Source organism: Halomonas sp. DP1Y21-3, assembly GCF_019801245.1.
Classification (GTDB): Bacteria; Pseudomonadota; Gammaproteobacteria; order Pseudomonadales; family Halomonadaceae; genus Halomonas; species Halomonas litopenaei.
Map to the genome: position 1 here is coordinate 346030 of NZ_JAHVJM010000002.1, position 56891 is coordinate 402920.

General features: G+C 64.0%; 50 protein-coding genes (2 of these 50 only partly in view). 19 read left to right on the forward strand and 31 right to left on the reverse strand.

Features of this window, described 5'->3' with window-relative positions; all coding sequences use genetic code 11:
* From KUV74_RS06745 to KUV74_RS06755, 3 genes are all read right to left on the reverse strand, one after another.
* Positions 1-364 carry the start of a TRAP transporter large permease gene (locus KUV74_RS06745; protein ID WP_108132444.1) on the reverse strand. Its footprint begins 932 nt before the window's first position, so the window shows 364 of its 1296 coding nt (coding positions 1-364); its start codon is at positions 362-364; its stop codon lies off the left edge, out of view.
* Positions 354-830, reverse strand: coding sequence for a TRAP transporter small permease (locus tag KUV74_RS06750; RefSeq protein WP_045994089.1), 477 nt, complete (start codon positions 828-830; stop codon positions 354-356). Before KUV74_RS06750 ends, KUV74_RS06745 begins: the two co-directional genes overlap by 11 nt.
* An 89-nt stretch (positions 831-919) precedes the next feature.
* Positions 920-1951 (reverse strand): DctP family TRAP transporter solute-binding subunit, encoded by a 1032-nt coding sequence (locus tag KUV74_RS06755; protein ID WP_045994090.1) that lies wholly within the window; start codon positions 1949-1951, stop codon positions 920-922.
* A gap of 414 nt (positions 1952-2365) precedes the next feature.
* Between KUV74_RS06755 and KUV74_RS06760 the strand changes: the two genes are divergently transcribed.
* Positions 2366-3262: a DMT family transporter gene (locus KUV74_RS06760; protein WP_045994091.1), complete on the forward strand. Its 897-nt coding sequence runs from the start codon at positions 2366-2368 to the stop codon at positions 3260-3262.
* Here the strand turns inward: KUV74_RS06760 and KUV74_RS06765 are convergent.
* The 9 genes from KUV74_RS06765 to gcl all read right to left on the reverse strand — a co-directional run bounded on the left by KUV74_RS06765 (position 3259) and on the right by gcl (position 12979).
* Positions 3259-3768, reverse strand: a complete 510-nt coding sequence (locus KUV74_RS06765) for a DUF192 domain-containing protein (protein WP_045994092.1) — start codon at positions 3766-3768, stop codon at positions 3259-3261. The two genes, KUV74_RS06760 and KUV74_RS06765, sit on opposite strands and share 4 nt — an antisense overlap.
* 9 nt (positions 3769-3777) lie before the next feature.
* Positions 3778-4926 (reverse strand): ABC transporter ATP-binding protein, encoded by a 1149-nt coding sequence (locus KUV74_RS06770; protein ID WP_222515968.1) that lies wholly within the window; start codon positions 4924-4926, stop codon positions 3778-3780.
* Between the two features lie 2 nt (positions 4927-4928).
* On the reverse strand, positions 4929-5597 hold the full coding sequence (modB, locus tag KUV74_RS06775) for a molybdate ABC transporter permease subunit (RefSeq protein WP_222515969.1): 669 nt from the start codon (positions 5595-5597) through the stop codon (positions 4929-4931).
* Positions 5598-5604: 7 nt separating this feature from the next.
* A complete protein-coding gene (gene modA, locus KUV74_RS06780) occupies positions 5605-6420 on the reverse strand; it encodes a molybdate ABC transporter substrate-binding protein (RefSeq protein WP_222515970.1) in 816 nt (271 codons plus the stop codon).
* Between the two features lie 46 nt (positions 6421-6466).
* Positions 6467-7189 carry a GntR family transcriptional regulator gene (locus KUV74_RS06785; RefSeq protein ID WP_222515971.1) on the reverse strand — a complete coding sequence of 241 codons (723 nt, stop codon included), beginning with the start codon at positions 7187-7189 and terminating at the stop codon, positions 6467-6469.
* Positions 7190-7351: 162 nt separating this feature from the next.
* The gene (pyk, locus tag KUV74_RS06790) at positions 7352-8827 is read right to left on the reverse strand and encodes a pyruvate kinase (RefSeq protein ID WP_045994096.1); all 1476 of its coding nucleotides are present in this window, start codon (positions 8825-8827) and stop codon (positions 7352-7354) included.
* A gap of 582 nt (positions 8828-9409) precedes the next feature.
* Positions 9410-10294, reverse strand: a complete 885-nt coding sequence (locus tag KUV74_RS06795; RefSeq protein WP_222515972.1) for a 2-hydroxy-3-oxopropionate reductase — start codon at positions 10292-10294, stop codon at positions 9410-9412.
* Positions 10295-10340: 46 nt separating this feature from the next.
* Positions 10341-11120, reverse strand: a complete 780-nt coding sequence (gene hyi, locus KUV74_RS06800) for a hydroxypyruvate isomerase (protein WP_222515973.1) — start codon at positions 11118-11120, stop codon at positions 10341-10343.
* A gap of 83 nt (positions 11121-11203) precedes the next feature.
* Positions 11204-12979, reverse strand: coding sequence for a glyoxylate carboligase (gene gcl / locus KUV74_RS06805; protein ID WP_222515974.1), 1776 nt, complete (start codon positions 12977-12979; stop codon positions 11204-11206).
* A gap of 586 nt (positions 12980-13565) precedes the next feature.
* Here gcl and KUV74_RS06810 point away from each other — a divergent pair.
* Positions 13566-15620 carry an EAL domain-containing protein gene (locus KUV74_RS06810; RefSeq protein WP_222515975.1) on the forward strand — a complete coding sequence of 685 codons (2055 nt, stop codon included), beginning with the start codon at positions 13566-13568 and terminating at the stop codon, positions 15618-15620.
* A gap of 67 nt (positions 15621-15687) precedes the next feature.
* Here KUV74_RS06810 and KUV74_RS06815 read toward each other — a convergent pair whose 3' ends face one another.
* The 3 genes from KUV74_RS06815 to puuE form a co-directional block, all read right to left on the reverse strand.
* Positions 15688-16530, reverse strand: coding sequence for a bifunctional allantoicase/(S)-ureidoglycine aminohydrolase (locus tag KUV74_RS06815; RefSeq protein ID WP_045995186.1), 843 nt, complete (start codon positions 16528-16530; stop codon positions 15688-15690).
* 79 nt (positions 16531-16609) lie between these two features.
* Positions 16610-17101, reverse strand: a complete 492-nt coding sequence (locus tag KUV74_RS06820) for an ureidoglycolate lyase (protein WP_045995185.1) — start codon at positions 17099-17101, stop codon at positions 16610-16612.
* A gap of 77 nt (positions 17102-17178) precedes the next feature.
* Entirely contained in the window at positions 17179-18120 is a 942-nt protein-coding gene (gene puuE, locus KUV74_RS06825) for an allantoinase PuuE (protein WP_045995184.1), read from the reverse strand.
* A gap of 759 nt (positions 18121-18879) precedes the next feature.
* Here puuE and KUV74_RS06830 point away from each other — a divergent pair.
* From KUV74_RS06830 to KUV74_RS06845, 4 genes are all read left to right on the forward strand, one after another.
* Positions 18880-19638: an aspartate/glutamate racemase family protein gene (locus KUV74_RS06830; RefSeq protein ID WP_108132434.1), complete on the forward strand. Its 759-nt coding sequence runs from the start codon at positions 18880-18882 to the stop codon at positions 19636-19638.
* A gap of 71 nt (positions 19639-19709) precedes the next feature.
* A complete protein-coding gene (locus tag KUV74_RS06835; RefSeq protein ID WP_108132433.1) occupies positions 19710-21071 on the forward strand; it encodes an NCS1 family transporter in 1362 nt (453 codons plus the stop codon).
* A 66-nt stretch (positions 21072-21137) separates the two neighbouring features.
* Complete coding sequence (locus tag KUV74_RS06840; RefSeq protein WP_222515976.1) at positions 21138-21911, forward strand: aspartate/glutamate racemase family protein; 774 nt, start codon at positions 21138-21140, stop codon at positions 21909-21911.
* Between the two features lie 66 nt (positions 21912-21977).
* The gene (locus KUV74_RS06845) at positions 21978-23432 is read left to right on the forward strand and encodes an NCS1 family nucleobase:cation symporter-1 (RefSeq protein WP_222515977.1); all 1455 of its coding nucleotides are present in this window, start codon (positions 21978-21980) and stop codon (positions 23430-23432) included.
* 111 nt (positions 23433-23543) lie between these two features.
* Here KUV74_RS06845 and KUV74_RS06850 read toward each other — a convergent pair whose 3' ends face one another.
* The 3 genes from KUV74_RS06850 to uraH form a co-directional block, all read right to left on the reverse strand.
* Entirely contained in the window at positions 23544-24278 is a 735-nt protein-coding gene (locus KUV74_RS06850) for a GntR family transcriptional regulator (protein ID WP_083970245.1), read from the reverse strand.
* Positions 24279-24388: 110 nt separating this feature from the next.
* Positions 24389-25621, reverse strand: a complete 1233-nt coding sequence (locus KUV74_RS06855) for a urate hydroxylase PuuD (protein ID WP_222515978.1) — start codon at positions 25619-25621, stop codon at positions 24389-24391.
* A 77-nt stretch (positions 25622-25698) separates the two neighbouring features.
* Positions 25699-26052 (reverse strand): hydroxyisourate hydrolase, encoded by a 354-nt coding sequence (gene uraH, locus KUV74_RS06860; RefSeq protein WP_045991737.1) that lies wholly within the window; start codon positions 26050-26052, stop codon positions 25699-25701.
* 438 nt (positions 26053-26490) lie between these two features.
* Here uraH and uraD point away from each other — a divergent pair, with 438 nt between their 5' ends.
* Positions 26491-27009, forward strand: coding sequence for a 2-oxo-4-hydroxy-4-carboxy-5-ureidoimidazoline decarboxylase (uraD, locus tag KUV74_RS06865; protein ID WP_045991736.1), 519 nt, complete (start codon positions 26491-26493; stop codon positions 27007-27009).
* 703 nt (positions 27010-27712) lie between these two features.
* On the opposite strand, the gene KUV74_RS06870 is transcribed toward uraD, so the two are convergent.
* Positions 27713-28069: a hypothetical protein gene (locus KUV74_RS06870; RefSeq protein WP_222515979.1), complete on the reverse strand. Its 357-nt coding sequence runs from the start codon at positions 28067-28069 to the stop codon at positions 27713-27715.
* A gap of 821 nt (positions 28070-28890) precedes the next feature.
* On the reverse strand, positions 28891-29604 hold the full coding sequence (locus KUV74_RS06875) for a glutathione S-transferase N-terminal domain-containing protein (RefSeq protein ID WP_108132429.1): 714 nt from the start codon (positions 29602-29604) through the stop codon (positions 28891-28893).
* A gap of 357 nt (positions 29605-29961) precedes the next feature.
* On the opposite strand from KUV74_RS06875, the gene KUV74_RS06880 reads away from it, so the two are divergent.
* The gene (locus tag KUV74_RS06880; RefSeq protein WP_045991733.1) at positions 29962-31665 is read left to right on the forward strand and encodes an L-lactate permease; all 1704 of its coding nucleotides are present in this window, start codon (positions 29962-29964) and stop codon (positions 31663-31665) included.
* Between the two features lie 617 nt (positions 31666-32282).
* On the opposite strand, the gene KUV74_RS06885 is transcribed toward KUV74_RS06880, so the two are convergent.
* The 10 genes from KUV74_RS06885 to KUV74_RS06930 form a co-directional block, all read right to left on the reverse strand.
* On the reverse strand, positions 32283-32807 hold the full coding sequence (locus KUV74_RS06885) for a gamma carbonic anhydrase family protein (protein WP_045991732.1): 525 nt from the start codon (positions 32805-32807) through the stop codon (positions 32283-32285).
* Positions 32808-32895: 88 nt separating this feature from the next.
* On the reverse strand, positions 32896-33924 hold the full coding sequence (gene ltaE, locus KUV74_RS06890) for a low-specificity L-threonine aldolase (protein ID WP_222515980.1): 1029 nt from the start codon (positions 33922-33924) through the stop codon (positions 32896-32898).
* Positions 33925-34065: 141 nt separating this feature from the next.
* A complete protein-coding gene (locus KUV74_RS06895) occupies positions 34066-37074 on the reverse strand; it encodes an FAD-binding and (Fe-S)-binding domain-containing protein (protein ID WP_222515981.1) in 3009 nt (1002 codons plus the stop codon).
* 65 nt (positions 37075-37139) lie between these two features.
* Complete coding sequence (locus KUV74_RS06900; protein WP_222515982.1) at positions 37140-38363, reverse strand: pyridoxal-phosphate-dependent aminotransferase family protein; 1224 nt, start codon at positions 38361-38363, stop codon at positions 37140-37142.
* A 178-nt stretch (positions 38364-38541) separates the two neighbouring features.
* Positions 38542-39729: a CaiB/BaiF CoA transferase family protein gene (locus KUV74_RS06905; protein WP_045991728.1), complete on the reverse strand. Its 1188-nt coding sequence runs from the start codon at positions 39727-39729 to the stop codon at positions 38542-38544.
* Positions 39730-39754: 25 nt separating this feature from the next.
* Positions 39755-40549, reverse strand: coding sequence for an enoyl-CoA hydratase (locus tag KUV74_RS06910; RefSeq protein WP_222515983.1), 795 nt, complete (start codon positions 40547-40549; stop codon positions 39755-39757).
* A 28-nt stretch (positions 40550-40577) separates the two neighbouring features.
* Positions 40578-41864, reverse strand: a complete 1287-nt coding sequence (locus KUV74_RS06915; RefSeq protein ID WP_045991726.1) for a TRAP transporter large permease — start codon at positions 41862-41864, stop codon at positions 40578-40580.
* Between the two features lie 13 nt (positions 41865-41877).
* On the reverse strand, positions 41878-42444 hold the full coding sequence (locus KUV74_RS06920) for a TRAP transporter small permease (RefSeq protein WP_071211091.1): 567 nt from the start codon (positions 42442-42444) through the stop codon (positions 41878-41880).
* Between the two features lie 62 nt (positions 42445-42506).
* Entirely contained in the window at positions 42507-43481 is a 975-nt protein-coding gene (locus KUV74_RS06925) for a TRAP transporter substrate-binding protein (protein ID WP_222515984.1), read from the reverse strand.
* Between the two features lie 435 nt (positions 43482-43916).
* The gene (locus KUV74_RS06930) at positions 43917-44393 is read right to left on the reverse strand and encodes a GlcG/HbpS family heme-binding protein (RefSeq protein WP_222515985.1); all 477 of its coding nucleotides are present in this window, start codon (positions 44391-44393) and stop codon (positions 43917-43919) included.
* Positions 44394-44627: 234 nt separating this feature from the next.
* On the opposite strand from KUV74_RS06930, the gene KUV74_RS06935 reads away from it, so the two are divergent.
* Positions 44628-45287: a GntR family transcriptional regulator gene (locus tag KUV74_RS06935; protein WP_222515986.1), complete on the forward strand. Its 660-nt coding sequence runs from the start codon at positions 44628-44630 to the stop codon at positions 45285-45287.
* A gap of 46 nt (positions 45288-45333) precedes the next feature.
* Here KUV74_RS06935 and glcC read toward each other — a convergent pair whose 3' ends face one another.
* Positions 45334-46107, reverse strand: coding sequence for a transcriptional regulator GlcC (glcC, locus tag KUV74_RS06940; RefSeq protein ID WP_108132421.1), 774 nt, complete (start codon positions 46105-46107; stop codon positions 45334-45336).
* A gap of 186 nt (positions 46108-46293) precedes the next feature.
* Here glcC and glcD point away from each other — a divergent pair, with 186 nt between their 5' ends.
* The 10 genes from glcD to KUV74_RS06990 form a co-directional block, all read left to right on the forward strand.
* Positions 46294-47793, forward strand: a complete 1500-nt coding sequence (gene glcD / locus KUV74_RS06945) for a glycolate oxidase subunit GlcD (RefSeq protein WP_108448248.1) — start codon at positions 46294-46296, stop codon at positions 47791-47793.
* A gap of 281 nt (positions 47794-48074) precedes the next feature.
* The gene (glcE, locus tag KUV74_RS06950) at positions 48075-49160 is read left to right on the forward strand and encodes a glycolate oxidase subunit GlcE (protein WP_222515987.1); all 1086 of its coding nucleotides are present in this window, start codon (positions 48075-48077) and stop codon (positions 49158-49160) included.
* A gap of 128 nt (positions 49161-49288) precedes the next feature.
* The gene (gene glcF / locus KUV74_RS06955) at positions 49289-50521 is read left to right on the forward strand and encodes a glycolate oxidase subunit GlcF (RefSeq protein ID WP_045991719.1); all 1233 of its coding nucleotides are present in this window, start codon (positions 49289-49291) and stop codon (positions 50519-50521) included.
* A 249-nt stretch (positions 50522-50770) separates the two neighbouring features.
* A complete protein-coding gene (locus KUV74_RS06960; RefSeq protein WP_045991718.1) occupies positions 50771-51172 on the forward strand; it encodes a GlcG/HbpS family heme-binding protein in 402 nt (133 codons plus the stop codon).
* A gap of 141 nt (positions 51173-51313) precedes the next feature.
* Positions 51314-52210: a DMT family transporter gene (locus KUV74_RS06965; protein WP_045991717.1), complete on the forward strand. Its 897-nt coding sequence runs from the start codon at positions 51314-51316 to the stop codon at positions 52208-52210.
* 182 nt (positions 52211-52392) lie between these two features.
* Positions 52393-52707, forward strand: coding sequence for a hypothetical protein (locus tag KUV74_RS06970; RefSeq protein ID WP_045991716.1), 315 nt, complete (start codon positions 52393-52395; stop codon positions 52705-52707).
* 533 nt (positions 52708-53240) lie between these two features.
* Positions 53241-53591, forward strand: a complete 351-nt coding sequence (locus KUV74_RS06975; protein WP_222515988.1) for a hypothetical protein — start codon at positions 53241-53243, stop codon at positions 53589-53591.
* 275 nt (positions 53592-53866) lie between these two features.
* Positions 53867-55441, forward strand: coding sequence for a bifunctional GNAT family N-acetyltransferase/carbon-nitrogen hydrolase family protein (locus KUV74_RS06980; RefSeq protein WP_045991713.1), 1575 nt, complete (start codon positions 53867-53869; stop codon positions 55439-55441).
* A 2-nt stretch (positions 55442-55443) separates the two neighbouring features.
* Positions 55444-56289, forward strand: coding sequence for a zinc-dependent peptidase (locus KUV74_RS06985; protein ID WP_222515989.1), 846 nt, complete (start codon positions 55444-55446; stop codon positions 56287-56289).
* Positions 56286-56891, forward strand: the 5' portion of a protein-coding gene (locus tag KUV74_RS06990) for a TVP38/TMEM64 family protein (protein WP_045991712.1). Its footprint extends 102 nt past the window's final position; only the first 606 of its 708 coding nucleotides appear in the window; its start codon is at positions 56286-56288; its stop codon lies off the right edge, out of view. The genes KUV74_RS06985 and KUV74_RS06990 overlap by 4 nt, the downstream gene beginning before the upstream one ends.

The window sequence follows — 56891 nt, forward strand, 5'->3', positions numbered from 1 at the left end:
TCGCCACCGCGGCGGCGTCGGCGGGGCCGGAGCCGCTCATGCCCCCCATGATCATGCACACCACCACCGCGACCACCGCGAGGCCACCATGGCGAGGCCCGATCAGCGCCTGGGCGAAGCGCACCAGGCGTGCCGCGACCCCCGCCCGCTCGAAGATCAGCCCGGTCAGGATAAATAGCGGAATGGCGATCAGCGGATACTTGGCCACGCTGTTGTAGGTATTGGTGCCAAGGGTCGCCAGCATCGCCGGCGACAGCCCGGTGACGATGCCCACGGCGCCGGACAGGCCCAGCGAAAAGGCCACCGGCACGCCGGCGATCAGCAGCACCAGAAAGGCGATCAGCATCCATACATCAGGCGTCATCGTGAGCACCTCCGCGCAGTCGCTCCAGGCTCGCCTGGCACTGGCGGAGGAACATCAGCCCCGACAATAGCGGCAGCCAGATCAGGTACCACCACTGGGGCAGCCCAAGTCCGGGCGACAACGACTGCCACTGGTACTCCTGCCAGGTCATGAGCGCACCGAACCAGGTGATCAGGCCCAGCACCAGCAGCCCGCACAAGCCCTGGAAGATCACCAGCAGGCGATAGCCAAGCGGCGGCAGCGCCCGCTCCAGCAGGCCGATACGGATATGGCGATGGCTTCGCAGAGCCACCGAGGCACCGGCGAAGGTCAACATGACCAGCAGAAAGACAGAAAACTCTTCGGTGAACGCAAAGGAACCACCGGTGATGTAGCGCACCACCACATTGACCAGGCTGATCGCACCGATGATCAGGATCGCCAGGGTGGCCAGGGTGCGCTCGATTCGTGCATCAGGACGTTTCATCGAGAAAGGGCGTCGGTAGGGAGTCAATCAACGCCGACCCTCGATCATGAGGGTCGGCACAAGGTTTACCGCCGCGTCAGAGCGGTTGCTCAGCGCGCGTCGATGGCGCTTCGGGCGGCCTCGACCAGGTCCTCGCCGATGCGCGGTACCCACTTCTCGTAAACCCCTTCGGTCGCCGCGACGAACGCCTCGTGCTGCTCCTCGTTCAAGTCGGTGACGGTCACACCACGCTCCTGAATGGCCGCCAGGCGCTCGCTCTCCTGCTCGCGGGTCATGGCGATCTCCCAGGCGCCGGCTTCGACCGCGGTCTCACGCAGCAACGCCTTCTCGTCATCGGACAGGGTGCTCCAGACCTGCTGGTTGGCGGCGAAGATCAGCGGATCGTTCATGTAGTTCCACAGCGTTACGTGCTCCTGGCCGACCTGGTCGATACGCGCCACGTCGAACACCGACAGCGGGTTCTCCTGGCCATCCACCGCGCCGGTGGTCAGCGCCGGCTTGGCGTCGGCCCAGCTCATCTGGGTCGGGTTGGCGCCCAGTGCGCTGAAGGTGTCCTGGAACAGCGGCGACCCCACCACCCGGATCTTCAGGCCTTCCAGGTCCGCCGGCTCGTCGATCACGCCCTGGGAATTGGACAGCTGGCGGAAGCCGTTCTCGCCCCAGGCCAGCGGCACCACGCCCCGCGACTCGATCGCCTGGAACACCAGCTCGCCGGCCTCACCTTCGGTGATCGCGTCCACCGCGCTCTCGTCCGGCATCAGGAAGGGCAAGGAGAACAGATTGAGTTCCGGCACCTGGGGCGACCAGTTGATGGTCGAGCCCACCGCCAGGTCGATCAGCCCCGAGCGCATCGCCGAGAACTCCCGGGTCTGGTCACCGCTGACCAGCTGGGAATTGGGAAAGACCCTGAGCGTCAGCTCGCCGTCGGAACGCTCCTCGACCAGGTCAGCCCACTTCTGAGCGGCCTGGCCCCAGGGGAAGGCATCGGAAAGCACCGTGGAGACCTTGAGTTCCCGCGCTTCGACGTCCGCCGAGGCGGCCAGCGAGCCAAGGGCGATGGCCGCACCGACCAGGGTGAGAGAGAAACGAGACGGCGAGCGCGAGCCGAACAGAGATGTCATGACGTGTCCTTGCATTGATGCCCCCTTGGCCAGGCCAACGCTGAGCGGTACCTGACACAAGCGCTGCATCAGAAGCCGGATCTAGCCTGGCAAAGGCTGGGGGTCGAGTGTGGTGATTAAGGGAGAAACGTATTGATCTTGTCGACTTTTCAATATGCCTGCAAACGGTAATCCGCGACAAGTGCCGCGCGATGCGCGAAAGGCCCGTCGGCCTTCGGACACGCACGCTCAGATGTCCTCGCCATGTCGTTCGTGCGAGGGCTGCACGGCTGGAGCTTGTGAGAGCGTGGACACCAAACGTCTGCGAAGGGGGTGCTAGCATGACGCGGTGAACAAGGCAGTCGAACGAAGGCGCCCCTCGGACCGGCCCAGGGGCTCTGCTATGCTGCTCGTTTTACCCATCAAGGACGACCGGTGCCCCTACGCGACCTCCTCCTCGGCCTCCTGGTCATCGCCATCTGGGCGTTGAATATCATCGTCATCAAGCTTGGCGTGTCAGACATGCCGCCCTTGCTCCTGACTACCCTGCGCCTGGCACTGGTGGCCGCGCTGCTGGTGCCCTTTCATCCGGTGGCGCGCCATCAGCTGCCCTTCCTGGCACTGCTGTCGGTGACCTTCGGGGTGATGAACTTCGCCCTGCTGATCATCGGGCTCGGCCAGGCCGAGGCGGGTACCGGTGCCTTGCTGGTGCAGATGGGTACGCCCTTCGCCACCCTGCTGGCGGTGATCTTTCTCAGGGAGCGGCTCGGCGCAAAACGCCTGGTGGGACTGTTGCTGTCGTTCGGTGGCATCGGCGTGCTGGCCGGAGGGCCGACCCTGCCGGCGCCGCTGCCTACCGCACTGCTGCTGGCCAGCGCCCTGGGCTGGGCGGTATCCCAGCTATTGATCAAGCTCGGGCCCAAGGTCTCGCCGATGGCGATGGCCGGCTGGATCGCGCTGTTCGCCACCCCACAGCTGGCGCTGGCCTCCTGGTGGTTCGAGGACAACCACTGGCAGGCGCTGCAGGATGCTGGCCTTGCGGGATGGGGGGCGGTGCTCTACACCGCCCTGATGTCCTCGATCCTGGCCTACGGCATCTGGTTTGGCTTGATCCGGCGCCACGACGTCAACCGGGTGGTACCGCTGACGCTGCTGGTGCCGGTGCTGGCGGTGATCCTCGGCATCGTGCTGCTGGGTGACAGCGTCAACGCCTACAAGCTGGGCGGTGGTGGCATGGTGGTCGCCGGGGTGGCGCTGATCGTCATCCGCTTCGGGCCTCGTCGTGCTCCCGCCACCCCGCCGGTACCCACCGCCCCCAGCAAGGACCCCTAGCCGCTGCAGCTCTCGCTGCTGCCCGGCCAGCTGACACAGTCGCCGGGACCGACGCCCAGCGCCTCGAACGTCCCGGCCTTGACCTCCAGGGCAGCGTGGTAGCGCGACGCCGGGCGGGTGGTCGGACATTCCTGGGCCTCGCCCTGGCAGGGCTCCATGCGACGAATCTCCTGGATGCGTCCGTCGGCACCGATAAAGGCGATATCCAGCGCCAGCAGGGTCTGATACATCCAGAAGCCGTTATGCACCCCCTGGGGACTGGCGTAGAGAAACAGCATGCCGGCGTCATCGGCCAGTCGCTCGCGCCCCATCAGCCCACGGTTGCGCTCCGCCGCCTCGTCGGCCACCTCGACCGTCAGACGACTCGGCCCCTGGGATCCATGGACCACCAGGGTTACCTCTTCCCTGTCGGCGGCGGCAAAGGCCGACGTCGCCAGAAAGGGAGTAGAAAACGCCACCGGCGCGAGCGCCAGGGAGCTGAGGAATCGACGGCGAGTCAGGGTCATGGAGGCCTCTCAGTCAGGATGGTCATCGGCAGGCAAGGCAGGCAGCTTATCCGCTTGCATCAGGTGGATGCCAGCAGCCAGCAACGAGACATTGACCCAGGCACCCTGCTCGAGTCCATTGCGCCTGGCGGCGTGGGTCGAGATATCAAAGCGCAGGGGCTGGCTTTCGTGAGGCACCCTCAGGGTCACGGAACTCTGTCCGCCCAGCACCAGCAGCTCGTCTACCCGCGCGGTGACCAGGTTTTCCCGCACCCCGCGGGAGGGCCGGTCGCGGCGCTGCAGCACGATATCGGATTCCGGCAGGTACCAGGTCACCCTGGCTCCCTCGCCGAGTCCCTCGAGGCCTGCGGCCACCTCAAGACACCACTCGCCCCAGCCAAGGCGCAGTCCCTGGGCGGTATCGACCACTCGCCCGCTGAAGATGTTCGGCCGGTCCAGCAGGCGCGCCACCTCGGGACTGTCGGGGCGCCGGAACAGCTCGCTCGGGGTGCCCTGCTGCAGGGTCCGGCCGCCATGCAGCACGCACAGGCGATCGGCCAGGGCGCTGGCCTCGTTGAGGTCGTGGGTGACCAGCACGATGGGGATATTGAGGCGTTCGCGCAACTGCACCAGCTCACGCTGAAGCCGCCGGCGCGTCACCTGGTCCACCGCCGAGAAGGGTTCGTCGAGCAGCAGCACCTGAGGCTCCCTGGCCAGCGCCCTGGCCAAGGCCACCCGCTGACGCTGGCCACCGGACAGCTCTCGCGGCAGGCGCCGCTCCAGCCCTTCGAGGTTGACTCGCTCTAGCCAGTGCGCGGCTCGCAGGCGACGTTCACGCCGCGGGAGGTGGCCCAGGGCGGTGGCGATATTGTCGGCGGCGTCGAGATGAGGGAACAGCGCATAGTCCTGAAACACCAGCCCCACCCTGCGCCGCTGCGGCGACCACACCACCCCCTGTTCGGCGTCAAACCACCGCTCGCCGCCACAGCGCACCGTCCCCGAGGCAGGAGCATAGAGCCCCGCGATGGCGCGCAGCAGAGTCGACTTGCCGCTGCCCGAAGGACCGACCAGCGCCAGCAACTCCCCGGGACGGCAGGCGAACCGTGCCTCGAGCGGAATCGGCCCGGGCTGGGCCAGGTCGACGTCGAGTCCCGTATGGACATCCTGGTGATGGTGCATGCTCAACGCCCCCGCCAGCGGCGGCGCGCCGCCAGCCCGTAGACCACCGCAATGGTCACGAAGGAGACCACCAGCAGCAGCGCTGACATCACCCCGGCGGCCCCCTCGTCGAAGGCCTGGACGTGGTCGTAGATGGAAATCGCCAGGGTGCGGGTCTCGCCATCGATGGCCCCGCCCACCATCAGGATGACGCCGAACTCCCCCAGGGTGTGGGCAAAGGTCAACGCCAGCGCCGAGATGACACCGGGCATCACCAGCGGCAGTTCGATGGTCATAAAAGTGCGCCAGGTCGATAGCCCACTGCACCAGGCGGCCTCACGCAGGTGGTCCGGCAAGGCCTCGAAGGCACGCTGGATCGGCTGTACCGCGAAGGGAATGTTGACCACCAGCGAGGCCAGCAGGATGCCGCTGAAGGAGAAGTTCAGGCTGGTGCCGGTCAGCGCCTGCCAGGCGCCGCCCAGCGGGGCGTCGGCACTGAAGGTGAGCATCAAGTAGAAGCCCATGACGGTGGGCGGCATCACCAGCGGCAGTGCCACCAGGGATTCCGCAAGCGGCCGCCAGCGTGACCGGCTGTGGGCCAGGCGCCGCCCAAGCCAGATACCCGGTGCCAGCAACAAGAGACTGGTCAGCAAGGCCAGCTTGAGCGAGACGACCAGCGCCAGAGCGTCCATAACGCGGCTACTCGCCGGTCACGGGCGCAGTGAAGCCATAATCCCGCAGAATCTCCTGCGCCTCGGGCGTCTGCAAGAAGTCAAAGAAGGCCTCGGCGCCGGCGCCAGCCCCTTCGAGCAGCACCATGCGCTGTACCAGCGGTCGATGCCAGTCAGCCGGGATCAACCGCCAGCCAGCGCGCTCGGCCAGGCGTGGCGCCTTGACCAGGGAATAGGCGACCAGGCCACCGGAGGCCTCGGCGGACAGCGCGAACTGGGCGGCCTGGGCGACGTTTTCACCCAACAGTTGCAGGGGTTCACTTGCCTGCCACAGCCCTTGGCGTTCGAGCACCTCGCGGGCGGCCATGCCATAAGGGGCGTGGCGCGGGTTGGCCAGGGCGATACGCCGCACAGGGCCGCCCTGCTCAAGCCCTACGACCGCCTCGCGCACCGCCTCAAGCGGTGCGTCCTGCGGCGGCAGCGGTCGGTCGTCACGCTGCAGCCAGACCAGCCGGCCCTGGGCATAGTCGACGCCCTCGCCCTGGGTCAGCCCGGCCTGCTCGAGGTCCCGGGCGCGGCGCTCGTCCGCCGACAGAAACAACGCGAAGGGCGCCCCCTGTTCGATCTGGCGCTGAAGATTGCCCGAGGCGCCGAAGGTGACGCTGAGGTCGATGTCGCCATCCTTGCTGACGCCGCTGTCGCTCGACTTGAAGCGCTCGATCAAGGAGGGCATCGCGAACTGCAGCGAAGACGCCGCCGCGACGTGAACCCGGTCGGCCACGGCGGACATCGGTGCAAGTCCGAGAGACAGGCCAAGGAGGAGGATCGACAAGGGAAAACGCATGATCAACACGGCTCGCGGCGGCAATCAGGAAGAACGGAGTCTCGCCTCAACCCTCGCCGCCCAGGATCGACTTGAGGTCGATACGGCTGTCCCGTGGTCCCAGGTCGAGAAGGCCCATCAGGCTGTCGAGGTGATGCTCGATGTCGTTGCGACTGGCTGTGGCGTCGCCACTGCGCAGGTGCTCGAGCAGACGGTGGTGATCGCCCTCGAGATAGCAGCTACCGAGCCCCTGGCGCTTGTACAGCGCGATGACGATCGAGGTGCGCAGGATCAGGTCAGTGAGCATGGTGCCCAGCACCCGGTTGGGAGAATGCTCCGCCAGCAGGTGGTGGATCGCCAGGGAATGTTCGATGCGTGAAGGCTCATCATTGGCGAGAAAGGCCTGACGCTCACGGTCGGCACGATCCTCGATCTGCAGCAGTACCGTCGATGGCAGCGTGCCGGCGGTCAGCGCCGCCAGCTCACCTTCCACCAGACGCCGGGCGGCAAAGGTCTGGCGGGTTTCGTCGACGTCCGGTGAGCGCACCCGCGCCACCTGATTGGGGCGCTGGTCGACCACGTACTCGGAGGCCAGACGCGTCAGCGCCTTGCGCACCACCGAACGACTCACGCCGAACACCTCGCCCAGCGTCACCTCGGGCAGTCGAGTGCCCGGCGGCAGCCGCTGGGCCAACACGGCTCGGCGAACCTGGCGTACGATATCCCCATCGCTGATGCGTCCCCCGGCCTTGATCTCGGCCAGCACCTCTTGCTGCCAGGCGTTGCTCATTGCTGCCTACCCATCATCTTGGAAAGCTTGACCTTCTCACGTTTTCTGCCATTGCACCACATTCGGCGCATCATATGTATACACCAGTGGTGGCACCCCACAACGACCGCGCCCGATCCATTGGATCGGGCGCGGAACCTGTGCATCGGGCTGAGTGAAGGTTCAGCCAGCGACGTGACCGTCGTTGACGTCCAGGATCTTCAGGGTATTGGTGCCGCCGTGGGCGTTCATGTGGTCGCCGCGGGTCAGGATGACGTGGTCCCCCGGCACGGCCACACCGTGGTTGACCAGACGCTCCAGGGCGCGGTCGTTGAGCTCGGAGGCGGACATTTCGCTGGTGTCGAAGGGCAGCGAGATGACCCCGCGATACAGCGCCATGCGACGCTGGGCGATGGGGTTGTGGGCCAGCCCGACGATCGGCAGGCCCGAGCGGATGCGCGAGGCGATCAGCGGGGTGTAACCGGTAGAGGTCATGCAGGCGATGGCGGCCACTCCCTCCAGGTGGTTGGCGGCGTACATCGCCGACAGCGCGATGGTCTCGTCGATGCGCTCGAAGCCTTCGTGGATGCGGTGCCCGGACTCCTGGGCGATGCGCTCGCGCTCGGCGCCCAGACAGACGCGATCCATGGCTTCGATGGTTTCCACCGGGTAGTCGCCGGCGGCGGTCTCGGCCGACAGCATCACCGCGTCGGTGGCGTCCAGCACCGCGTTGGCCACATCGAACACCTCGGCCCGGGTGGGCAGCGGCGACTCGATCATCGACTCCATCATCTGGGTGGCGGTGATCACCGCGCGGTTGTGGCTGCGGGCATGCTTGATGATGCGCTTCTGGGTACCGATCAGCTTCTCGTCACCGATCTCGACGCCCAGGTCACCACGCGCCACCATCACCGCCTCACTGGCCTCGATGATGCCATCCAGGGTCTCATCGGAGGCCACCGCCTCGGCGCGCTCGAGCTTGGCGACCAGGCCGATCTCGGCGCCGGCCTCGCCCAGCAGGCGACGCGCCTCCAGCATGTCCTCGGCGGTACGCGGAAAGGACACGGCCAGATAGTCGACGCCGATATCGATGGCGGTCTTGAGGTCTTCCTTGTCCTTGTCGGTCAGTGCCGGCGCCGACAGGCCACCGCCCTGCTTGTTGATGCCCTTGTTGTTGGACAGCTTGCCGCCGACCACCACACGGGTATGGATCTGGCTGCCGTCGACGCGGTCCACGTCCAGCACAACGCGGCCATCGTCCAGCAACAGACGGTCACCACCGGCCACGTCGTCGGCCAGTTCCTTGTAGTCGCAGCCGACCCGAGTGGCGTCGCCGGCCTGGGAATCCATCGACACATCGATGACAAAGTCAGCGCCTTCTTCCAGATTGACCGCCCCCTCGGCGAAGCGGGCGATACGGATCTTGGGTCCCTGAAGATCCCCCAGCGCGGCCACACTGCGACCGAGTCGATCGGCGATGGTCCGGACCTCGTTCAGGCGGCGGCGATGGTCGTCGGCGCTGCCATGGGAAAAATTGAGGCGAACCACGTCGACGCCGGCACGCAGCATCTCCTCCAGGACCCCTTCACGATCACTGGCGGGCCCGAGGGTGGCAACGATCTTGGTACGACGTACGGGGGTATGCGGGAGTTGGCTCATGCTGTCCTCGACTGGTTCGAAAATGACGCAAGCAGGATAGGTGGAAGCCACTTCGATGGCATCCAGATCCGAATCCTGTAATTTTACTACAAAATGATCGCTATAGCGACCACCACTAAAGGCCAAGATGCTGGTGCCACCACCTACACAATGCGCCAAGGTTAGGCGCAACCTGATGATATACAAAGATCATCACGGAATTCGAGCACGCCAATTCCAGCGCAGGAAAATTTGATCGCGGCCTGTAATTAAACTACAAAACTTTCGTGATAGCGGGGCTCGCCAGCTGTGATACCTGTTCAAGGCTGCCTTGCTCAAGAGGCTATCGCAATCCCTCTTTCCGTCGATACGACAGAGATGCCCAGGACGAAAGGCAGAGAGGGCTCAGGTCAGCATCGCCTGGCATCAAGCGTCGCCTGTCAGCAAAAAGAGCTCACCGATGGGAAAAATGGGGGGGGCCCATCGGCGAGCAAGGATCGCCTGCGCGATCCCGACGAGTGACGACCTCACACCCGCCGTTCAGGGAGCAGTCATCTCCCTGCCCGGCCCCCGGACCTTGCCGGCCCGAGGGCTCGAACCCGTCTACTGCCCGATTTCGTGATCGGCCAGGGCCTCGAGGGCACGCACGATACCGGCGTGATCCCAGTCGCTGCCACCCAGGGCGGCACAGGACTGAAACAGTTGCTGAGCGTTGGCGGTACCCGGCAGCGCCAGATTGAGCCCTCGCGCTCCTTCCAGCGCCAGATTTAGATCCTTCTGATGCAGGCGAATACGGAAGCCCGGATCGAAGGTCCGCTGGATCATCCGCTCGCCGTGCACGTCGAGGATCTTCGACTGGGCCAGACCACCCAGCAGCGACTCACGCACCTTGGCCACGTTGGCACCGGCCTTGGAGGCGAACAGCAATCCCTCGGACACCGCTTCGATGGTCAACGCCACCACGATCTGGTTGGCCACCTTGCAGGTCTGCCCGGCCCCATGGCCGCCGATATGCGTAATGGTCTTGCCCATCACCTCCAACAGCGGCAGTGCACGCTCGAAGCCTTCTTCTGTTGCGCCCACCATAATCGTCAGGGCGGCGTTGATGGCCCCGCCCTCGCCGCCGGATACCGGCGCGTCGACGTACTCGCCTCCGGCCTCGTGAATACGACGGGCAAATTCCTGGGTCGCCAGGGGGGCGATCGAGCTCATGTCGATCACCAGGGTGCCGGGCTTGAGCCCTTCGATCACGCCGTCTTCGCCGAACAGGACGTCTTCGACATCCGGGGTGTCAGGGACCATGGTGATGATCACCTCGCTGGCCTCGGCCACGGCCCTGGGGCTTGCGACCTCACTGAGCCCCTTTTCCGCCAGGGTCGCGTCGAGCTTGCCGCGCTTGACGCTGACCAGCTCATGCCCTGCATCCAGCAGATGTCCCGCCATGGGACGCCCCATGATGCCCAGTCCGATAAAACCGATCTTGCTCATTGTGATTCTCCTTGCCTGATCTTTCAGGGGGTTACGAATATCGGGATCACGCCCTGGCCTGGTCGAACCAGCCCAGACCTTCCTGGGTGGTCGTGGCCGGCTTGTACTCGCAGCCGATCCAGCCCTGATAGCCGATCCGGTCGAGGTGGGCGAACAGGAAGGGATAGTGGATCTCGCCACTGCCCGGCTCGTGACGGCCGGGGTTGTCCGCCAGCTGCACGTGGGCGATGCGTGCGAGATGACGCTCCATCGTCGGCGCCAGATCCCCTTCCATGATCTGCATGTGATAGATGTCGTACTGCAGCTTCAGATTGTCGCTGCCCACCTCATCGAATAGCGCCAGCGCCTGTTCGGTGCGATGGAGAAAGAAGCCCGGGATGTCACGGGTATTGATCGGCTCGGCCAGCAGCACGATACCGGCGTCGGCCAGGCGTTCGGCGGCGTAGCGCAGGTTGTCGACCAGCGTACGGTGAGCCTCGTCCTGACTGACGCCCTGGGGCACGATGCCGGCCAGACAGTTGACCTGACCACAGCCCAGGGTGGTGGCGTACTCAATCGCGGTGTCGACGCCGGCACGAAACTCTTCGACGCGATCCGGGTGGCAGGCGATACCGCGCTCTCCGGCGGCCCAGTCGCCGGCCGGCAGGTTGTGCAGCACCTGGGTCAGGCCATGGGCGTCGAGCCACGCCTTGATCTCCTCGGCGGGGTGGTCATAGGGAAAAAGGTACTCGACACCCTGGAAGCCGGCCTTGGCGGCGGCCTCGAAGCGATCGAGAAAGTCCACTTCGGTGAACAGCATGCTCAGGTTGGCGGCAAACTTGGCCATGAAAATCTCCTGTTGCGCGTAGGACACTTCGTCGATCGACGACCGCCAGACCACGGCGGCCGTCGCTCTCAGTTAGAGCTGAATCAGGTCAAGGCAGCGATGGAACTCGGTGCGTCCTCGAGGTTCTCGGCCAGCGCCTCGAACTCGTTGATACCGGTCAGGTCGGTGCCCATGGCGATATTGGTGACCCGCTCGAGGATGACCTCGACCACCACCGGCACCCGGTGCTGGCGGGCCATCTCGCGGGCCTGCTCCAGCGCCGGCGCAATGTCATCGGGCCGGCTGACCCTGAGCGCCTTGCAGCCCAGGCCCTCCACCACCGACACATGGTCAACGCCGTAGCCGTCGATCTCCTCGCAGTTGATGTTCTCGAAGGCGAGCTGCACGCAGTAGTCCATGTCGAAGCCGCGCTGGGCCTGGCGAATCAGGCCGAGATAGGCGTTGTTCACCAGCACGTGGACGTAGGGCAGCTTGAACTGCGCCCCAACCGCCAGCTCCTCGATCATGAACTGGAAGTCATAGTCCCCCGACAGCGCCACCACCTCGGCCTCGGGATCCGCCCGGCAGACACCGAGGGCGGCAGGAATGGTCCAGCCCAGGGGGCCGGCCTGACCGCAGTTGATCCAGTGGCGTGGCCGATAGACGTGCAGGAACTGGGCCCCGGCGATCTGTGAAAGGCCGATGGTGCTGATGTAGCGGGCGTTGCGGCCGAAGACCTTGTTCATCTCCTCGTAGACCCGCTGGGGCTTCACCGGCACATCGTCGAAGTGGGTCTTGCGCAGCATGGTGCGCTTGCGCTCCTGGCAGGACGCGACCCAGCCGCTGCGATCCTTGAGCCGCCCCTGTTCACGCCACTCGCGGGCCACCTCGACCATCATCTCGAGCGCCGCCTTGGCGTCGGAAACGATGCCGTAGTCGGGGCCGAAGATGCGCCCGATCTGGGTCGGCTCGATATCGATATGCACGAAGGTGCGGCCTTCGGTGTAGGTCTCGAGATTGCCGGTGTGACGGTTGGCCCAGCGGTTGCCGATCCCCATCACGAAGTCCGACTCGAGCAGGGTCGCGTTGCCATATCGATGGGAGGTCTGCAGCCCCACCATGCCCGCCATCAGCGGGTGATCGTCCGGCACCGCGCCCCAGCCCATCAGGGTCGGAATCACCGGCACTCCGAGCAGCTCGGCCAGGGTCTGAAGCTCGCCGGCGGCGTCGGCGTTGATGATGCCTCCTCCCGCCACCAGCAAGGGGCGCTCGGCCTCGTTGAGCATACCCAGGGCCTTTTCGCACTGGGCACGGCTGGCCCGCGGCTTGTAGGCCGCCAGGGGCTCATAGGCTTCTACATCGAACTCGATCTCGGTCAACTGGACGTCGATGGGCAGATCGATCAGCACCGGCCCCGGACGCGAGGAACGCATGATCTGGAAGGCCTGCTGGAAGGCGTGCGGCACCTGGGCCGCCTCCCGCACGGTGATCGCCCACTTGGTCACGGGCCCGGCGATGGCCTGGATATCCACCGCCTGGAAGTCTTCCTTGTGCAGCTTGCTGACCGGAGCCTGGCCGGTGATGCAGAGGATCGGTATGGAGTCGGCGCTGGCGGAGTAGAGCCCGGTAATCATGTCGGTCCCGGCAGGCCCGGAGGTGCCGATGCAGACCCCGATATTGCCGGCCTTGGTGCGGGTATAGCCTTCAGCCATGTGGGAGGCGCCCTCGACATGGCGCGCCAGCACATGGTCGATCCCGCCGACGCGTCGCATCGACGAATAGAAGGGGTTGATCGCGGCCCCGGGCACGCCGAAGGCCACCTCGATACCTTCCTTGATGAGTACGTGAACAGCGGCGTCGGCAGCAGTCATGCGAGTCATGATGCATCTCCTGAATCGTCTATTATTGTATACATTTTTTGCAGCGCAACATCATACGAAACTGTTTTTTTGGAATCTCTTTCCATTATTTCTAGCAGCCAGACAAGCGCCCCGCAAACATTTTTGGAAATTTTTTCCATTAGCCCATTGGCGTCAGCCAACTTGCGTCGACAAGTCCCTGATACAACGAGTGATCGGTGAGATGTGCCGTAACGGGCATCGCCCATCCGGGCGAATCGCGCGACAACTGGCGGTCGCGCGGACAAGGAAAGATTCGAAAGCACGGCGCCGTGCGGATGAACCAGAGAAAACGTCAAGAAGAGTGAGCGGAACAGGAACACTCACCCGCACAGCAACGGGCTATACTCGATAAACTGTGCGGTCTAAAGCACGACAGGCCGTCGGATTGGCGGGCACCCGCCCCAATCACCTCTGATGACCAGACGGGAAGGCAACCTTGCCCTGCGTTTCATGGCGCGCCAGCCAATGACGCTCTTGCTCTTGCTCTTGCTCTTGCCCCTGCCCCGCTCTCCTGCGCGCAAGCGTCACCGGGCGCTCGAGATCGACTGCCACGGTGATCGACACGATGGCCAACTTTCGCGATATCGATGAGCGCTTGTCCAGCCTGTCGGCGCATCGCACCCTGCTGGCCATTCGCAACGCCTATCTGTCGATCCTGCCCTACGTCATCGTGATGGCAGCGGTGACCGTGGCCGCCAATCTGTTTCACTTCGCTGGCATCGACACCGGCATCGCCGTCTATGTCAGCCACCTGGCGCGCTATCTCGGAGAGCTGTTTCCCGAAGTGATCCTGCTGTCGTTGAGCTGGTCACTGAACAGCCACAACCGCATCCGTGCACCGGCCGTCATGCTGGTGTCGCTGCCGGTGTTCTGGATCCTGTGTGGCTGGGACCAGCTCTACGCCGAAGTGGGCCAGCAGACCCGCAGCCTGGGGTCGACCATCGCCATCTACCCCGCCATTCTGCTGACCCACACCGCCTTCAAGCTATTCGCTCGGGAAAGTACCTGGAGCCATCCCCAGCGCGTGGTCATGAGCCAGATGATCACCTTCAACCTGCGCTACGTGCTGCCTGGCGTGATCGCGGTAATGCTGGCCATCGTGCTGCGCTTTGTCTTCGTCGCCCTCGCCGATCGCTACGCCCAGGACATCTATGCGCTGCTGGTGGACCGTATTCCCTATCACCTGGAGGTCATCCTGTTCGTGATGTTTCTGCAGGTGCTGTCGCTGTTCGCCATCCACGGCTACGCCACCATGCTGGGGGTGTTCGAATACCTGCAGAACAAGAGCGACGTGCTGGGGCTGCCCTCGCCTGAGTTCTTCACCCTCTACGCCACCCCGGGTGGGGCGGGCTCAGTGTTGTGCCTGATGCTGGTGATGCTGGTGGTGAGTTCCCGCCGGGAGTACAAGTCGCTGGCGCGCATCTCCGCCCCGCTGACCTTGTTCAACATCAGCGAGACCCTGGTCTTTGGCATACCGCTGGTGTTCAACCTGCGCATGGCCTGGGCCTTTATCTCGGTGCCGACGATCAATGCCAGCCTGGCCTACGCCGCCATGTCCATGGGCTGGGTGGCGCCGCCACCCAACAGCGTCCACTGGGCGGTGCCTTATCTGATCTCGAGCTACCTGGCCTTCGACGGCGTCTACCTGCCATCGATGCTGCTGCAACTGACCTGTATCGGCTGCGGGGTGCTGATATACAGCGTGGCGTGGCGCCGCTATGTTCACCGCGAGCGCTCCAGCAAGGACGAATACCCGGTCTTTCCCTCGCGCAATGCAAGTGACTCGGCGTTTGGCGATGACGCCCTGGATATTGTGCTGATGGAAGAGAACGTCAGCCGCTGGAGTCGTATCAAGCAGGCAGACCGAACCCTGAAATGGCTGAACGAAGGCCAGCTCGAACTGGTCTTCCAGCCCATCGTCGACGTCAGCACTCACCGCATCAAGCACATCGAGGCTCTGCTGCGCTATCGCGATGCCCAGGGCCTGCTGCATCCCCCGCAGTTTCTGGACGTGCTGCGCCACCACCCCGGCGTCATGGAAGGCATCGAATGCTGGGTGATAAGGACTGCCGCTCACCATGTGCGGCAGTGGAATGAGGCAGGGTTTTCCAAGCGTCTGTTCATCAACGTGACGCCGCTGTTCTTTTCCAGCGGCAACGTCCGGCGATGCTTCTTCAATGCGCTCAACGATTGCCCGGTCAACTCGCTGGGCATCGAGATCACCGAACAGGCCCTGCTCGAGGACCTTCCCCGAACGCTTTCCGATATCAAGCTGTTTCAATCCATGGACGTCCAGTTCGCACTGGATGACTTCGGCAGCGGGTACTCCTCCTTCAACTACCTGAGCCAGCTTGGCGTGGACTTCATCAAGCTGGACAAGACGCTGATCGACAATATCCACCTGCCCCGCCAGGCCAGTGTCGTCGAATCGGTGTACCAGTTGTGCCGGCACTTGAGCCTGCAGGTCATCTGTGAGGGCGTGGACAAGGACGCCAAGGAGGCTCGCCTCGAGCGGATCGGCGTCACCCTGATGCAGGGCTTCCTGCTCTACCGCCCGATGGAGGCCCCCGCGCTGGAAACCCTGCTGCGCCAGGAGCAGCACGCAGCAGGTTCCCTATAAGGGGCGAGAGGGGGGCGGGGTCAGGGGCCTCGATCGAGCTCGCTTTCCGGGTCGAGGCCCTGGTCGCTCAGTCCAGCGTCGGCAGCTTCATGTGCCGATTGACGTCCTTGTACAGCAGGTAGCGGAACGGACCGGGACCACCGGCGTAGCATGCCTGCGGGCAGAAGGCGCGCAGCCACATGTAGTCTCCCGCCTCGACCTCGACCCACTGCTGGTTGAGGTGGTACACCGCCTTGCCCTCGAGCACATAGAGGCCGTGCTCCATGACATGGGTCTCGTCGAAGGGAATCACTCCGCCGGGCTGGAAGGTCACCACCGTCACATGCATATCGTGACGCATGTCGTCGGGATCGACGAAGCGGGTGGTCGCCCACACCTCGTTGCAATCCGGCATCACCGTCGGCGCGATATCGTTCTCGTTGGTGACGATGGGCTCGGGAAGATCGATACCGTCGACGCGTTCGTAGGCCTTGCGTATCCAGTGGAAACGCACGGCTTCCTTGCTGCGATTGTGCACCTGCCAGTCGCTGCCGGGAGGGATAAAGGCGTAGCCGCCGGGCACCATCACGTGCACCTGGCCCGCCAGGGTCAGCTCAAGCTCACCCTCGACAACAAACAGCACGCCTTCCGCCTGAGGGTTGGGCTCCGGACGTTCACTGCCGCCCTCCGGGCCGACTTCCATGATGTACTGAGAGAAGGTTTCGGCGAAGCCCGACAGCGGCCGTGACAGCACCCACAGCCGGGTGTTGTGCCAATGGGGCAGCTTGCTGGTGACGATGTCCCGATAGACGCCCTTGGGGATCACCGCGAAGGCTTCGGTGAACATCGCCCTGTCGGTGGTCATCACCTTCTGGTCCGGATGCCCACCGCGGGGCGCATAGTAGTGTCGTGTCGGTTGGGAAGCGCTCATTGAAAAATCCTTGTTGTTGGCCCATATGCCATGCAGCTGTATCGCTAAGCCGTGTCTTTCGCCCGGTCGACGGGGCTCGTCACTCACCCAGGGTGACGCGAATCTCGAGGGGGTATTCATCGCAATTGTTGCCGTCACCACCGCGATCGACGACGAGAAACTCGCCTTCACGCTCCAGCACGGACTGGATGGCGTGCCAGGTACCGGCGCGGTAGTTGACGCCCTGGCGGCCGTCGGTGACGAAGGCACGGACCTCGGCAGGGTCGATGCTATCGCCGGCCGGAGCCACCACGATGATGAAGCGTTCCTCATGCAGCGGCATGAAGGCCTGGCTGCCGAGAGGATGGCGCTCCAGAAAGGACAGCGTCAGCGGCAACTCGATGGGCTGGCTGACGAACAGGCTGATCATCGGCCGCGCGTTGTCGCCCAGGGTCTCGATCGGCACCAGATCATGGTGGCGCTGGGTGCGACCAGCATTGATCGGAAAGGAGGCGGAGTTGCGCGCGTCGATGACCTCGCCAAAGGGGGCGAAGGCCTCCGCCGTCAGGGGATGTGCGGTCAATTCGAGCATGGTATTTCCTGAAGTACGGGCGAGAAAGGGCTCCCCGAGGCGGTCGACACTCGGGGAGATCAGGGCGATGGCTTGCGTCAGCCGATCGGCGCCGGCGTCGGCGCGGGAAACTGCTCCGCCCAGTGGCGGGCAATATCGATCCGCCGGGTAACCCAGACCCGATCGTGGGCCTCGATATGGTCGAGAAAGCGCTGCAAGGCGCGAAAACGTCCCGGACGGCCAATCAAGCGGCAGTGCAGGCCCACCGACAGCATCTTGGGAGAGTCCTCGCCCTCGGCGTAGAGCACATCGAAGGCATCACGCAGATAGGTGAAGAAGTGATCGGCAGTGTTGAAGCCCTGGGGCGCGGCGAAGCGCATGTCATTGCTGTCCAGGGTATAGGGCACCACCAGATGCGGATGGTGCTGGCCCTGGCTGTCGGCCTCGCAGGTCCAGAACGGCAGGTCGTCGCCGTAGTAGTCGCTGTCGTAGAGGAAACCGCCTTCATCGAGTATCAGCCGCCGCGTGTTGGGGCTGTCGCGGCCGGTGTACCAACCCTGAGGACGCTCGCCGTAGAGCCGCTCGAAGATCTCGATGGCCTTGCGCATGTGCTCCCGCTCGACCTTCTCCGAGACCTGCTGGTAGTGGATCCAGCGATAGCCATGACAGGCGATCTCGTGCCCCAGCTCCTTGAAGGCGTGGGCCAGTTCAGGGTGGCGTTCCAGCGCCATGGCGACTCCGAATACCGTCAACGGCAGCCCCCGCCGCTCGAATTCCCGCAGCACTCGCCAGACCCCGGCACGGGAGCCGTACTCGTAGATCGACTCCATGCTCAGATGGCGATCGGGATAGCTGTCGGCACCGATGATCTCGGACAGAAACTGCTCGGAGCCCGCATCACCATGGAGTACACAGTTCTCGCCGCCCTCTTCGTAGTTGAGCACGAACTGCACGGCGATCCTGGCCTTGCCTGGCCAGTTGGCATGGGGAGGCGTGCGACCATAGCCGATCAGATCACGCGGATAGGATGTTGTTGTCATGGGTAGCTTCTCCTGAAAGTCGGGCGATGGCCGGGGCCACCACTGCCGTGCGAGCGTGCAAGTACATAGGCGACAGAGCAAGGTGGCGTACCTGCGGTCCCGGGCGCCTGCGGTTGAATGGTCAGCTGAAACACGGTTTCTGGAACCTGGTGCTCGGGTCGTGGTGGCAGGCACACGGGACCAGGCGCTTTTAGCCAGACACATGAGCAACGACGCCTGGAGCTCCCTGAACAGCGCGCTTCAGCCGATCGTTTCAACGAGGCACTTCCGCTGAACGCTACCCTCCGGGCGCAGCATTTGCGCCTGTCTTCGCGCGCCGTGCGTGACGTCACCGCACGCCATTATGTATACAAACTAAAAATAGACTGTACTCACTTTCTTGGCAACACCTTCATCGATCCCCTACCAGGGGAAAAAGGCACATCGTACTTCGCCGCAGAACTCGCCGCGAAGCAACGCCCACGCCCTCCCCTCACTGCCCATACCGTTCATGACGACAGGCCGCATGAAGTCCATGCACGAAGAACTGTATACAACAATAACCATTATATTGTACTGACTATATCGATAACCCAGTATTCACTTACAGTTCACACTCCTCATGATCGTGACCCTCGCACCACAAAAATACTCAATACACTGTTTTTTAAGGCGTTTCCCCGCCAACCGCGTTCGACCAATTCAGCCCTTGATGCGTATCCGATATCGATCTATTTTGTGTACAAAGACATTGATTCCTCGTCCACGAAGGATACAGGCATGCATCTCCACCTGATCAACCCCAACACCACCGCCGGCATGACCGAGACGATTCGCCTCGCCGGCAGTGCCATCGCCGCGCCAGGCACGCGCATCACCGCCTCCCAGCCGGTCAGTGGCCCGGTTTCCATCGAGGGCCATTTCGATGAGGCGATCAGCGCCGTGGGCGTGGTCGAGGAGGTCCTGCGCATGGACAGGGAAGCCCAGGTCGATGCCTACGTGGTGGCCTGCTTCGGCGACCCGGGCTTGTTGGCGGCGCGAGAAGCCACCCGTGCACCGGTGATCGGCATCGCCGAAGCGGCCTTCCATATGGCCAGCCTGATCAGCACGCGCTTCTCGGTGGTGACCACCCTGGGACGCACCGTGATCATCGCCGAGCACCTGCTCGACCAGTACGGTTTCCGTCACCAGTGTCGCCGAGTGCGTGCCGCCGAGATCCCGGTGCTGGACCTTGAAGACGATAGCGACTGCGCGCTCGACAAGATCATCGAGGAGAGCCGTCGTGCCAGGGACGAGGACGGCATCGGCGCCATCGTGCTGGGCTGCGGCGGCATGGCCGACCTGACCGAAACCATCAGCCGCGAGGTGGGCCTGCCGGTGGTGGAAGGGGTGACGGCGGCGGTGAAGCTGAGCGAGGCACTGGTAGGGCTGGGCCTTGGCACCTGCAAGACCGGTGACCTGGCCTTTCCCCGACCCAAGGCTTTCAGCGGCACCTTCCAGCATCTGTCCCATCTGGATCTGGAGACCACCGGCCGCTGACCCCTTCCCTCTGCCCCCTCACCGCATGACAAGGCTTGACCCATAACAATCCACAACGAGCGAGGTCCAAGATGACCACTTCCACTTCCCGGCCAGGCGAGCCCCAGGGCGTCGCCGAGGCCACCACCAAGAGCGTCGGCGACGAATCGCTGGCCCCCCAGAAGACCCGTATCATGGGGCGCACCTCCTACCTGCTGGCCTGGTTCGGTGGCTGCGTCTCGATCGGCACCTTCACCATGGGCTCCAGCGTGGTCGGCACCCTCAACCTGATCCAGGCCACGGTGGCCATCGCCATCGGCTGTTTCGTCATCGGCATCGCCCTGGCCATCAATGGCGCCGCGGGCTACAAGTACGGCATTCCCTTCATGGTCCAGGCGCGCAGCGCCTTCGGTTTCCAGGGCACTCGTCTGCCAGGACTGGTCAGGGCGGTGCCGGCCATCGTCTGGTACGGCTTTCAGAGCTGGATCGGAGCGGGCGCCCTGAACCTGGTGTCGGCCACCCTGTTCGGCTACGACAACCTGATCGTGTTCTTCATCGGCTTTCAGTTTCTGCAGATCGGCCTGTCGGTGCTCGGCTTCCAGGGCATCAAGTGGCTGGAGAACGTGGGTAGCGCCTTCATCCTGGCCTCGCTGGTCTACATGTTCTATAGCACCGTGGTCCGCTACGGCGATGCCCTCTCGGCCAACCTGTTGACCATGGAAGGCTCATGGGGGCTGCCTTTCTGGGGTGCCACCATGCTGTTTCTGGGCATCTACTCGACCATGATGCTCAATGTCAGCGACTACTCCCGCGAGCACGTCAAGGGCACCGGGCCGGGTCTGTTGACCACCATCTACGCCATGTCGATCCTGCCGTGCACGCTGTTCATGGGGTTGATCGGCTACATGGTGTCCGAGGCCACCGGCGTGGCCGACCCGATCAAGGTCTTCGCCAACGCCGTGGACAACACTCCGCTGCTGATGACGACCCTGCTGTTCATCGCCTTCGCCCAGGTCACCACCAACGTGCTCAACAACGTGGTGCCGCCCACCTACGTGCTGATGGACACCTTCAAGATGAGCTTCCGCAAGGCGACGGTGGTCGTCGGCCTGCTGGCCTTCGCGACCTTTCCCTGGGAGCTGGTCAAGGACGAGTCTGCCGCCGGCCTGCAGGTGTTCGTGCAGACCTACTCCTCCTTCCTCGGCCCGATCTTCGCGGTACTGGTGGTGGACTATTACCTGATTCGCCGCCGCACCCTGGATCTGGACAAGCTGTACGACGAGAACGGCCCTTACCGTGGCGTCAATCTGGCCGCCTTCATCGCCACCGCAGTGGGCGTCGTCGCCGCCTTCAGCATGCCCACGGTGTCCTGGTACGCAAGCCTGATCCCGGCGGGCCTCACCTACCTGCTGCTGATGCGCTACTGGAAGGGCTGCCAGCGCTTTACCCAGTGAACAAGGCGAGGCCCCGACCCCAGTTGGTCGGGCGCCTCGCACTCGTCGAATTCCGAGGACAACAAGATGACACTCTCTCTTCCTTCCCTGCTCCAGGCTGTCGCCGTTCCCGGGCTCGCCCTGATGATGGCTGTTGCGCCGATGGCCAACGCCGAAAAACCAGCATCGGCACCCCTGAGCACCATCGTGCTCATCAACCCCAACTCCAGCGATACCGCCACCCAAGCCATGGCAGCGCTGGCCGAGCGCGAAACCCAGGGAAAGGCGCGGGTCGTCGGGGTCAGCAATACCTCGGCGCCTCGCCTCTTGACCACCCCCGAGGATATGGTCGCGGCGAGCCAAGGCGTAGTCGAACTGGGCCGCCAGGCCGCCGAAGACCCATCCACCGGCGCCATTATCGTTTCGGCCTTTAGCGATCCCGGACTTGATCAACTGCGCGAAGCCGTCGACATTCCAGTATTCGGCATCGGCGAAGAGGTCTTCCACGAGGCAGCGCGCGATGGCCGCCCCTTCGGTATCGCCACCATCACCCCGGACCCGGCACTGATCGAGTCCTTTGCCGCCAAGGCCGAGGCTCTGGGCTATCAGGATCAGTACAGAGGCACCCGCGTCACCCCCGGCGATCCGGTTGCCTTGCTCGACTCGCCGCAGGCACTCGATACCGCCCTGGCTGACGCCATCGAGGCCTCGGTCGGCGAAGACGGCGCCGAAGCCGTGATCATGGGCGGGGGGCCCTTGTCAGATGCCGCCATTCGCCTTCAGGACAGCACCGAAGTGCCCTTGGTGATAGCCGTCAGTGCGGCGGCCAGGGCGGCGGTCGCGGCCCTGGGCCGCGACTGAGCGCGTCCTTTGCATCAATAGTCACGACGGCTGAAACAACAACAGAAACAAGAAAGAGACACCTTTATGTCCCATGACGATCTAAGCCTCGATACCTCCCGGGTCGATCCGGGCCTGTACAACGAGGACCTGGCCCCGCTGCCCCACGCTCGGCGCAACTGGGGCGCCTTCGAGATCTTCAACGTCTGGTCCAACGACATCCAGAGCCTGTTCGGCTACACCCTGGCCGCGTCGCTGTTTCTGTCCTACAACCTGAGCGGCTGGGCGGTGATGGCGGCGATCATCCTGGCCGGGGTGATCGTGATGTTTCTGGTCAATCTGACCGGTGCCCCCAGCGTGCGCTACGGCATCCCCTTCCCGGTCATGGTGCGGGCGAGCCTGGGCGTGCGCGGCTCCAACCTGCCGGCGCTGTTGCGAGCCCTGGTCGGGATCTTCTGGTACGGCGTCCAGACCTACTTCGCCTCCACCGCCGTCACCCTGATGATCACCGCCCTGATCGGTACCGACGGCGGGGCCGGCATACTCGGTCTGTCACCGGTCGCCTGGCTGTCCTTCGTGCTGGTGTGGCTGTTTCAGATCGCGATCTTCTGGTCGGGGATCGAGCGCATCAAGCACTTCCTCAACTGGGCGGGGCCACTGGTCTACGTGGTCATGGTGGCGCTGATGGTGGTGGTCTGGTGGCAGGCCGGCAGCGAGCTGCTGCCGGCGGTGGGCACCATCTTCTCGGCCAGCGGGGAAGGCGGTGGTGGCATCGGCGCCTTCGCTGCCGTCGTCGGTACCATGGTGGCCTACTTCGCCGCCGTGGTGATCAACTTCGGCGACTTCACCCGCTTCGTCAGAACCGAACGTCAGATGAAGCTTGGCAACCTGCTGGGGCTTCCCCTCAACGTCGCCTTCTTCTCCTTTATCGCGCTGATCATCACCGCCGGTACCCTGGTGCTGTTCGGCGAGGCCCTGACCAACCCCACCGATATCGTCGAACGGGTCGACGCCTTGCCGTTGACGCTGCTGGCGGCGGTCACCTTCTTCGCCGCCACCGTCGGCATCAACCTGGTGGCCAACTTCATTCCCCCGGCCTACGACCTGGCCAACCTCTTTCCTCGGGTGATCAGCTTCAAGGTCGGCGGCCTGATCACCGCCTGCGTGGCGTTCTTCGTCGGCGCGTTGTGGGTCTCGGTGATCAGCCAGATCGGCGTGCCCGGCTTCGTCAACGCCGTGGGTGCCATCGTCGCTCCGTTCTACGGCATCATTGTGGTCGACTTCTACCTGATCAAGGGCCGCCGACTCGACGTCCAGGCGTTGTTCTCGTCCCGTGAAGGCGACGCCTACACCTACACCAACGGCTGGAACCTGCGCGCCGTGGTGGCCTTTGCGCTGGCCGCGATCTTTTCGCTGGCGACGGTAGTGGTGCCGGCCCTGCAAGGACTGGCCGGCTTCGGCTGGATGATGGGGGCAGCACTCGGTGGCGCTATCTACTACGCGCTGATGCGCCAGCACAAGCAGGCGGTGACGGCCAGCTGAGGCCAGGCCCGACAGCCGAGCGTCCTCGAGCAGCTCTCAGCAACCAGACTCCCGGCGATCGCCGGGAGCCTTGTCGTTTCGGAGCCAGGCATTCTAGAGACGCGGTGAGCGTCAGGGCGCAAAGATATCGAACAGGTTGGGCGCCTCGTCCTCTTCCTCGACGATCGACAACGAGGCCTCGATGGCCTTGAGGTGGCGGCCCATGAAGGCGGCGGCGCGCTCGCCCTTGCCGTCTTCTAGGTACTGGATCAGATCCTGATGGTCATGTGACTCGCAGCCCAGGTGCCCGGCGTTGCCGTAGACGGCCAGAATCAGCGAACTGCGCGAACACAGGCGCTCGACGAAATCCGCCAGGGTGCGGTTGCCGGAGACCCGGGCCAGATAGGTGTGGAAGTCGGCGGACAGGCGAATCGCGACGCTCTGCTCGCCACTTCGCAACGCTTCCCGCTCGCGCTGGGCCATGTCCTTGAGGGTGACGATGTCGTCCTGGGTGATGCGCCTGGCGATATCCGACATCAGCCCGCACTCGACCATCTGGCGGGCGTCGAATACGTCCTTGGCTTCGTCAGCGGTAGGACGCGTCACGCTGGCGCCACGGCGTGGCGTCAGCGTGACGAGCTGCTCCAGCGCCAGGCGCTGCAGGATCTTGCGAATGCCGGTACGACTGACCCCGAACACCTCGGACAGGGCATCCTCGCGCAGACGTGCGCCCGGCTTGAGCCGGTGCTCGATGATGGCGTCGCTGATCGAGCGATGAATGGCCTCGTGACGCTCGGCGCCGTCACCGTTCTTGCCCTGTCTGGGGGCCGGTGAGGCGGGGGGCGAAGGCTTCACGCGCTGGTTCATCGACACTGTCCTCGGATGCAATATATCCCCATTGTATACGAGATATACCGACAGGAAAGAACCGCAGTTCCCCGCGTCTCACCGGGGCAACTGCGGCTCATCCTGGCCCTCTATTCGCCCCAGTTGGCGACCAGAGCACGCTCCTCGTCGGTCATCTGGGTCAGGTTGCCAAGCGGCATATAGCCACTGGCGACCACCTGCTGGATCGTGGCCTTCTGCTGTTCGACCTGCGCCTCGGTTTCAAGCGCCACACCGGCGGGCGGTGCGGTGAATCCGGCGTGGGCGGGCTGGGCGGCGTGGCAGCTGACACAGCGCTCCTGGATGACGGCATGCACCTGGGCCAACGGCGAAGCGTCGGATGCAACCGGTGCACTGCTGCCGCTGTTGGCGTTGTCGGCGGCCGGACTGGTCGTCAGGCTCGGTGCCCCCACCGCGAAGGCCACCAGAATCAGCGCCACCCCGGCGGCCGGGTAGCTCGGCTTGTGCTGACCGCTGTGCATCAACACGAAGTACTGGCGAATCAGGGCGCCGGCAAAGATCAAAAGCGCCATGATCACCCAGGCCCAGTCGCTGGTATAGGCGAAGGAATAGTGGTTGCTGATCATCAGCAGCACCACCGGCAGGGTGAAATAGGTGTTGTGTACCGAGCGCTGCTTGCCGCGCTTGCCGTCCAGGGGGTTGGGGGTCTCGCCCGCCTTCATCGCCTTCACCATGCGGCGCTGACCCGGAATGATCCAGAAGAAGACGTTGGCGGACATGGCGGTGGCCATGACGGCACCGGTCAGCAGGAAGGCGGCACGTCCGGCGAAGATATGCACGCTGAGATAGGCCACCACCACCATCATGACGGCGACACCCAGGCTCAAGAGGCCATCGCGCTCCATGTTGGGACTGACACGCTTGCACATCTCGTTGTAGACGACCCAGCCACCGAGCAGGAACAGCAGTGCCACCACATTGGCCTGCCAGCCGGACAGATTGGCGGCCCACTCCCAGGGACTCTGGGGGTTGACCAGGTAGAAACTGGGGTTGGCCATGTACAGAATCACGAACAGCGCAAAACCGGACAGCCAGGTGGTGTAGGCCTTCCAGAAGGACCAGTGCAGATCGTCCGGCAGCTTGGCCGGCGCCGTGGCGTATTTCTGATTGTGGTAGAAGCCACCCCCGTGGACCGCCCACATTTCGCCGAACACACCCTTGCCGCGGTCTTCTTCGTCCTTGGGGGTCTTCAACGAGTTGTCCAGCATGACAAAGTAGATCGACTCGCCTATCCAGGCGATGGCCGCGATGACATGCAGCCAGCGCAGCAGAAAATTGCTCACGTCCAACAGGTACGATGACATGGCCCTATCCCGACTTCAGTTGTTGTTGGAAGGCAGTCAGTATCGATGGCTGCCTGGTTGATCGTGCTCGATGACGCTCAGCTGCCGCGGTAGGTGGAGTAGCTATAAGGCGACAGCAAGAGCGGCACATGGTAGTGCTCACTGGCATCCGCCACGCCGAATCTCAGGGGAATCCGATCGAGGAAACGCGGCTCCGAGGCCTCGACACCCAGGGCGCGCAGATAGTCACCGGCGTGAAACAGCAGTTCGTACTCTCCTTCGACGAAGTCGTCGCCTTCGAGGATCGGGCTATCGCAGCGACCGTCATCGTTGGTCATCGTCTCCCCGAGGCGCTGACGTTCGTCGCCAAGGATGCGAAAGAGCTCAATACGAATCCCCTGGCCTGGGCGGCCAAGCGCGGTATCCAGTACATGGGTGGTCAGGCGTCCCATAAGTGTCCTCCCCTCTCGCGGGTCATCAGCGGGTCGATCAGCGGGTCAATGTATCCAGTCCTGGACTGGCTAAAGTGAATCACTGATATGGAGCATCATCGTCTCTCGTCACACCTGGCCAGAGGCTTTCGCCGGTCGTGGCTTGCAGCAACACGAAGATGACTTCAGCGATGCCGGCATGGCGGAACCAGTGCATGGTGGTGTGGAACCATAACAACATACATCATTGACCAAATTAAGAGTACATTTCAAACTATTTTTTGTATACAGTTTGAGCATGCATAGCTGCCTGGTGTTTGCCGACAGCAACAAAGGCTCGACCGACCTCTTGCCGTCTGCGCCTACGCCCGCTGCCAACAAGGTGTGACCGACACCAACGAGTCATCAGAGCTATGCTCGTCCCCATCTACCTTGCCGTCATGACAGGAGCCACTCCCCATGCCTAGCCTCACCCAACGCCCCAGCCAGATGGACAAGACCCAATTCGTGACCACCTACGGAGACGTCTTCGAGCACTCACCCTGGGTGGCGGAGCGTGCCTTCGATCGTGGCCTGAACGAGCAGCATGACGACCCGGTACGTCTTGCCGAGCACATGGGCCAGGTCCTCAGCGACGCCTCCCCGGAGGAACAGCTACAGGTCATCCGGGCGCACCCTGATCTTGCCGGCAAGGCCGCCGCCGCAGGCGAGTTGACCAACGACTCCACCCGCGAGCAAGCCGGGGCCGGGCTGGACCAATGCACCCCGGAGGAGCTGGAGCGCTTCACCCGCCTCAACGAAAGCTACAAGGCGCGTTTTGGTATTCCCTTCATCATGGCGGTCAAGGGCGGCAATCGGCACACCATCCTCGCCGCCTTCGAACAGCGCCTGAACAACTCAGCCGAGCAGGAAAGGCAGGAAGCCGTGGTGCAGATCAATCGGATCGCTCGGTTCCGACTGGAAGATCGCGCAAGCTGAAGTAGCAAGCACACAAAAACGGCCGGTCACCTGGTGACCGGCCGCCAAACCCTACGTCGATGACCAGAGGCCTTGGCGCTCTCGTCATCCTGAAATCGTCACGCTTTTCGCGTCCGGGCTGGTCGTGGATGAACGGCCCCATGTGGATGGCGGCCTACCAGACCCTTTCACGCGGTGCCCATCGGCCACGTTCAGCGAACCACCGAGTCATGCTCTGGACCCTGCCAGCTGCACGACAATAGAGTTGCGCTACCTCACTTCTGGGGCTCGTCGCTCTCGCTTGAGTTGCACTACCTCATCTCACGACCATGCTGAAACTGCACCCAAGGCGGGACCATTACGCTCGTGCCCACCTTTCCGCGACTTGCGCAGCGCCTGTCGCTCGGGGCCAGGCACCTTTTTTACTGCTTTATTTACTCCTGACTAATCTCTTTCTAGCTAATCTCTTTCTAGCTAATCTCCTGCTAGCTAAACGCTTGCTGGTGACGTTCCTGCTGGCTACATTCTTCTTTTTTGATATCTCTGCTTGAGCCTGCCGGTGTCATCATCGACATGTCGACGTCGATATCTCCGGGCCATATCGCCGAGCCATGTATCCGGGCCGTGTCTCAGGGCCGTGTCTGCGGGCAATATTCCTCGCCGATGACGCTAGCCGATGTCTCCAGCCGACGCCCCTGGCGTCCAGAACGTACCAGCTTCGCCGCTACTCCTTGGCAGAATCCAGCGCTTCCTTGGCCACTCCCTGACACTTTTCCTGGTACTCCTTGCTCAACTTGAGCAATGTCTCGCTCTCCTCGCGCAGGCTCTCGCCGATCGCCGACAGAGTTTCCTGCTGGGACTGGCTGGCGTTCTTCAGACTTTCGGCATCGCGCACTTCGCACCAGGACCGGGCCTGTGCGATACCTGCCTTCATGGCGGAGTCCATGGTCTTGAAACGCACATCCAGCATCTTCTGGGAATACTCCAGCGTCAGCAGGCTCCCCTCACGCCACGGACTCAACAATTTGTCCATGGAGGGGATCATGTTTTCCATTGTCGGCATTGCCTTGTTCTCGCTCATGTTGGTACTCCCTATAGGTATGCCAGCACGCTCGGCCCACGGGCAGCCTGACCGCCGTAACAACGACGAGACGAGGCAGCCTGGCAGTATCTTGTGCTGCACCGGTTACATATCGTCTTCAAACGAGCACAGAATCGTCTCGCATGTGAAGACTAGAACGCACCTTGCTGCACCGCAACATCATATAAGGCATATACGAGCCACTAATTACACTAACGCGGGTATAGTCACCCAGCATTCTCAGCATCTACCCAGCGGCGCACCATTCGCACCATAGCAGTAGATGATTGACGCCCTGATGACAGCAGCGGCGCCAGCTCCAGAAGCACAACAAACACGCTTTTGTAAGAAATAACGACAAATACAATCGCCAATAACGACGGTCGCCGATAGCGACAATCGGCAGTAGCGACAATCGGCAGTAGCAACAATCGACAGCTTCGTCATTAAGCACAGAACCGCTGTTTCGCCATTTCCGACGGACCACCGGGGCAACTTGCACGCAGATTCACCAGCTCGGTACAGCTACCGCAGCGCTGTCCGATGCCCTTCCAAAAGATATCTGCAAGATTAGCCAAGACGAGGGCCCTTGCCGGCGATCCTCTAAAGCCATGATCGACATGCGGTAATAACCGAGGGGTCATGATCGCCGCAGACTAAAGGCGAAGGCTTACTGAAGGAAACTGAGGAGGGAGGCGCATCGAGGAGTCGAGAGCAGAGAGCAGAGAGCGGAGAACAGAGAGCAGAGGGCAAAGAGCAGAGAGCAAAGAGCAAAGAGCGAGACGACGATATCAGGGCGTCGCCTCGCTCGGCAGCAAGGATCAGGCGCGATAGGCGCCTTCGATATCACAGATGCGCACCGCGTTGCGGCCGACACCGCCATTGGCATCAAGCATCCGCTCGATCCAGGCGTAAACCGGATCGGCATTGGACACCAGATCCGCGGTGGATACCGAACGGGCCCACATGAAGTTGGCAAACACCAGGTAGTCCGCCGCACCGGGCGCATCGCCATCGATGAAGTCGCTTCCCGACAGCTGGCCACGCAGTGGCTCCAGGGCGCTATCGAGCTGGCTGAGCCCCTTGGCCGGAGAATGGAACTGCTCCAGCGTCATGCCCAGGCGTTTTTCACGAGTGGTGCGGAAGTAGTCGCGGTCCTTGGGATGGATGGCGTTCATCAGGTCCATCACGATGGTGCGCAGGATCGGCAACTGCAGGGCACGCTCGCTGTAGTGCTTGAAAAAGCGGGCGCGGGATTCGGCCAAGGGACCGCCAAGCAGCGTCGGGGCCTCAGGGTAGGCACGATCCAGGTATCGCAGGATCTCGAAACTGTCGGTGATCACTTCGTCGCCATCGATCAGCACCGGGACCTTGTCATGGTCCGTGAATTCGAGCTTTTCCTTTTCGGTAAAGCACCAGGGCCGCGCCTCCACCTCGAGCCCCTTGTGGGCGATGGCCAGCTTGGCTCGCCAGCAGAAGGGAGAAAAACGCAGTGACTCATCGATGCCACACAGGTCGTACATCACCAGGGCCATGCCAGATACCTCTAGAAGGGGAATGTCTGCCGATAGTGCCATCAACCGCCCACCTCGCCAACGCCATGATTTCCTGAGGGATGGAGACAAACCTGTCCATTAGTCTAAGAAACTAGCCTCGTTCGCACCCGCCTCCAGCGTCTTTGTCGACTCTAACCTACTGTTAAACAATAAATTTGAAGAATGATCGGACGAGGAGTCATCAGCGCTGCATTGGTCTGACCAATATCCCAGTCTAGAACGATTTCGCTAGTCGGCTTATCGTGCCGCCTTGTCCGAGCCTTACCCCGGCGTGAGACCGCCAACTTCGACACAACGGATATTACAAACAAGGACACGACAAGAGACCCCAACACCATGACCGACACCACTCTAGCCTTGATAGCCTTTGTGCCGCTCATACTGGCCGGCATCCTGCTGATCGGCATGCGCATGGCCGCCAAGGTCGCCATGCCCATCGTCTTTCTGGTCACCGCGCTGATTGCCCTGGTGGCCTGGGACATGACCTTCACACGGGTCCTGGCCTCGACCCTGCAAGGGTTGATCCTGACCGTGGCGATCCTGTGGATCATCTTCGGCGCCATCCTGCTGCTCAACACCCTGAAGCACTCCGGCGGTATCGCCGCCATTCGCAATGGCTTCTCCGGCATCAGCCCGGACCGCCGCGTCCAGGCGATCATCGTGGCCTGGCTGTTCGGCTGCTTCATCGAGGGCGCCTCGGGCTTCGGCACGCCGGCGGCGGTGGCCGCCCCGCTGATGGTCGCGCTGGGCTTCCCGGCACTTGCCGCTGTGGTGGTGGGCATGATGATCCAGTCCACCCCGGTGTCCTTCGGCGCTGTCGGCACCCCGATCGTGGTCGGTGTCGCCGGTGGCCTGGACAAGGTCGGCATCACCGAGACGCTGGAAGCCGGCGGCTCCACCTGGATGGAGTACTTCCGCCTGATTGCCGGAGAAGTCGCGCTGGTGCATGCCGTGGTCGGTGTGCTTATGCCGCTGATCATGGTCAGCGTCATGGTGCGCTTCTTCGGTGCCAACCGCTCCTGGAAGGAAGGCCTGGCGATTGCTCCCTTCGCGATCTTCGCAGGCGTCGCCTTCGTGGTGCCCTACGCCCTGGCTGGAGTCTTCCTGGGCCCCGAATTCCCGTCGATGATCGGCGCCATGGTAGGCCTTGCCATCGTGGTCCCGGCCGCCCGTCGCGGTTTCCTGATTCCCGAAAAGAGCTGGGACTTCCCGGAAAGTGACAGCTGGCCTGCCCACTGGATCGGCAAGCTCAGCATCAAGGCCGACGAGGTCGTGGGCCGCGCACCGATGAGCACCTTCATGGGCTGGCTGCCCTACGTGCTGCTGGCGGTACTGCTGGTGGCGTCACGTACCATCGAGCCGTTCAAGCAGGCACTGACCTCGGTAAGCCTGGGCTTCAGCGACATCCTGGGTGAGGCCGGTATCTCCGGCAGCCTGCAGCCACTCTACCTGCCCGGCGGAATCCTGCTGATGGTGGTGCTGATCACCGCTCTGATGCATCGCATGAACGGCAATCAGCTCAAGGCGGCCTTCAGTGAATCCAGCCGTACCCTGCTGGGCGCCGGCTTCGTGCTGGTGTTCACCATCCCCATGGTGCGCATTCTGATCAACTCCGGCGTCAACGGCGCGGATCTGGCCTCCATGCCGGTGGCCATGGCCACCGCGGTGGCCAACGGTGTCGGCGACATCTATCCGCTGTTCGCTCCTGCCGTCGGCGCGCTGGGTGCCTTCATCGCCGGCTCCAACACCGTGTCCAACCTGATGCTGGCAGACTTCCAGTTCAACGTGGCCCAGCAACTCGGTGTGTCCACCGCGCTGATGGTGGCGCTTCAGGCCGTCGGCGCCGCCGCCGGCAACATGATCGCCATCCACAACGTGGTAGCCGCCTCGGCCACCGTGGGCCTGCTGGGACGCGAGGGCATCACCATTCGCAAGACCATCCTGCCGACCATCTACTATGTGCTCGCGGCGGGGCTGATCGGGCTGGTGGCGATGCAGGTCGTCGGTATCTCCGACCCGCTGATGGGGCTGTTGCAGTAGGCACTACGCCAAGCCAGGCGCCACCTGGCTGACCGACAAGGGGGTGTCATCGACGATGACACCCCCTTCTTGTTGGCGACAGGCGCCACCTTTGCTCGAGAACTGCGCCACTCTAAGCACAGTTCGACTACCTCTGTGCCGATATGGCGACCCTTATACCCTGCGCCTAGAGTTAATTCAGTGTAGTACGCACGTGCAGCATTCTTGCTTTCAGGTTCACCGGCAAGGCGCGTCGCCTGCGTGCTGACCAGGGGATGGCTCTTCGTGAGCGCCCACGGACGCATGGCCTCGACAAGGGCCACGACTCTCGACCAGGGGAAATTCAGATGTCCTATCTGCTGCTTGCCATGATCACCGTGATCGCCGTCGTGGTGATTACCAACGGCGCGAGATCCTCGGAATCCATGCTGTTGCTGAGGCACAAGGCTCCCGGTCCACACAGGGTCAAGCGGCACAGAAGGCCGACCCGACGACATCTCTAGGCCGGGGACGCTGCTCCCTCCAGGGTGATGACGAGTTGCCCGCAGACCACAGACAGCGCGGCGAAGTGTCCGTGGCCTCTTGCGAAGGGGGGCCAGGCGCTGTCCGAAACGTCGAAGAGCGCAGGCTCTGATGACCTAGCCGATGCGAGCCAGCCGGGTACGATGTAGCCGCGCCTTGGTCACGTAGCCCTCGGCATTGGTCTTGAGTGCGGCGATGGCCTTGTCGTCCAGTTGCCGGATCACCTTGCCCGGCGAGCCGACGACAAGGCTGTTGTCGGGGATCTCGGCGCCTTCCTTGACCAGCGCCCCTGCCCCGATCAGGCAGTTCTTGCCGATCACGGCGCCGTTGAGCACCACCGCCTGAATGCCGATCAACGAGCCCTCGCCCACGGTGCAGCCATGCAACATCGCCTGGTGCCCCACCGTGACGCCCGGTCCCACCGACAGCGGGTAGCCGGGGTCGGCATGCAGCACGGCGCCATCCTGGATATTACTGCCTTCACGCACTTCAAGTGATTCGGTGTCGCCCCTGAGTACCGCCTGGTACCAGATGCTGGCGTCTTCATGGATTTTCACCTGGCCGATGACCTCGGCGCTCTCGGCGACGAAGACGGTGCGATGAATATGGGGGGAATGGTTACCCAGACGATAGATGGCCATGGCCCGCTCCTGACGAGGTTATCCTTGTGGATGGGGGGCGCTGGGCGCCCACCCTGCCTATATAGTGGACGCTGTTTCCAAACTCTGCCTACTCCGTTATCGGTTCCTGTGCGAGAGAGGCAAAGTACGCTGCGATCTCCGTCGCCACTCGGCGAACATCCGACTCGCTGACCCCCAGATGGGTCACCAGGCGGGTGCGCGGCCTCACCGCGATCAAGATGCCACGCTCGGCAAGAAAGCCCTCCAGTGCGGCGCAGTGAGGAGCCGGCACGTCGAGAAAGACCATGTTGGTGGCCTGACCTGCCACCCCGATGCCTTCAATACCACCCAGCCACTCGGCGAGCTGGCGGGCATGACGGTGGTCGTCGGCCAGTCGCTCCATATGGTGATGCAAGGCATGCCGACAGGCCGCCGCCAGCAGCCCCGACTGGCGCATGCCGCCTCCCAGCGTCTTGCGCCAGCGACGGGCCGCGGCGATAAAGCGCTCGCCGCCGACCAGCAACGAGCCCACCGGCGCGCCCAGCCCCTTGGAAAAGCACAGCGATACAGAATCGAAACCGGCGCACAGCTCCGCCAGCGACTTGCCGGTGGCGACGCTGGCGTTGAACAGGCGGGCGCCATCGAGGTGACAGGCCAGGCCTCGCTCGGCGGCAAGGCCGGTCACCTCCTGCACATAGTCCTGGGGCAATACCCGGCCCTGAAAGGTATTTTCCAGTGCGATCAGTCGGGTTCGCGCATGATGGATATCGTCTCCCTTGATGGCCTCGGCGATATCCTCCAGCGCCATGCGTCCATCTGCCTGCTGGGCCAGGGGCTGGGGCTGGATGCCGCCAAGGACAGCAGCACCGCCGCCTTCATCGCGATAGATGTGCGAGCGTTGCCCGGCGATCACTTCGTCGCCACGCGCGCAGTGGACCAGCATGGCGGTCAGATTGCTCTGGGTGCCGGAGGGAAAGAAGGCCGCCGCGGCGAAGCCCGCGCGATCGGCCACCTCGGCCTCGAAGGCGGCGACGCTGGGGTCATCACCCCAGACGTCATCGCCCACCGGTGCGATGGCCATGGCATCACGCATGGCCTCGGTCGGTTGGGTCACGGTATCGCTGCGTAGGTCGATCATGGCGCTCTCCTTGTTCGCGCTGCCCTTTCCCCGAGTATGCCAGTTCGGATTTCGTCTGAGGACTGTCGCCCTGAACTGTCACTCCTGAACTGTCACAAGGGGACCGTCACTCGAGCATTGGCCCCCTGCCCTCCCGACGACTCAGGCCAGCGCCTCGGCCAGCACCCTGGCAACATGACGCGCCTCACGTGCGGCACCGTCACGAATCTGGTGACGACAACTGGTGCCGTCGGCCACGATCAGCGCATCCTCGGCGTCGCGCACCGCCGGCAGCAACGAGAGTTCCGCCATCTGCATGGAGGCCTCATAGTGCTCACGCTCGTAGCCGAAACTACCGGCCATGCCGCAGCACGACGACTGGATGGTCTCCACCTCGAGTTCGGGAATCCAGGACAGCACCTGCTGCACCGGCGTCAGGGCATCGAACGCCTTCTGGTGACAGTGGCCGTGGAGCAGCGCCCGCGACACCGGTAGCGCCTCGAGCGACAGCTCGAGCCTGCCGGCATCTTTCTCGCGCACCAGAAATTCCTCGAACAGCAGGCTCGCCTCGGCCAGTCGCTTGGCGGGTTCGCCCAGGCCGAAGCCCAGGAACTCGTCGCGCAGGGTCAGCAGGCAGGATGGCTCGAGCCCGACCACGGCAAGCCCTTTCTCCACGTGGGGGGTCAGCGCCGCCAGGGTCCGCTCGGCCTCCGCCCGGGCCCGATCGACCTGACCGCTGGCCAGGTAGGTACGCCCACAGCACAGCGGACGACGATCCGCAGCGCTCGCCAGGATCACCTGGTAACCCGCGGCTTGAAGCACGCGCATGGCGGCCTCGGCGTTGTCGGCTTCCATATAGTTGTTGAAGGTGTCGACGAACAGCACCACCTCCTTCATCGCCTGGTCGGCAACGGCCGGTCGCTCGCCCTGTCGGGCCCGCCCCAGGTAGTCGTCGGTGACGCGTGGCAGCGCGCGCTCCTCGGCCAGCCCCAGCGCCCGCTTCAGCGGTGAGGCCAGCCAAGGCATGCCGTCGATGGCCTTCACCAAGGGTGACAGGCGTCGCAGCACCGGTGCGCGCCTGGGCAGGTCACCGATCAGGCGCTCGCGCAGCGACACCCCTTCCTTGGCGACCCGTGCCGCCCGGGCCTCGATCTTGATCCGCGCCATATCGACGCCGGTGGGACAGTCACGTTTGCAGCCCTTGCAGGAAACGCACAGGTCGAGCGCCTCCTTGACCTCGTCGCTGGCCAGGCCGTCGCGACCGAGCTGGCCGGACAACACCAGGCGCAGGGTATTGGCGCGGCCGCGAGTCAGGTGCTTCTCGTCGCGGGTGATGCGATAGCTAGGACACATGGTGCCGGCATCGAACTTGCGGCAGTGGCCGTTGTTGTTGCACATCTCCACTGCGCTGGCGAGGCCGCCGGTGACATCGCGGCCGCTACCCGGTGGGGTCTGCTCGCCGTTCAAGGGATCTCGCTCGACGTTCCAGGGCGACCAGTCCAGCACCGGCGTCAGTTCGATGCGCTGGTACTCCCCGGGAAAGCGGAAAAGCCGCGAGTCGTCCATCTTCGGGGTGTCGACGATCTTGCCGGGGTTGAGCAGGTTGTCCGGGTCGAACAGCCCCTTGACCTCGCGGAAGGCGTCGTTGAGTGTCTCGCCAAACTGCCAGGCCACCCACTCGCCGCGACAGATGCCGTCGCCGTGCTCACCGGAGTAGGCCCCCTTGTAGGCCTTGACCAGTGCCGAGGCCTCCTCGGCGATGGCGCGCATCTTCTCGGCGCCGTCCCGGCGCATGTCGAGAATCGGGCGCACGTGCAGGGTGCCGACGCTGGCGTGGGCGTACCAGGTGCCCTCGGTGCCGTGACGATGGAACACCTCGGTGAGCTTGTCGGTGTACTCGGCCAGATGCTCGAGCGGCACCGCACAGTCCTCGATGAAGGACACCGGCTTGCCGTCGCCCTTCATGCTCATCATGATGTTGAGTCCCGCCTTGCGCACGTCCCACAGCGCCTTCTGGGCCTTGGGTTCGGGCATGTCGACGACACAGTCCGGAAGCCCCAGGTCGGCCATCAGCTCGTTCAACCGGGCCAGGCTCGCCAGCAGCTCGTCGCGATTCTCGCCGGCGAATTCCACCAGCAGCACCGCCTCGGGCTTGCCGATCAGGGCCTTCTCGATCACCGGACGGAAGGACGGATTCTCCAGCGACAGCGCGATCATGGTCTGATCGACCAGTTCCACCGCCGTCGGTGACAGGGTCACGATGTGCTGGGTCAGGTCCATAGCCTGATAGAAGGTGGGGAAGTTCACCACCCCCAGCACCTTGTGCTGCGGCAGAGGTGACAGCTTCAGGGTCAACTGGCGGGTCAGCGCCAGGGTACCCTCGGACCCCACCAGCAGATGGGCCAGGTTGGCACGGCCATCGGCCTCGTAGGGCAGCGGGTTCTGACAGTCGAACAGATCGAGGTTGTAGCCCGCCACCCGCCTGAGCACCTTGGGATAATGCTCGCGGATGCGCTCGCCTTCGCGCTGGGCGATGGCCTCGACCTGCTCGGCCAGCCGCGCCGCCCGGGAACCGGCTGCCAGCTCGTCGACCAGACCGAGGTGCACCTTCTCGCCGTCGGCCAGCAGGACGTCCAGTGCCTGGACGTTATGCACCATGTTGCCGTAGTGGATCGAGCGCGAGCCGCAGGAGTTGTTGCCGGCCATGCCGCCCAGGGTGCACTGGGCGCTGGTGGAAACATCCACCGGGAACCACAGGCCATGGGGCTTGAGCCAGGCATTGAGGTGATCGAGCACGATGCCGGGCTCGACCACCACCCTGCGCGCCTCCTTGTCGAAGGACACCACACCGTTCAGATGGCGACTGGCGTCAATCACCAGCGCCTCTCCCACCGTCTGACCGCACTGACTGGTGCCGCCACCCCGAGGCAGCACCGGAATGCCTTCCCCGCGAGCGATCTCCAGAGCCGTGGCCAGATCATCCTGATGGCGCGGGATCACCACGCCCACCGGGGTGATCTGATAGATCGAGGCGTCGGTGGAATAACGGCCGCGACTGGCGGCGTCGAACAGCACCTCGCCCTGGATTTCCCTGGCCAGGCGCGCGGCAAAGTCCGGCAGCGGCTGGATCCGTGCATCCCGCCCCTTGGCGGCAGACGTCAACGAGTTCATCACCCTCTCCTTGATAACCCTGGGTAGACCGTCGGCGACAGCGCCGCCGACGGGCGGGCGGTGGTTCAATCGCGAGCAAGGCGGGCCACGTGGGGCGCCGGGTTCTCGGAGAAGTACGCCATGGCAGCCTCGACGCCGCTGCCGGCAAGGCTCACCCCGGAGAGTTTCAGCCCCATCTCGCAGCCGGCCAGGGTCGCCATCAGCGTCAGGTCGTTGCAGTCGCCCAGGTGGCCGATACGGAACATGCGTCCCTTGGCCTTGCCAAGCCCGGTGCCGAGCGACAGGTCGAAGCGCTCGTAGATCAGCTTGCGCACGGCATCGGCGTCGACGCCCTCCGGCATCACCACGCCGGTCAGCACCGGCGAGTAGACCTCGGGGTCCTGGCACTGGATCTCGAGTCCCCAGGCGTTCACCGCCGCGCGCACGCCCGCCGCCCAGCGCTGATGACGGGCCAGGACGTTATCCATCCCCTCGTCCAGCAGCATGTCGATGGCCTCGTTGAGGCCGTAGAGCAGATTGGTATTGGGGGTATAGGGCCAGTAGCCGCCCTGGTTGGCCTCGAGGATCTCGTCCCAGGCCCAGAAGCTCTTGGGCAGCCGCGACTCGCGACTGGCGGCCAGGGCCTTGTCGGAGATCGCGTTGAAGCTGATCCCCGGCGGCAGCATCAGCCCCTTCTGGGAGCCGGAAATAGTGACGTCGACACCCCACTCGTCGTGGCGATAGTCGGCGCTGGCAAGCCCCGAGATAGTATCGACCAGCAACAGCGCCGGATGACCGGCGGCGTCGATCGCACGGCGCACCGCGGCGATGTCGCTGGTGACTCCGGTGGAGGTCTCGTTGTGGACCACGCACACCGCCTTGATCCGCTGCTCGGTGTCTTGCTTGAGGCGTGCCTCGATCATGTCGGCCTGGACACCGTGGCGCCAGCCCTCGGCCCCCGGCAGGCCAAGAAACTCGGGCTCGAGACCAAGACGCAGGGCCAGACGATGCCACAGCGAGGCGAAGTGGCCGGTCTCGAACATCAACACCTGATCCCCCGGCGACAGGGTATTGGCCAGGGCGGCCTCCCAGGCCCCGGTACCGGAAGCCGGATAGATGACCACCGGCTTGTCGGTCTTGAAGATCTTGCCGACCTTGCCGAGCAATTCACGTCCGAGGGCGCCGAACTCCGGGCCACGGTGATCGATGGTCGGCAGGCTCATGGCCCGCAGGATACGATCCGGTACCGGCGAGGGGCCGGGGATCTGGAGGAAGTGACGTCCGGTGGGATGAAAGTCGAGATTCAGCATGTAAGGCCTCCTGGCCAGACGTCGCACTGGGCGACGCCTGGATAGCTGTTCGGGCGCCAAGCGCTGCCACGCCCCTCTTGTAATAATTTGTAATAATGAATGCAATTTTTATGGTGGCACCGCCCCAGCGATTCGGCGACATGCCAGACGCTAGCTGCCGATCGCGGTGGTGCCGGTGTCAGCGCACGGCACCCTGTTGACGCAGCGCATCGATCTCGTCCGCAGCCAGCCCGATCTCCCCAAGCACCTCGTCGGTGTGCTGGGCGAACAGCGGCGCCGGCTGGCGAATCGCCAACGGGGTCGCCGAGAACTTGCTGGGAAAGCCCAGGGTCTTCATCCGCCCCATGGTCGGATGATCGACCTCCAGCACCATCTCGCGGGCCAGGTAGTGTTCGTCATGCATGGCCTGGTCGAAGTCGTTGATCGGCCCTGCCGGCACCCCGGCGGCGTCACAGCGATCGAGCCAGTAGGCGCGATCCTGTTGCCCGAGGATGTCCTCGAGGATGGCTTCCAGCGCCTCGACGTTGGCCCCGCGGTCGAGGTTGGTCTTGAAGCGCTCGTCGACCATCAGCTCGGGGCGCTCGATGACGTCCTCGCAGAAGCGCTCCCAGGTACGCTGGTTGGCGCAGCCGAGCATCATGTAACCGTCGCGTACCCGCATCGCCTGGTAGGGCGCGGACACCCGATGGCGCCAGCCGGTGGCCTCGGGCACTCGGCCTTCGGAGAAGTAGGCACCCGCCTCCCAGGTGAACCAGGGCAGGCCACACTCGGCGATGGCGATGTCCAGGTGCTGGCCTTCGCCACTACGCTGACGGTGGATATAGGCCGCCAGGATCGAGTAGATGGCGGTCAGCCCGGCGCCGATATCGTAGACGGCGACCCCGGTCTTGAGCGGACGCCGGCCCGGCTCGCCGGTCATCGACATCAGCCCGCTCATGCCCTGGGCCACCAGGTCGAAGCCGCCCTTGTGACGCGACGGGCCGGTCTGGCCGTAGCCCGAGATCGAGCAGTAGATCAGCCCCGGGTTGATCGCCTTGAGGCTGTCGTAGTCGATCTTCAGCGACTGGGTGACGCCGGGTCGATAGTTCTCGACCACCACGTCGGCTTCCTTGGCGAGGCGATAGAACACCTCGCGGCCCTTCTCTTCTTTCAGGTTGAGCGAAATGCTCTTCTTGTTGCGGTTGATCTGGGCGAAACAGGTCGATTCATCCTCGACGTAGGGGCCCATCTGGCGGCTGTCGTCGCCGCCGTTGGCCTTCTCGACCTTGATCACCTCGGCGCCCATATCTCCCAGCACCATGGTGCAGTAGGGGCCGGCCATGATCTGCGAGACGTCCAGTACCTTGATCCCATCGAGTGGCAGCATTGTGGTTCTCCTTGCCCCAGGGCCTTTATCGGCCCTGCCAGCGGAAGGGTGTCTTGTTGACGAACTTGTCCACCGCGGCCTTGAAGTCGCGGCTGGTGTAGCAGGTGGCGATCCAGTCGTCGCTGGCGTCGAAGGCCGGGCGGCGCTGTTCGATGACCCGCTGAATCACCTCCTTGGCCGCCCGCACGGTCAAGGGGGCACGCTCCTTGAACGCCTGCGCGCGCTCGGCCACCGTCGCCTCGATGGTCTCGGCGTCGACGATCTCGCCGACCAGCCCCAGGGCCAGGGCCTCCTCGGCACGTACCAGTTCGCCCGCCATCAGTACCTGCTTGGCCCGGGCGATACCGGCGTGCTCGACCAGCCGCGAGACGTTGGTGATCGACAGGCAGTTGCCCAGCGTCCTGGCGATGGGGATGCCGAACTTGAGACTCGGTGTCGCCAGGCGGAAGTCACAGGCCAGAGCGATGGCGGCGCCACCGCCGACACAGAAGCCTTCCAGCAGCGCCAGCGTCGGCAGCGGCAGGGTCTCCACCCGCCCGACCACTCGGTCGATGCGACGCTCGTAGGCGATGGCGTCTTCGCCCTTGTCAAAGGCGGCGAACTGCTTGATGTCGGTGCCGGCGACGAAGGCTTCGCCACCTGCACCGCGCATCACCACCGCGACCAGCTCCGGGTCGTTCTCGATGGTCTCGCAGTGGGCCTCGAGCTGGTCGTACATCTGCCAGGTCATGGCGTTGCGGCTGGCGGTGCGATCGAAGGTCAGCCAGGCGACGCCATCTTCGCTGTGGTAGTGCACCTGGCCCTGATCGTTGTCGCTCATGTCGTTGTTCTCCTTGTGGTGGTCGCGATCACACGCCGTAGATCAGGTTGACCAGCGCCAGGGCCACGGCGGGCACGTAGGTGTTGATCAGCAGGATCACGAACAGCACCGCCAGGAACCAAAGATTGGTGCGCGTGGTGGCCCAGATGTCGGCCTTGGCGATGGAGCAGGAAGCGATCAGTACGCTGGCCACCGGCGGGGTCTGCTGGCCGATGGCCAGGTTCAGCGTCACGATCAGACCGAAGTGCAGCGGATCGATGCCCACCGCGGTCACCAGCGGCAGCACGATGGGCACCACCAGGATGATCGCCGCCGCCGAGTGCAGGAAGATGCCCAGCACCAGGAAGATGACGTTCAGAAGCGCCAGTACCACGTACTTGTTGTCGGTCATCTCGGCGATCGAGTTGGCCAGCTGCTGGGGAATCTGGGTCTCGGTCAGATACAGACCGACCACTGCAGAGGAAGCCACCAGCAGCATCACCACCGCCGTCTGCACGCCAGCATCGAGACAGGCCTTGTAGAAGATCTTGAGGCTGAACTCGCGATAGATCACCGCGCTGATGAAGATCGCCACGACCACCGCCAGCGCCGCGCCCTCGGTGGCGGTGACGATGCCGCCGAAGATGCCGCCGAGGATGATCACCGGAATCAGCAGCGCCCAGATGGCGCCCTTGAAGGCCTCCCACAGACGCGAGGCCTGGAAGCTCTGCTCCGCCGGCAGGTTGTGACGACGCGCCAGGAAGTAGCACATGGCCGCCAGCCCCAGGGCGCCGAGCAGCCCTGGGAAGATGCCGGCGACGAACATCTTGACCACCGATTCGCCGGACATGACCGCGTAGAGGATCATCGGGATCGACGGCGGCAGGATGATCGCCAGGCTCGCCGCCGAGGACGAGATGGCTGCGGCGAACTCCTTGGAGTAGCCCTTCTTGCGCATGGCCGGAATCAGGATCGAGCCGATCGCCGAGACACCGGCGACGGCGGAGCCAGAGATCTCGGCAAAGAAGATCGAGGCGCCGATGGTCACCATGGCGAGACCGCCCTTGATGAAGCCGACCATGGCCGAGGCAAGATCGATCAGACGGCGCGAGATGCTCGAGGCGTTCATGATGGCGCCGGCCAGGATGAACAGCGGTATCGCGATCAGCGGGAACTTGGTAGCACCGTCGAACATCACCATGCCGACATTGGGCAGGGCCAGGGTGCCGTAGCTGGCCACGGTGGCCAGGGCGCCGACGAGGCCGAGGGCGATGGCCACCGGCACGTTGATCAGTATCAGCCCGATCAGGCCGAAGAACATGGAAGCAATGATCATGGGGTTCTCCTCGTCAGCTGGCGCGCTGCGGACCGGTGGGTGAATCGTCGGTACGCACGTCGTCGGCCAGCACACCGGCCTCTTCGAGCTCGTGATCGACGAAGCCGGCTCCCTTGGCCGCCCGGATGACCTCGGGGAGCCTGAGCAGCTGGGCGAGAATGAACATCGCGGCACCGATCGGAATCACCGACTGGGTGAACTGCACCGAGATGCTGGGCAGGCTCACCAGGGTGGAGCCTTCAAGAATCTGCACCACCTGAAAACCAGTGACGCCGAGCAGCACGAAGAAGCCGATGGTGATCGCCTCGGCGAGCAGCGCGATGGGCAGGCGAATGGACGGCGAAACCATGTTGATCACGCTGGGACAGGCGATATGGGCGCCCTTGAGGGCGGCCAGGGCGGCGCCGTAGTAGGTCAGCCAGGCCAGTCCGATCGAGGCGACCTCGTCGTACCAGCTGAAAGGAGAGCCCAACAGGCGTGACGCGAACCCGATGGTCACCACCAGGGTCAGCGCCAGCACATTGAGAAAGACGATGACCTCCAGAATCTTCTGGTAGGCCGCGGAAATGGTGGTAAGCACAGAGCATCCTCCGAAGGTGGATGCGGCCTCACCGAAAGTGGAGAGGCCGCAGTGGACAGGCGTTATTCGCGCAGTGCTTCCACCCGCGACAACAGTTCCTCACCACCTTCCACCTCGGCGGCGAACTTCTCGTAGATCCCGCGGGAACCCTCGACGAAGGCGTCGGTGTCGACCTCGTTCACCTCCATGCCTTCCTCTTCCATGGTGCTGACCAGGCTTTCGTCAAGCTCGGCGCCCTGCTCCAGTGCGAAGGCCTCGACCTCTTCGGCGGTCTCGATCAGAACCTCGCGGACGTGCTCGGGCAGGCGGGTCCAGCTGGCACCGGCCAGCACATAGGCCGGGGAATAGACGTGATTGGACAGCGACAGGTAGTCCTGGACCTCCTGGAAGCGCTGGGAATAGATCTGTACCAGCGGGTTTTCCTGACCGTCCATGGCGCCGGTCTGCAGCGCGACGAAGGCCTCGGACAGCGCCATGGGCGCCGGCGATGCGCCATAGCTCTTGAACATCTCGACCCGCCACACACCGTTGGGGGTACGCAGCTTGATGCCGTCCAGATCCTCAGGGACCACGATCGGGCGGACGTTGTTGGTGATCTGGCGGAAGCCGTTCTCCCAGATGCCGATGATGCGGTAGCGCTTGTCTTCGGCGACCGGATACAGGACATCACGCAGTACCTCGTCGCGGACTCGGGCGAGGTGCTCCCGGTCCTCGATCAGGTAGGGCATCTCGAACAGCGAGAATTCCGGCGCCACGCTGCTCATGATCGACGACGGCAGCGACAGATCGATGGTGCCGAGCTTGAGCTTGTTGAGCATCTGCTCGTCGGAACCCAGCTGGCTGGAGCCATAGGTCACCACCTCGGCCTCGCCTTCCAGGCGCTCGTTGGCCAGACGGGCGAACTCGTTGGCGGTCTTCTCGAACAGCGATCCCGGGCCACCGACGTGGCCGAACTTGATCTGCACCTCGTCGGCCTGAGCGGCACCGACGCCAAGCGCCAGTACGGATGCGGCCAGTACGGTCTTCAGCAGTTTCATAACCCTCACTCCGATTGTTGTTGTCCATCGTGGTCTGGCGGTGGGCGCCGACTGGCACCCTGGAGGAAGCCTCAACGGGAGCTGGCGTGCTCTCACGTAACGGTTCCGTCAGTCGCGGATTCCGTCACTTGAGCTTTCCGTTTCCAGGGCGTTCAGGGCCTGGGGACAGGAGTCGCTTCCCGCTGGGTCAGGGTCAATATGGATACATAATTCAAAATTAGGTATTATACTTTTGTCTTTCGCAAACTCGCCTTAGAGAATATTTATTGATTAAATTTCAATGTCTTATTTCGAAACAACGAGTCATCCAAGCCACTCGCTCCCTTGCTGCATCCCTGCAGACATACACAAAAAAAGCGAGCTCGAAGGCTCGCTCTGTCGCTTGCTGACGGGTTTGGCATCCGTCCCTGTCGCCAGACAGTTGCCAGACCGGAATCAGGGATCTGAGACCGTCTCGGGCTCCAGCCCGGCTTGCCAGCCTGCCGCCTCGATGCCAGCGATGGCGGCGGCCTGATCATCGGCCGAGGAAGCACCACTGATACCGACCGCGCCCAGAATGCGCTGGTCGTCATCCAGGATCAGCACCCCCCCCGCCACCGGCACGAAGCGGCCCCCGGAGGCCTCGGCCACCGCCGCCAGGAAGGCGGGACGCTCGCGGTTACGCTCGCCGGTGGTACCACTGGATACCCCGATACCCAGCGCGGCGTAGGCCTTGCCGTTGGCCACCGGCCAGCGCAGCGGGCTGCAGCCGTCTTCACGCTCGGCCGCCACCGGATTGCCGCCGGCGTCCAGCACCACCGCGGTCAGAGGAGGCAGTTCGCCCTTGCGGGCAAAGGTGAAGGCGGCGTCGAGCAATTGCCGCGCCGACTGACGCGACAACTGTACCTGTGCAAGAAATACGTTTCCGGCCATAGCGACTCCAGCGCAAGATATGAGAGAAGACAGAAAAGGCAGGCAGCAAGACAGCGGCCGGAATCCGATCGATGCCATTCGGCCCCACCCTCCGCTGCCTCACAGGGTTACCCGAGTGCCTGGCCAAATACGCTCGCCAACACTCGCATAATTTGAATAATGAATTCATAATACGGAGAAGTTGAACCGTCAAGCGTTCGACCGTCAAACGATGATGAGCCCGGGAAATCCGCCATGGAAAAGATTCAGCCGCGTAGCCTGTACCTGGAAGTCGCCGACAGGATCCGCGACCTGATCGAGCAAGGCAGCCTGCTGCCCGGCGAGAAGATCGCCGAAAAGGCCCTGTGTGAAACCTTCGGTGTGTCACGCACCCCGCTCAGAGAAGCCCTCAAGGTGCTGACCTCGGAAGGGCTGGTCGAGAACCTGCCCAACCGAGGCTCCCGCGTGGTGCGATTGACCCGGCGTGGGGTCAAGAATACCTATGACGTCATGGGCGCCCTGGAAGGCCTGTCCGGTGAACTGGCCTGTCAGCACCTGACAGATACCGACGTCGAGGAGATCCGTCGTCTGCATCAGCTGATGCTGGGCCACTACCAGCGTCAGGAGCTGGCCCCCTACTTCGAGGTCAACCAGCAGATCCACGAGTGCATCCTGGCCGCGTCGAACAACGACGTGCTGATCGAGATGTACAACAACCTGAGCCAACGGGTGAAGCGCATTCGCTACAGCGTCGAGATGGGCCCGGCCAACTGGGCCAAGGCCGTCGCCGACCACGAGGCCATGCTGGAGGCGATCGAAGCCCGCGATGGCAAGCGCCTGGGCGACATCCTGCGCGCGCACCTCGGCCACAAGCTCGAGGTAGCCGCCGTCAGCGGCATCATCGACGAGGAATAGCAGGCCCCGGGACGGCGCGCAGAAGTCTCTGCCGTCGTCCCGGCACTTACCACTCTTCCAGGCGCATGGCCGAGCGCTCCAGACGCTGATCCTCGGCCTCGATCTCGCGCAGCATGTCACCGATGGTGGACAGGTGCTCCAGCGCCACCCGCCGCGCCAGTTGAGGCTTGCCCTCTACCACCGCGCGGTGCAGGCGGGCGTGCTGGCGGTTGATCATGTCCCTGGCGTCAGGGCGATGATAGAGGTGCTTGACCGAGGCGAACACCGAGCTCAGCAGCAGATCGGTCAGGCTCTGCAGCGTATGCGCCAGCACCGGGTTATGCGACGCCTGGCAGATCGCCAGGTGAAAGGCGTGGTCGAGTCGCGCCAGACGCTCCACCTCGAGGGGGTCCGCCTTTTCCACGTAGTCCGCCATCTCGCGGTAGCGCCGGGTGATCAGCACCCTGTCCGAGGCGGTGCCGCGGCTCGCGGCCAGGCTCGCCGACTCCCCTTCCAGCAGCGCACGCACCTCGAGCAGGTCGTACAGGGTGCGTGGGTGCTCGCGAAACAGGTGCATCAAGGGCGTGGCATGGGGCGCCTCCACCAGTGGCGCCACCTCGGAGCCACGCCCCTGGCGAGTCACGATGACTCCCTTGCTTCGCAGGCTGCCGAGCGCCTCGCGCAGCGACGAACGCCCCACCCCCAGCCGCTCGCACAGCCGCCGTTCCGAGGGCAACAGCTGGCCCGGGCGAAAGACACCGTCAAGGATCAGCGTCTCCAGCTTCGAGGCGATGGCCTGGGAGGTGCTGCTCGGTGCCAGTCGTTCTTCATTGTCCCACATGTCCTGCCTCCCGCAGCGTGCGCGGTTCGTCGTCCGTATTGATGCCCTGAACCGAGCACATCTGCCAATAACTGGTCAGACCAGCAAACCAAAATCTGGACACCGAGGTCAAGACAACGCAGATTGTAGTGCAGACAATAACCATCATTAGCCGCACGACCGTGCTAGCTCAACCGAGGAAGCGTCATGAACATCCTCTATGACGAACGCCTGGACGGCGCCTTGCCACGGCGCGACAAGAACGAGGTGCTCGCCGAACTCACCCGCGTGGTCCCCGACCTCACCCTGCTGCACCGCGAGGAAGACCTGCGCCCCTTCGAATGCGACGGCCTGTCGGCCTACCGCGTACTGCCCATGCTGGTGGCCCTGCCAGAGCGCCTGGACCAGGTCGAGGCGCTGCTCAAGCAGTGTCGTGAACTCGGCGTGCCGGTGGTCACCCGCGGCGCTGGCACCGGACTTTCCGGTGGGGCCCTGCCGCTGGAACAAGGCGTGCTGCTGGTCATGTCGCGCTTCAATCGGATTCTCGACATCGACGCCGACGCCCGCATCGCCCGGGTCCAGCCAGGGGTGCGCAACCTGGCCATTTCCGAGGCGGCGTCGCCCTACGGGCTCTACTATGCGCCGGACCCCTCCTCCCAGATCGCCTGCTCGATCGGCGGCAACGTGGCCGAGAACGCCGGCGGCGTGCACTGCCTCAAGTACGGCCTCACCGTACACAACGTGCTGAGGCTCGAGGTGATGACCATCGAGGGCGAGCGCATGACCATCGGTTCCGAGGCGCTCGACAGCCCCGGTTTCGACCTGCTGGCGCTGATGATGGGCTCCGAGGGCATGCTCGGCGTGGTCACCGAGATCACCGTCAAGCTGCTGCCCAAGCCCGAGACCGCCAAGGTGCTGATGGCCAGTTTCGATGACGTGGAAAAGGCCGGCGCCGCGGTCGGCGACATCATCGCCGCCGGTATCATCCCCGGTGGCCTCGAGATGATGGACAACCTGGCCATCCGCGCCGCCGAAGACTTCATCCGAGCCGGCTACCCGGTGGACGCCGAGGCGATCCTGCTGTGCGAGCTCGACGGCGTCGAGGCCGACGTGGACGACGATATCGAGACCGTGCGCGAGGTGCTGGCCAAGGCTGGCGCCAGCGACGTTCAGCTCGCCCGCGACGAGGCCGAACGCGCCAAGTTCTGGGCCGGTCGCAAGAACGCCTTCCCTGCGGTCGGCCGCATGTCGCCGGACTACTACTGCATGGACGGCACCATTCCTCGCCGCGAGCTGCCGAGGGTGCTCAAGGGCATCAGCGATCTGTCAGAGCAGTACGGGCTCAAGGTGGCCAACGTCTTCCACGCCGGCGACGGCAACATGCACCCCTTGATCCTGTTCGATGCCAACCGCGAAGGGGAACTCGAAACCGCCGAGGCACTGGGCGGCAAGATTCTCGAGCTATGCGTGGAAGCCGGCGGTTCGATCACCGGTGAACACGGCGTCGGCCGTGAGAAGATCAACCAGATGTGTGCCCAGTTCGACAGCCTGGAGATCACCGCCTTCCACGCGGTCAAGGCCGCCTTCGACCCAGAAGGACTGCTCAACCCAGGCAAGAACATCCCGACGTTGGCCCGGTGCGCCGAGTTCGGCGCGATGCACGTGCACAACAACGAGCTGCCGCACCCGGAACTGCCAAGGTTCTAGCCATGACAGCCACGAGAGCGTCCCGACGCTGGCGCGCTGCGCGCGATCAAGGTTCAGTGCCATGCATGGTGCACAACAACGAGCTGCCGCACCCGGAACTGCCAAGGTTCTAGCCAGAGCCGCCGCGATTCCAGGCGCCGCAGGAAAGGGTCACGGTTCAGGCAGGAAGGCGGCAAGCCTCGTCTCCTGCCAACGACCGTGACGCCCTTGCAGCGCTGCCGTGCTCCGTGTGTCGCGCCTTGTCGACGTTTGTCCCTCTTTGTCGGAATTCAGGTACCACCATGTCCAACAATGACGTTTCCCCTTCCGCCTTCGACGGCCTCGCGGCTCTGTCCGAAGCGATCCAGTCGGCAAGCGACGAACGTCCGCTTCGCATCGTCGGCGGCAACACCAAGGCCTTCTATGGCCGCCCGGTGGAAGGTACGCCGGTATCCACCCGCGAACACCGCGGTATCACCAGCTACGATCCAGTCGAGCTTATCGTCTCGGTGCGTGCCGGCACCCTTCTCTCCGAACTCGAGGAGGCGCTGGCCGACCAGGGCCAGATGCTGCCCTTCGAACCCCCACACTTTGGTGCCGAGGCCACCGTCGGCGGCACCATCGCCGCCGGACTGTCCGGGCCCCGCCGCCCCTGGGCCGGCTCGGTGCGGGACTTCGTGCTGGGCCTGCGGGTACTCGATCACCAGGGGCGTGAACAGCGCTTCGGCGGCGAAGTCATGAAGAACGTGGCAGGTTACGACCTGTCACGCTTGATGGTCGGCGCCCAGGGCACCCTGGGACTGATCACCGAAGTCACCCTCAAGGTGCTGCCGCTACCCACCGCCAGCGCCAGCCTGCGTCTGGAAATGTCCCAGTCAGAGGCTCTGAGTCGTCTGGCCGAATGGGGACGCAAGCCGCTCCCCTTGAGCGCAGCAGCCTGGCACAGTGGTGCCCTGCATCTGCGTCTCGAAGGCGGTACAAGCTCGGTGGCCGCCACCCGCGAGGCGATCGGCGGGGACACCCTCGAGGCCGACTTCTGGCGCGAGCTCCGAGAGCTGTCGCTGCCCTTCTTCAGGGATGCCAGCACGCCGCTGTGGCGGATCAGCCTGCCGACCAACACCCCGAGCCTGGACATCGCCGGCGTCGAGCCACATCAACTGCTGCTCGACTGGGCCGGCAATCAGCGCTGGCTCAAGGGGCAGGTCGACGCCGAGTCGCTGCGCGACGCCGTCGCCCAGGCAGGTGGCCACGCCACCTGCTTCACACCGGGCGCCGCCGAGCCCTTCACGCCACTGCAGCCGGTGGTCGCCAAGTACCACGAGCGGGTGAAACGCAAGCTCGATCCCGACGGCATCTTCAATCCGCGCCGACTGTATCCGGACTGGTAGACCGGGCACTGAACGATCACAGCCGCCCGGCGAAGGCGGCATGATCGGACAGCCATCGACAGACGACCTGATCCCCCGTTTGGCCCCGGCGAAGGTCCGGGCCTCGACCATGACTAGCGGATAACAACATGCAGACCCATTTCAGCGAAAAAGACCTCGAGAAGCCGCACATTCGCGAGGCCGACAGAGTCCTGAGAAGCTGCGTCCACTGCGGCTTCTGCAATGCCACCTGCCCGACGTACCAGTTGCTTGGCGATGAGCGCGACGGTCCGCGCGGCCGCATCTACCTGATGAAGGAGATGCTCGAAAGCCCTGAAGACGACGACCAGATCACCGAGGAAACCCGTCTTCACCTCGACCGCTGCCTCACTTGTCGCAACTGCGAGACGACCTGCCCCTCAGGCGTCGAGTACCACAAGCTTCTGGATATCGGCCGCGCCGAGATCGAGCGGCGTGTGCCGCGCAGCACCTCCGACAAGGCGCTTCGCTTCGGCCTGCGCAAGGCACTGGTCGAGCCCGGCCGGTTCAAGGCCCTGCTGGCGCTGGGCCAGACCTTCAAGCCGCTGGTCCCCGGGGCGCTCAAGAGCAAGATGCCCCCGGCCCCGGTCGACGCTGGCAAGCGCCCCGACGGCAAGCGTCATCCGCGCCAGATGCTGATTCTCGAAGGCTGCGTGCAGCCTGGTCTTTCGCCCAACACCAATGCCGCCACTGCCCGCGTGCTGGACCGCCTGGGGATCGGCCTGACGCCTGCCCCCGAGGTCGGCTGCTGCGGCGCCATCGACTTTCACCTGAACGCCCAGGAAGCCGGACGCGAGCGAGCCAGACGCAACATCGACGCCTGGCTGCCTCACCTGGACGCCGGCTGCGAGGCCATCATCCAGACCGCCAGCGGCTGCGGCGCCTTCGTCAAGGAGTATGTCGAAGTGCTGGCCGACGACCCCGACTATGCCGAGAAGGCGCGCCGGGTCAGCGAGGCCGCCAAGGACCTGGTCGAGGTGCTGGGGCAGGAAGACCTGACAACCCTCGACGTACGCGCCGACCAGCGCCTGGCCTTCCATTGCCCCTGCACCCTGCAGCACGCCCAGAAGCTCAACGGCGCGGTGGAAACGGTACTGACCAGGATGGGCTTCACCCTGACGCCGGTGCGAGATGGTCACCTTTGCTGTGGCTCCGCCGGCACCTACTCGATCACCCAGCCCGAACTGTCACGCCAGTTGCGTGACAACAAGATGGACGCGCTGGAGGAAGGCAAGCCGGAGGTGGTTGTCACCGCGAACATTGGCTGCCAGACCCATCTCGCCGCCACCAACCGCACCCCGGTGCGCCACTGGATCGAAATCGTCGACGAGGCCCTTGGCTAGCATGTGATCATGGCGCAATGGACGGATGGTAACCGCGCTGACATCTTCAGGTGCCAGACCCATCTCGCCGCGACCAACCGCACCCCGGTGCGCCACTGGATCGAGATCGTCGATGAAGCGCTGGGCTAGCGCGAGAGCCACTGGATCGAGATCGTCGACGAGGCTCTGGTCAGACAGGCCCAGAGCGCCTAGACTAAAAACGAAAATATTTTCCACATTAACCACAACCCTCAATCACAAGGACTCCCCATGCCGACCAAGCCTTACCTCGACCAGTCCCAGGTCAACGCCATCCTCGACGCTGCCCAGAAGGAAGCCGAGGCCAATGGCTTCGCCGTGACCATCGTCGTCAGCGATGATGGCGGCTACCCGCTGGGCCTGCGCCGTCTCGACGGCGCTGCACCGTTCAGTGCCGACGTCGCGATGGCCAAGGCCCGCTCCGCCGCCATCGGTCGCAAGGAGACCCAGGTCTTCGAAGACATGATCAACGGCGGCCGCAACGCCTTCCTGTCGGCGCCCATGGAGGGCCTGATGTCCGGTGGCGTGCCGGTGATCATCGACGGCCAGGTGGCCGGTGCCGTTGGCATCTCCGGCGTCAAGCCGGACCAGGACATCCAGGTCGCCAAGGCCGGAGCCGCCGCTATCGGCTAAACGCCTGGGCAGGACACAGTGATACGTCACTCGAATCCTGTACAAGCCTGCTGTACAACTGGTATTGCGTTATCGACCGCCGCCTTGATAGGCGGCGGTGCCTTTTCCGCCAGACCTTCTCGATGACATGGACCCGTCCCGATGCCCCTCCTGCCCTTTCTGGCCCCCCTGGGCGCCGTCTTGATCTGGTCCGGCAACATGACCATCAACCAGCTGACCGTCGGCACCATCGCCCCCAGCAGCATCGCCTTCCTGCGCTGGTTACTGGCGGTGGCCGTGTTGACGCCCTTCGTCTGGCGCCAGAGCTGGCGCGAGCGACACGCCATCGCCACGCATTGGCCCAAGCTTGCGCTTCTGGGACTGCTGGGCATGGCCCTGTGGCAAGGATTGGCCTACGTCGCGGCGGCCTCTACCAGCGCCACCAACATGGGCATTCTGGCGGCCATGGTGCCGCTGTTGACGATTCTGCTCAGCGCCCTGGTGCTGCGTGAGCCACCTAGCTGGGGCGGCTGCCTGGGCGGCGTGATGGCTCTCGCGGGCGTGCTGTGGCTACTCGGCAGAGGTGACATCGCCGTCCTGGCCAACCTGGAAGTGGCCCCTGGCGATGCGCTGATGGTGGTGGCCGCGACCTGCTACGCCCTTTACGGGGTCATGCTCAAGCGTTGGCCGCTTGCCATATCGCCCTGGGTCATGCTCTACGTTCAAGCGGTGTTCGCCGTCCTGCTGTTGCTGCCGGCCTACCTGCTGGGCCCAATGACACCGATCGACACAAGCAACGCCGGCCTGATCCTGTACGCCGGCATCCCCGCCTCTATCATCACCACCTATCTGTGGATGTTCGCGATTCGCCACATCGGCGCCAGCCGCGCCAGCATCTTCATCAACCTGATGCCGCTGTTCAGCGCCCTGATCGCCATGCTCTGGCTCGGCGAACGGCTTGGCTGGTACCACCTCAGCGGCGGCGCTCTGGTGCTTGCCGGCGTGCTGACGGCCCAGACCTTCCGGCAGCCGATCCGCCGTCACGGCGAGGCCCGCTGACTTTCGTCCCGCGGCCCCGTCACAAGGGCCGAGGACGTCAAGATGTCGCTGAAACGGCTAACCATAATTAGACAAGAATAACGTCCGTATTTGCAAAACCACCATGCGTTGTATAGGTTTAGTACAACCGTTGAGCACAGGACGCCAACGGCCTCTGCAAATCCAGCGACGAGAGGTTCCGCATGAAACACATCGTCAAGGCCGCAGCACTCATGAGCACGATGGCACTGTTCTCCAGCATGGCCATGGCCGCTCACCATGAGGAAAACGAAGCCCAGGAAAGCGGCGTCGATACCTCAAACAATGTGACCGAACAGCAAGACTCTTCCAGCATGGCCGATGACAGCGCCATGAATGCCGACAAGCCCCTCGTCGAAGACGGTGGCGTCGACTCTTCCAACAGCGCCGAGCAAGCCGACGACAGCATGTCCGAGACCCAGCCGAAGGGTGAGCTGGCAGAGGATAGCGGCGTCGACTCCGCCAACGACACCGAATAATCGCCAGGCCACGGATGGTCACAGTGGCAGGGACTCGCCACGGCATGGCGGCCAGGATGGCCGCTGGTGGTTCCAGGAAGGAACCGCAGGGCAGGACGCCCACGACTGAGCGATGGACAGGCTCGCGCCCGATATCCCCATGGACGATCTCGGGGCCCACGGAAGGGCCCAGGCCTTGACCCGAACAGCCGCGTGGCAGTCATCGCCGCGTGATAGCGGCCAGGATGGCCGCAAGAGGTTCCAGGAAGGAACCGCTGGGCAGGAAGCCCAACAGAGCCAGCGGACAGGCTCAGTGCCCGACACCGACAGGGAAGAACACAGGGCCCACGGAAGGGCTCAGGCCACCCACTCGATGGCGTCACCAGGAAGGTGACGCAATATGTCGCGAGCAGGCCTGCTCACGACCCGCCCCACATCCCGCCCCCCACCCTTCAGTCCCCGCATGAAGCGACGGACAATGAAAGGTCGACGACGGGAATGCCGTTGGGCCGTCATCAGAGCATCATCAACAGCTACAACCCGGAGGTACTACGATGAACACCTACCAGACCACACTGCTGAAGCGCCTCGCCCTGGCCGGCTTGATCGGCCTGCTCTCCAGCGCCGCCCTGGCCGATCACCACGCCGAGGGAGACGAAGAGATGAAGCAGGAGCAAGTCATGCCTGAAGATAGCGGCGTCGACTCCTCCAACGATTCAGCGAAGGCCGAGGGCGAAGATGGCGCCATTCCCGGAGGCGAGATCGTCAAGGATGGCGGTGTCGACTCCAACCACGCGCCCAGCGACGACGCTTCCGCCAGCGACAGCCAGTCGGCGCTGGACGAGGGCGACCTGGTGGAAGACAGCGGTGTCGATTCGGCCAACGAGCCGGAAAACGACGTCTAAGCCTCCAGATTGCAGGACACCTGCGCTGCAGAGCTTGCACGCAGCATCCCAAGGCTCCGCTACGGCGGGGCCTTTGTCGTGGCAAGGCCCGCTGTTTGTTGGACGCGTTCTTTCCAGCGCTCTCTCCAGCGCTTCATGCTTCCCTTGATGTGCACTACTGCCCCCCGAGCTTTAGATGCATAACGCTTATGCTTTTGCGCTATGCTGCACACCTCGTTCCGCCTTGCCCTGGGCGGCATGTTAGACTATGCGGTCCATTTCCGGAGGAACGCTTCATGTCCCTCGATGATCTTCAGCTCAATCTCCGTAACCTCACCTGTGACGACTACCCTCAGCTCAAGGGGCTGATGGACAAGGTCTACCACGACATCGGCGGAGCCTGGCCCAGGATCACCATCGACAGGCTGGTGGCGGAGTTTCCTGACGGCCAGATCGTCATCGAGGACGACGGCCGGGTCATCGGCGTGGCGCTTACCGCCCTGGTCGACTACGAGGAGTTCTCCAACCCGCACAAGTACGACGACCTGATCGGCAAGCGCGAGACGATCCAGAACGCCAAGGACGGCGATGCCATGTACGGCATCGACGTGCTGATCGACCCCGACTACCGCGGCTATCGCCTTGGCCGTCGCCTCTACGAGGCGCGCAAGGAGGTCTGTCGCCAGCTCAACCTCAAGGCCATCCTGGCCGGCGGACGCATCCCCGAGTATCACCGGGTGGCCGACAGCATGTCGGCGAGCGAGTACATCGACAAGGTCTCGCGCAAGGAGCTGCATGACCCGATCCTGTCGTTCCAGTTGTCCAACGACTTCCAGGTCAAGCGCCTGCTGCGCAAGTATCTGCCGGAAGACGAGAAGTCCCAGGGCTACGCGACCCTGCTCGAGTGGAACAACATCCTGTTCGAGCCGGCCGAACGCATGCTGGAAAGTCGTCCGACCCAGGTTCGAGTCGGCGCCGTGCAGTGGCAGATGCGCGAGTTCGCCTCGGTGGAGGCGGTGCTGCAGCAGGTCGAGTACTTCGTCGATGCCTTGTCCGACTACCAGAGCGACTTTGCGGTCTTCCCGGAGCTGTTCAATGCACCGCTGATGGGCCTTCAGGACCGCGCCGCCCAGCAGGACCAGATGGCGGCCATCCGCTTTCTGGCCGGCTTCACCGAGCGCTTCAAGACCGAAATGTCGCGCATGGCGGTGGCCTATAACATCAACATCATCGCCGGATCGATGATCGAGGAAGGTGACGACGGACGCCTCTACAACGTGGCCTACCTGTGCCACCGCGACGGCTCCATCGAGCGCCAGGCCAAGCTGCATATCACCCCCCAGGAGCGCCGCGACTGGGTGATCGAGGGCGGCGAGGATCTGTGCGTATTCCAGACGGATGCCGGACGCATCGGCATCCTGATCTGCTACGACGTGGAGTTCCCGGAGCTGGGCCGACTGCTCGCCGATCAGGACATGGACCTGCTGTTCGTGCCCTTCTGGACCGACACCAAGAACGGCTATCTGCGGGTTCGTCACTGCGCCCAGGCCCGAGCCATCGAGAACGAATGCTACGTGGTGCTGTGCGGTAGCGTCGGCAATGTGCCGTCCATCGAGAACCTGGACATCCAGTACGCCCAGTCATCGGTGTTCTCGCCTTCCGACTTCGCCTTCCCCCACGACGCAGTGATGGCAGAGACCACCCCCAACACCGAGATGATCATGTTCTCCGACCTGGATCTGTCGCGGTTGACCGTGGTGCGCGCCGAGGGCTCGGTGACCAACCTCAAGGACCGCCGCAAGGACCTGTTCGACCTGCGCCTGCGCGACTGGTCGTGGAAGTCCGGCGCCAGGGACCAGGACGACAGCTAGTCGTGCTGTCACGACTCAAGCGCTGGCGGGCGGCCCGCTTCGATGCCCGCCACCCCTTCCCCGCCGCCACCTGGGCAGGCGCCCGAGCGCGCCTGCCCTTGCTGGCCCGCGTGCCCGAGGCTTCGGCCCAGCGCCTGGGCCAGCGTGCCTGGCGGTTTCTTCACGACAAGCGTCTGAGCCTTCACCCGGACCTGGACCCTGCGGCACTGGATAGCGAGGAACGCCTGGCCCTGGCGGCCCAGGCCTGTCTGCTGACGCTGGGCTGGAGCGAGCACGAGCACCAGGAAGCCTTTGCCAACGTGCACGAAGTACTGGTGTTGCCCGACGCCTTTCGTCGCCAGGTCGAAGAGATGGACGAGGCCGGGGTGATGCACGTCTACGAGGACGAGCGCGCCGGCGAGACCTTCTACCAGGGGCCGGTGGTGATCGCCTTTCCCGATCTGGTCGAGAGCGGTAGCCTGGATGGCTTCAACGTGGTCATCCATGAATTCGCCCACAAGCTCGACATGGGCAATTCTCAGGACGTCGACGGATTTCCACCACTGCCGGTCACCATCGCCTCCAGGGAGTGGCATCGCGAGTTCACGGCGGTCTGGCAGGATCTGCAAAAGCGCCTCGAAGCAGGCGACCCCACGCCCATCGATGACTACGCCGCGAGCCATCCCGGCGAGTGCTTTGCCGTCTGCTGCGAGACCTTCTTCAGCGCCCCCGACCGTCTGATGGAGGCCTACCCGGGACTCTACGATCTGCTCTGTCGCTACTTTCAGCAGCAGCCCCTCACATGGGCGCTGACTGCCGATAACGACCATCCCGCACCCTCACCCGCCACTCAGGAATCCCCCCGATGACGAGGCGCTGGCTACTGCCGACCCTGGCCATCACCGTGCTGGCAGCGCTGGGACTGACCTGGCAGTGGCTGGCCATGCATGACCTGCTTACCGTCGACACCCTGATGAAGCTTTCCCAGGGTGGCACGGCGTGGCGCGACAGCCCCTGGGCCATCGTCGTGGTGGCTGCTGTCTATGCAGGGCTATCGCTTGTGATGTTTCCGCTGAGTCTGCTGGTGGCAGCGACCGGGCTGGTATTTGGCCCCTGGTGGGGCTTCGGCTACGCCCTGATCGGTACCCTGTCGGCCTCCTGCCTGACCTGGTGGGTCGGTCGCAAGCTTGGCCGCGATGCGCTGTTGCGCTACGGGGGAAAGCGCTTGAACGGCCTGTCACTCTACCTGTCGGGACGCGGCATCCGCACCATGACGCTGGTCAACCTGCTGCCGCTGGCCCCCTTCACCCTGACCAACATGATGGCCGGAGCCTTCCATCTGCGCTTTCGCGACTACCTGATCGGTTCCACCCTGGGCATCGCCCCGGGCCTGGCCGGGGTCACCCTGCTCGGCAGCCAGTTGGGCGAGTTGATCACCGCCGACAGTCGCAGCGAGATCTTCTATGCGCTG

What these genes read in the sequence shown, in the direction of transcription:
- uraH (WP_045991737.1), bottom strand. Translation starts at nt 26,052, where the DNA reads ATGGGACGCCTGACCACCCATGTACTGGATACCGCGCTTGGCCGCCCA.
- KUV74_RS06925 (WP_222515984.1), bottom strand. Translation starts at nt 43,481, where the DNA reads ATGAAACTGCTGAAGACCGTACTGGCCGCATCCGTACTGGCGCTTGGC.
- hyi (WP_222515973.1), bottom strand. Translation starts at nt 11,120, where the DNA reads ATGGCCAAGTTTGCCGCCAACCTGAGCATGCTGTTCACCGAAGTGGAC.
- KUV74_RS06785 (WP_222515971.1), bottom strand. Translation starts at nt 7,189, where the DNA reads ATGAGCAACGCCTGGCAGCAAGAGGTGCTGGCCGAGATCAAGGCCGGG.
- KUV74_RS06965 (WP_045991717.1), top strand. Translation starts at nt 51,314, where the DNA reads ATGCCCCTCCTGCCCTTTCTGGCCCCCCTGGGCGCCGTCTTGATCTGG.
- glcE (WP_222515987.1), top strand. Translation starts at nt 48,075, where the DNA reads ATGTCCAACAATGACGTTTCCCCTTCCGCCTTCGACGGCCTCGCGGCT.
- KUV74_RS06910 (WP_222515983.1), bottom strand. Translation starts at nt 40,549, where the DNA reads ATGAGCGACAACGATCAGGGCCAGGTGCACTACCACAGCGAAGATGGC.
- modA (WP_222515970.1), bottom strand. Translation starts at nt 6,420, where the DNA reads ATGCGTTTTCCCTTGTCGATCCTCCTCCTTGGCCTGTCTCTCGGACTT.
- KUV74_RS06770 (WP_222515968.1), bottom strand. Translation starts at nt 4,926, where the DNA reads ATGCACCATCACCAGGATGTCCATACGGGACTCGACGTCGACCTGGCC.
- KUV74_RS06895 (WP_222515981.1), bottom strand. Translation starts at nt 37,074, where the DNA reads ATGAACTCGTTGACGTCTGCCGCCAAGGGGCGGGATGCACGGATCCAG.
- glcC (WP_108132421.1), bottom strand. Translation starts at nt 46,107, where the DNA reads ATGTGGGACAATGAAGAACGACTGGCACCGAGCAGCACCTCCCAGGCC.
- KUV74_RS06970 (WP_045991716.1), top strand. Translation starts at nt 52,393, where the DNA reads ATGAAACACATCGTCAAGGCCGCAGCACTCATGAGCACGATGGCACTG.
- KUV74_RS06845 (WP_222515977.1), top strand. Translation starts at nt 21,978, where the DNA reads ATGTCCCATGACGATCTAAGCCTCGATACCTCCCGGGTCGATCCGGGC.
- KUV74_RS06900 (WP_222515982.1), bottom strand. Translation starts at nt 38,363, where the DNA reads ATGCTGAATCTCGACTTTCATCCCACCGGACGTCACTTCCTCCAGATC.
- KUV74_RS06835 (WP_108132433.1), top strand. Translation starts at nt 19,710, where the DNA reads ATGACCACTTCCACTTCCCGGCCAGGCGAGCCCCAGGGCGTCGCCGAG.
- glcD (WP_108448248.1), top strand. Translation starts at nt 46,294, where the DNA reads ATGAACATCCTCTATGACGAACGCCTGGACGGCGCCTTGCCACGGCGC.
- KUV74_RS06840 (WP_222515976.1), top strand. Translation starts at nt 21,138, where the DNA reads ATGACACTCTCTCTTCCTTCCCTGCTCCAGGCTGTCGCCGTTCCCGGG.
- KUV74_RS06930 (WP_222515985.1), bottom strand. Translation starts at nt 44,393, where the DNA reads ATGGCCGGAAACGTATTTCTTGCACAGGTACAGTTGTCGCGTCAGTCG.
- KUV74_RS06975 (WP_222515988.1), top strand. Translation starts at nt 53,241, where the DNA reads ATGAACACCTACCAGACCACACTGCTGAAGCGCCTCGCCCTGGCCGGC.
- uraD (WP_045991736.1), top strand. Translation starts at nt 26,491, where the DNA reads ATGCCTAGCCTCACCCAACGCCCCAGCCAGATGGACAAGACCCAATTC.
- KUV74_RS06795 (WP_222515972.1), bottom strand. Translation starts at nt 10,294, where the DNA reads ATGAGCAAGATCGGTTTTATCGGACTGGGCATCATGGGGCGTCCCATG.
- KUV74_RS06830 (WP_108132434.1), top strand. Translation starts at nt 18,880, where the DNA reads ATGCATCTCCACCTGATCAACCCCAACACCACCGCCGGCATGACCGAG.
- puuE (WP_045995184.1), bottom strand. Translation starts at nt 18,120, where the DNA reads ATGACAACAACATCCTATCCGCGTGATCTGATCGGCTATGGTCGCACG.
- glcF (WP_045991719.1), top strand. Translation starts at nt 49,289, where the DNA reads ATGCAGACCCATTTCAGCGAAAAAGACCTCGAGAAGCCGCACATTCGC.
- KUV74_RS06960 (WP_045991718.1), top strand. Translation starts at nt 50,771, where the DNA reads ATGCCGACCAAGCCTTACCTCGACCAGTCCCAGGTCAACGCCATCCTC.
- gcl (WP_222515974.1), bottom strand. Translation starts at nt 12,979, where the DNA reads ATGACTCGCATGACTGCTGCCGACGCCGCTGTTCACGTACTCATCAAG.
- KUV74_RS06850 (WP_083970245.1), bottom strand. Translation starts at nt 24,278, where the DNA reads ATGAACCAGCGCGTGAAGCCTTCGCCCCCCGCCTCACCGGCCCCCAGA.
- KUV74_RS06875 (WP_108132429.1), bottom strand. Translation starts at nt 29,604, where the DNA reads ATGGCCCTGGTGATGTACGACCTGTGTGGCATCGATGAGTCACTGCGT.
- KUV74_RS06855 (WP_222515978.1), bottom strand. Translation starts at nt 25,621, where the DNA reads ATGTCATCGTACCTGTTGGACGTGAGCAATTTTCTGCTGCGCTGGCTG.
- KUV74_RS06750 (WP_045994089.1), bottom strand. Translation starts at nt 830, where the DNA reads ATGAAACGTCCTGATGCACGAATCGAGCGCACCCTGGCCACCCTGGCG.
- KUV74_RS06905 (WP_045991728.1), bottom strand. Translation starts at nt 39,729, where the DNA reads ATGCTGCCACTCGATGGGATCAAGGTACTGGACGTCTCGCAGATCATG.
- ltaE (WP_222515980.1), bottom strand. Translation starts at nt 33,924, where the DNA reads ATGATCGACCTACGCAGCGATACCGTGACCCAACCGACCGAGGCCATG.
- KUV74_RS06820 (WP_045995185.1), bottom strand. Translation starts at nt 17,101, where the DNA reads ATGCTCGAATTGACCGCACATCCCCTGACGGCGGAGGCCTTCGCCCCC.
- KUV74_RS06870 (WP_222515979.1), bottom strand. Translation starts at nt 28,069, where the DNA reads ATGAGCGAGAACAAGGCAATGCCGACAATGGAAAACATGATCCCCTCC.
- KUV74_RS06935 (WP_222515986.1), top strand. Translation starts at nt 44,628, where the DNA reads ATGGAAAAGATTCAGCCGCGTAGCCTGTACCTGGAAGTCGCCGACAGG.
- KUV74_RS06880 (WP_045991733.1), top strand. Translation starts at nt 29,962, where the DNA reads ATGACCGACACCACTCTAGCCTTGATAGCCTTTGTGCCGCTCATACTG.
- KUV74_RS06980 (WP_045991713.1), top strand. Translation starts at nt 53,867, where the DNA reads ATGTCCCTCGATGATCTTCAGCTCAATCTCCGTAACCTCACCTGTGAC.
- pyk (WP_045994096.1), bottom strand. Translation starts at nt 8,827, where the DNA reads ATGAGCCAACTCCCGCATACCCCCGTACGTCGTACCAAGATCGTTGCC.
- KUV74_RS06885 (WP_045991732.1), bottom strand. Translation starts at nt 32,807, where the DNA reads ATGGCCATCTATCGTCTGGGTAACCATTCCCCCCATATTCATCGCACC.
- KUV74_RS06815 (WP_045995186.1), bottom strand. Translation starts at nt 16,530, where the DNA reads ATGAGCGCTTCCCAACCGACACGACACTACTATGCGCCCCGCGGTGGG.
- KUV74_RS06810 (WP_222515975.1), top strand. Translation starts at nt 13,566, where the DNA reads ATGGCCAACTTTCGCGATATCGATGAGCGCTTGTCCAGCCTGTCGGCG.
- KUV74_RS06915 (WP_045991726.1), bottom strand. Translation starts at nt 41,864, where the DNA reads ATGATCATTGCTTCCATGTTCTTCGGCCTGATCGGGCTGATACTGATC.
- modB (WP_222515969.1), bottom strand. Translation starts at nt 5,597, where the DNA reads ATGGACGCTCTGGCGCTGGTCGTCTCGCTCAAGCTGGCCTTGCTGACC.
- KUV74_RS06755 (WP_045994090.1), bottom strand. Translation starts at nt 1,951, where the DNA reads ATGACATCTCTGTTCGGCTCGCGCTCGCCGTCTCGTTTCTCTCTCACC.
- KUV74_RS06765 (WP_045994092.1), bottom strand. Translation starts at nt 3,768, where the DNA reads ATGACCCTGACTCGCCGTCGATTCCTCAGCTCCCTGGCGCTCGCGCCG.